This window comes from Streptomyces sp. MCA2 (genome assembly GCF_023544705.1).
Lineage (GTDB): Bacteria > Actinomycetota > Actinomycetes > Streptomycetales > Streptomycetaceae > Streptomyces > Streptomyces decoyicus.
Genome location: NZ_JAMJFM010000001.1, coordinates 1 through 56,311, shown reverse-complemented (window position 1 = coordinate 56,311; position 56,311 = coordinate 1). Strand labels below are relative to the sequence as shown.

52 protein-coding genes, 1 tRNA gene and 2 pseudogenes (1 of these 55 cut by a window edge) are annotated in these 56,311 nt (G+C 69.9%); 33 read left to right on the top strand and 22 right to left on the bottom strand.

Features of this window, described 5'->3' with window-relative positions; all coding sequences use genetic code 11:
• A protein-coding gene (locus M8I34_RS00275; protein ID WP_250047127.1) for an Lrp/AsnC family transcriptional regulator crosses the window boundary here: on the top strand, positions 1–192 show its end. 927 nt of this gene lie to the left of the window's left edge; only the last 192 of its 1,119 coding nucleotides appear in the window; the start codon falls outside the window, past its left edge; it ends in the stop codon at positions 190–192.
• Between the two features lie 62 nt (positions 193–254).
• A complete protein-coding gene (locus M8I34_RS00270; protein WP_374210835.1) occupies positions 255–980 on the top strand; it encodes a rhomboid-like protein in 726 nt (241 codons plus the stop codon).
• On the opposite strand, the gene M8I34_RS00265 is transcribed toward M8I34_RS00270, so the two are convergent.
• The 9 genes from M8I34_RS00265 to M8I34_RS00225 form a co-directional block, all read right to left on the bottom strand.
• Positions 968–1,783 carry an HAD family hydrolase gene (locus M8I34_RS00265; protein ID WP_250047126.1) on the bottom strand — a complete coding sequence of 272 codons (816 nt, stop codon included), beginning with the start codon at positions 1,781–1,783 and terminating at the stop codon, positions 968–970. The two genes, M8I34_RS00270 and M8I34_RS00265, sit on opposite strands and share 13 nt — an antisense overlap.
• Positions 1,780–3,069, bottom strand: a complete 1,290-nt coding sequence (gene serS / locus M8I34_RS00260) for a serine--tRNA ligase (protein ID WP_250047125.1) — start codon at positions 3,067–3,069, stop codon at positions 1,780–1,782. Before serS ends, M8I34_RS00265 begins: the two co-directional genes overlap by 4 nt.
• 753 nt (positions 3,070–3,822) lie before the next feature.
• Positions 3,823–4,749, bottom strand: a complete 927-nt coding sequence (gene pheA, locus M8I34_RS00255) for a prephenate dehydratase (protein WP_250047124.1) — start codon at positions 4,747–4,749, stop codon at positions 3,823–3,825.
• A 223-nt stretch (positions 4,750–4,972) separates the two neighbouring features.
• Positions 4,973–6,346: an iron uptake transporter deferrochelatase/peroxidase subunit gene (gene efeB / locus M8I34_RS00250; RefSeq protein ID WP_250047123.1), complete on the bottom strand. Its 1,374-nt coding sequence runs from the start codon at positions 6,344–6,346 to the stop codon at positions 4,973–4,975.
• A complete protein-coding gene (locus M8I34_RS00245) occupies positions 6,346–8,616 on the bottom strand; it encodes a copper resistance protein CopC (protein WP_250047122.1) in 2,271 nt (756 codons plus the stop codon). The genes efeB and M8I34_RS00245 overlap by 1 nt, the downstream gene beginning before the upstream one ends.
• A gap of 60 nt (positions 8,617–8,676) precedes the next feature.
• Positions 8,677–9,123, bottom strand: coding sequence for a copper chaperone PCu(A)C (locus M8I34_RS00240; RefSeq protein WP_250047121.1), 447 nt, complete (start codon positions 9,121–9,123; stop codon positions 8,677–8,679).
• On the bottom strand, positions 9,120–9,764 hold the full coding sequence (locus M8I34_RS00235) for an SCO family protein (RefSeq protein WP_250047120.1): 645 nt from the start codon (positions 9,762–9,764) through the stop codon (positions 9,120–9,122). Before M8I34_RS00235 ends, M8I34_RS00240 begins: the two co-directional genes overlap by 4 nt.
• A gap of 85 nt (positions 9,765–9,849) precedes the next feature.
• Positions 9,850–10,620, bottom strand: a complete 771-nt coding sequence (locus M8I34_RS00230; protein ID WP_374210839.1) for a YcnI family protein — start codon at positions 10,618–10,620, stop codon at positions 9,850–9,852.
• A 127-nt stretch (positions 10,621–10,747) separates the two neighbouring features.
• The gene (locus M8I34_RS00225) at positions 10,748–11,593 is read right to left on the bottom strand and encodes a hypothetical protein (RefSeq protein ID WP_250047118.1); all 846 of its coding nucleotides are present in this window, start codon (positions 11,591–11,593) and stop codon (positions 10,748–10,750) included.
• A gap of 247 nt (positions 11,594–11,840) precedes the next feature.
• Here M8I34_RS00225 and M8I34_RS00220 point away from each other — a divergent pair, with 247 nt between their 5' ends.
• Positions 11,841–12,335: an ATP-binding protein gene (locus M8I34_RS00220; protein ID WP_030988862.1), complete on the top strand. Its 495-nt coding sequence runs from the start codon at positions 11,841–11,843 to the stop codon at positions 12,333–12,335.
• A gap of 531 nt (positions 12,336–12,866) precedes the next feature.
• On the opposite strand, the gene M8I34_RS00215 is transcribed toward M8I34_RS00220, so the two are convergent.
• Entirely contained in the window at positions 12,867–13,154 is a 288-nt protein-coding gene (locus tag M8I34_RS00215) for a WXG100 family type VII secretion target (RefSeq protein WP_030075914.1), read from the bottom strand.
• A 248-nt stretch (positions 13,155–13,402) separates the two neighbouring features.
• On the opposite strand from M8I34_RS00215, the gene M8I34_RS00210 reads away from it, so the two are divergent.
• The 9 genes from M8I34_RS00210 (at position 13,403) to M8I34_RS00170 (ending at position 23,453) form a co-directional block, all read left to right on the top strand.
• Positions 13,403–18,127 carry an FtsK/SpoIIIE domain-containing protein gene (locus M8I34_RS00210; RefSeq protein ID WP_250047117.1) on the top strand — a complete coding sequence of 1,575 codons (4,725 nt, stop codon included), beginning with the start codon at positions 13,403–13,405 and terminating at the stop codon, positions 18,125–18,127.
• Positions 18,128–18,174: 47 nt separating this feature from the next.
• Positions 18,175–18,486: a hypothetical protein gene (locus M8I34_RS00205; protein WP_250047116.1), complete on the top strand. Its 312-nt coding sequence runs from the start codon at positions 18,175–18,177 to the stop codon at positions 18,484–18,486.
• 3 nt (positions 18,487–18,489) lie between these two features.
• Complete coding sequence (locus M8I34_RS00200) at positions 18,490–19,797, top strand: putative T7SS-secreted protein (protein ID WP_250047115.1); 1,308 nt, start codon at positions 18,490–18,492, stop codon at positions 19,795–19,797.
• Between the two features lie 21 nt (positions 19,798–19,818).
• Positions 19,819–20,202, top strand: a complete 384-nt coding sequence (locus tag M8I34_RS00195) for a hypothetical protein (RefSeq protein ID WP_250047114.1) — start codon at positions 19,819–19,821, stop codon at positions 20,200–20,202.
• Entirely contained in the window at positions 20,199–20,822 is a 624-nt protein-coding gene (locus M8I34_RS00190) for a hypothetical protein (RefSeq protein ID WP_250047113.1), read from the top strand. Before M8I34_RS00195 ends, M8I34_RS00190 begins: the two co-directional genes overlap by 4 nt.
• Entirely contained in the window at positions 20,819–21,469 is a 651-nt protein-coding gene (locus M8I34_RS00185) for a hypothetical protein (protein WP_250047112.1), read from the top strand. The genes M8I34_RS00190 and M8I34_RS00185 overlap by 4 nt, the downstream gene beginning before the upstream one ends.
• 39 nt (positions 21,470–21,508) lie before the next feature.
• Positions 21,509–22,132, top strand: a complete 624-nt coding sequence (locus tag M8I34_RS00180) for a hypothetical protein (protein WP_250047111.1) — start codon at positions 21,509–21,511, stop codon at positions 22,130–22,132.
• 99 nt (positions 22,133–22,231) lie between these two features.
• The gene (locus M8I34_RS00175) at positions 22,232–22,903 is read left to right on the top strand and encodes a hypothetical protein (protein ID WP_250047110.1); all 672 of its coding nucleotides are present in this window, start codon (positions 22,232–22,234) and stop codon (positions 22,901–22,903) included.
• A gap of 289 nt (positions 22,904–23,192) precedes the next feature.
• Positions 23,193–23,453: a hypothetical protein gene (locus M8I34_RS00170; RefSeq protein ID WP_250047109.1), complete on the top strand. Its 261-nt coding sequence runs from the start codon at positions 23,193–23,195 to the stop codon at positions 23,451–23,453.
• Between the two features lie 256 nt (positions 23,454–23,709).
• On the opposite strand, the gene M8I34_RS00165 is transcribed toward M8I34_RS00170, so the two are convergent.
• The gene (locus M8I34_RS00165; protein ID WP_250047108.1) at positions 23,710–24,051 is read right to left on the bottom strand and encodes a cupin domain-containing protein; all 342 of its coding nucleotides are present in this window, start codon (positions 24,049–24,051) and stop codon (positions 23,710–23,712) included.
• A gap of 105 nt (positions 24,052–24,156) precedes the next feature.
• On the opposite strand from M8I34_RS00165, the gene M8I34_RS00160 reads away from it, so the two are divergent.
• Together M8I34_RS00160 and M8I34_RS00155 are read left to right on the top strand one after the other, a co-directional pair.
• Positions 24,157–25,113, top strand: coding sequence for a helix-turn-helix domain-containing protein (locus tag M8I34_RS00160; RefSeq protein ID WP_250047107.1), 957 nt, complete (start codon positions 24,157–24,159; stop codon positions 25,111–25,113).
• Between the two features lie 261 nt (positions 25,114–25,374).
• Positions 25,375–26,112: a TetR/AcrR family transcriptional regulator gene (locus M8I34_RS00155; RefSeq protein WP_250047106.1), complete on the top strand. Its 738-nt coding sequence runs from the start codon at positions 25,375–25,377 to the stop codon at positions 26,110–26,112.
• 112 nt (positions 26,113–26,224) lie between these two features.
• On the opposite strand, the gene M8I34_RS00150 is transcribed toward M8I34_RS00155, so the two are convergent.
• Together M8I34_RS00150 and M8I34_RS00145 are read right to left on the bottom strand one after the other, a co-directional pair.
• A complete protein-coding gene (locus M8I34_RS00150; protein WP_250047105.1) occupies positions 26,225–27,685 on the bottom strand; it encodes an aminopeptidase P family protein in 1,461 nt (486 codons plus the stop codon).
• Positions 27,686–28,009: 324 nt separating this feature from the next.
• Entirely contained in the window at positions 28,010–29,641 is a 1,632-nt protein-coding gene (locus tag M8I34_RS00145; RefSeq protein WP_250047104.1) for a PP2C family protein-serine/threonine phosphatase, read from the bottom strand.
• 703 nt (positions 29,642–30,344) lie between these two features.
• On the opposite strand from M8I34_RS00145, the gene M8I34_RS00140 reads away from it, so the two are divergent.
• Together M8I34_RS00140 and M8I34_RS00135 are read left to right on the top strand one after the other, a co-directional pair.
• Complete coding sequence (locus M8I34_RS00140; RefSeq protein WP_250047103.1) at positions 30,345–31,055, top strand: bifunctional DNA primase/polymerase; 711 nt, start codon at positions 30,345–30,347, stop codon at positions 31,053–31,055.
• 428 nt (positions 31,056–31,483) lie between these two features.
• Positions 31,484–32,107 (top strand): hypothetical protein, encoded by a 624-nt coding sequence (locus M8I34_RS00135; RefSeq protein ID WP_250047102.1) that lies wholly within the window; start codon positions 31,484–31,486, stop codon positions 32,105–32,107.
• 246 nt (positions 32,108–32,353) lie between these two features.
• Here M8I34_RS00135 and M8I34_RS00130 read toward each other — a convergent pair whose 3' ends face one another.
• The 3 genes from M8I34_RS00130 to M8I34_RS00120 form a co-directional block, all read right to left on the bottom strand.
• Positions 32,354–33,322, bottom strand: coding sequence for a DUF5926 family protein (locus tag M8I34_RS00130; RefSeq protein WP_250047101.1), 969 nt, complete (start codon positions 33,320–33,322; stop codon positions 32,354–32,356).
• A gap of 145 nt (positions 33,323–33,467) precedes the next feature.
• Positions 33,468–34,145 (bottom strand): ATP-binding protein, encoded by a 678-nt coding sequence (locus M8I34_RS00125; RefSeq protein WP_250047100.1) that lies wholly within the window; start codon positions 34,143–34,145, stop codon positions 33,468–33,470.
• 53 nt (positions 34,146–34,198) lie between these two features.
• Complete coding sequence (locus M8I34_RS00120) at positions 34,199–35,044, bottom strand: glycerophosphodiester phosphodiesterase (protein ID WP_244419738.1); 846 nt, start codon at positions 35,042–35,044, stop codon at positions 34,199–34,201.
• A 624-nt stretch (positions 35,045–35,668) separates the two neighbouring features.
• Between M8I34_RS00120 and M8I34_RS00115 the strand changes: the two genes are divergently transcribed.
• From M8I34_RS00115 to M8I34_RS00105, 3 genes are all read left to right on the top strand, one after another.
• Complete coding sequence (locus M8I34_RS00115; RefSeq protein ID WP_250047099.1) at positions 35,669–37,195, top strand: S1C family serine protease; 1,527 nt, start codon at positions 35,669–35,671, stop codon at positions 37,193–37,195.
• A gap of 43 nt (positions 37,196–37,238) precedes the next feature.
• Positions 37,239–37,325: transfer RNA gene (locus M8I34_RS00110), tRNA-Ser, on the top strand.
• 703 nt (positions 37,326–38,028) lie between these two features.
• A complete protein-coding gene (locus M8I34_RS00105) occupies positions 38,029–38,523 on the top strand; it encodes a hypothetical protein (protein WP_250047098.1) in 495 nt (164 codons plus the stop codon).
• 267 nt (positions 38,524–38,790) lie between these two features.
• Here the strand turns inward: M8I34_RS00105 and M8I34_RS00100 are convergent, their stop codons facing one another.
• The gene (locus M8I34_RS00100) at positions 38,791–39,474 is read right to left on the bottom strand and encodes a PepSY domain-containing protein (protein ID WP_250047097.1); all 684 of its coding nucleotides are present in this window, start codon (positions 39,472–39,474) and stop codon (positions 38,791–38,793) included.
• Positions 39,475–39,976: 502 nt separating this feature from the next.
• Here M8I34_RS00100 and M8I34_RS00095 point away from each other — a divergent pair.
• The 3 genes from M8I34_RS00095 to M8I34_RS00085 all read left to right on the top strand — a co-directional run bounded on the left by M8I34_RS00095 (position 39,977) and on the right by M8I34_RS00085 (position 42,072).
• A complete protein-coding gene (locus tag M8I34_RS00095) occupies positions 39,977–40,387 on the top strand; it encodes a hypothetical protein (RefSeq protein WP_250047096.1) in 411 nt (136 codons plus the stop codon).
• 277 nt (positions 40,388–40,664) lie between these two features.
• The gene (locus M8I34_RS00090) at positions 40,665–41,273 is read left to right on the top strand and encodes a GNAT family N-acetyltransferase (RefSeq protein ID WP_374210834.1); all 609 of its coding nucleotides are present in this window, start codon (positions 40,665–40,667) and stop codon (positions 41,271–41,273) included.
• Positions 41,274–41,313: 40 nt separating this feature from the next.
• Entirely contained in the window at positions 41,314–42,072 is a 759-nt protein-coding gene (locus M8I34_RS00085; protein ID WP_250047095.1) for a class I SAM-dependent methyltransferase, read from the top strand.
• Between the two features lie 133 nt (positions 42,073–42,205).
• Here the strand turns inward: M8I34_RS00085 and M8I34_RS00080 are convergent.
• Positions 42,206–43,057 (bottom strand): annotated as a pseudogene (locus M8I34_RS00080) (bifunctional DNA primase/polymerase); the annotation flags it as partial.
• Between the two features lie 742 nt (positions 43,058–43,799).
• Between M8I34_RS00080 and M8I34_RS00075 the strand changes: the two are divergent.
• The 10 genes from M8I34_RS00075 (at position 43,800) to M8I34_RS00030 (ending at position 52,795) form a co-directional block, all read left to right on the top strand.
• Complete coding sequence (locus M8I34_RS00075) at positions 43,800–44,105, top strand: hypothetical protein (protein ID WP_250047094.1); 306 nt, start codon at positions 43,800–43,802, stop codon at positions 44,103–44,105.
• Between the two features lie 240 nt (positions 44,106–44,345).
• The gene (locus tag M8I34_RS00070; protein WP_250047093.1) at positions 44,346–45,632 is read left to right on the top strand and encodes an acyl-CoA dehydrogenase family protein; all 1,287 of its coding nucleotides are present in this window, start codon (positions 44,346–44,348) and stop codon (positions 45,630–45,632) included.
• The gene (locus M8I34_RS00065) at positions 45,629–46,807 is read left to right on the top strand and encodes a bifunctional MaoC family dehydratase N-terminal/OB-fold nucleic acid binding domain-containing protein (RefSeq protein WP_250047092.1); all 1,179 of its coding nucleotides are present in this window, start codon (positions 45,629–45,631) and stop codon (positions 46,805–46,807) included. The genes M8I34_RS00070 and M8I34_RS00065 overlap by 4 nt, the downstream gene beginning before the upstream one ends.
• A gap of 1 nt (position 46,808) precedes the next feature.
• Positions 46,809–48,026: an acyl-CoA dehydrogenase family protein gene (locus M8I34_RS00060; RefSeq protein ID WP_250047091.1), complete on the top strand. Its 1,218-nt coding sequence runs from the start codon at positions 46,809–46,811 to the stop codon at positions 48,024–48,026.
• 62 nt (positions 48,027–48,088) lie between these two features.
• Positions 48,089–48,481: a MaoC family dehydratase gene (locus tag M8I34_RS00055; RefSeq protein ID WP_244420309.1), complete on the top strand. Its 393-nt coding sequence runs from the start codon at positions 48,089–48,091 to the stop codon at positions 48,479–48,481.
• On the top strand, positions 48,478–49,644 hold the full coding sequence (locus M8I34_RS00050) for a lipid-transfer protein (protein WP_250047090.1): 1,167 nt from the start codon (positions 48,478–48,480) through the stop codon (positions 49,642–49,644). The genes M8I34_RS00055 and M8I34_RS00050 overlap by 4 nt, the downstream gene beginning before the upstream one ends.
• Positions 49,645–49,804: 160 nt before the next feature.
• Positions 49,805–50,341 (top strand): SigE family RNA polymerase sigma factor, encoded by a 537-nt coding sequence (locus M8I34_RS00045; RefSeq protein WP_030088092.1) that lies wholly within the window; start codon positions 49,805–49,807, stop codon positions 50,339–50,341.
• Between the two features lie 71 nt (positions 50,342–50,412).
• Complete coding sequence (locus M8I34_RS00040) at positions 50,413–50,760, top strand: hypothetical protein (protein WP_250047089.1); 348 nt, start codon at positions 50,413–50,415, stop codon at positions 50,758–50,760.
• Between the two features lie 292 nt (positions 50,761–51,052).
• The gene (locus M8I34_RS00035) at positions 51,053–51,439 is read left to right on the top strand and encodes a VOC family protein (protein WP_250047088.1); all 387 of its coding nucleotides are present in this window, start codon (positions 51,053–51,055) and stop codon (positions 51,437–51,439) included.
• A gap of 315 nt (positions 51,440–51,754) precedes the next feature.
• On the top strand, positions 51,755–52,795 hold the full coding sequence (locus M8I34_RS00030; RefSeq protein WP_250047087.1) for a hypothetical protein: 1,041 nt from the start codon (positions 51,755–51,757) through the stop codon (positions 52,793–52,795).
• 97 nt (positions 52,796–52,892) lie between these two features.
• Here the strand turns inward: M8I34_RS00030 and M8I34_RS00025 are convergent, their stop codons facing one another.
• Complete coding sequence (locus M8I34_RS00025) at positions 52,893–53,774, bottom strand: AraC family transcriptional regulator (protein WP_250047086.1); 882 nt, start codon at positions 53,772–53,774, stop codon at positions 52,893–52,895.
• Positions 53,775–53,823: 49 nt separating this feature from the next.
• On the opposite strand from M8I34_RS00025, the gene M8I34_RS00020 reads away from it, so the two are divergent.
• Positions 53,824–54,192, top strand: a complete 369-nt coding sequence (locus M8I34_RS00020; RefSeq protein WP_250047085.1) for a cupin domain-containing protein — start codon at positions 53,824–53,826, stop codon at positions 54,190–54,192.
• 6 nt (positions 54,193–54,198) lie between these two features.
• Here M8I34_RS00020 and M8I34_RS00015 read toward each other — a convergent pair whose 3' ends face one another.
• The 3 genes and pseudogenes from M8I34_RS00015 to M8I34_RS00005 all read right to left on the bottom strand — a co-directional run bounded on the left by M8I34_RS00015 (position 54,199) and on the right by M8I34_RS00005 (position 56,180).
• The gene (locus M8I34_RS00015) at positions 54,199–54,468 is read right to left on the bottom strand and encodes a DUF397 domain-containing protein (protein ID WP_250047084.1); all 270 of its coding nucleotides are present in this window, start codon (positions 54,466–54,468) and stop codon (positions 54,199–54,201) included.
• Entirely contained in the window at positions 54,465–55,313 is an 849-nt protein-coding gene (locus M8I34_RS00010; RefSeq protein ID WP_250047083.1) for a helix-turn-helix transcriptional regulator, read from the bottom strand. Before M8I34_RS00010 ends, M8I34_RS00015 begins: the two co-directional genes overlap by 4 nt.
• 86 nt (positions 55,314–55,399) lie before the next feature.
• Positions 55,400–56,180 (bottom strand): annotated as a pseudogene (locus tag M8I34_RS00005) (transposase family protein).
• Positions 56,181–56,311: the final 131 nt, after the last annotated feature.

Sequence of the window (56,311 nt, the reverse complement as noted above, 5' to 3'; positions counted from 1 at the left end):
ACCACCGGTCCGAATAACCTCTTCGCGTCCGTGCTGTGCCGGGACGTCGGCGCGCTCTACACGTACCTGACGACCCGGGTCGCGGCGCTGCCCGGCGTACGGGCGATGGAGAGCGCGCCCCGCATCCGCCACATCAAGGGGGCGGGCCCGCTGGTGACCCTCTCCCCCGCCGTCTCCGGACGCCGCCGGTGAGGCCGCCGGCGGAGCCGCCCCGCGGGGGCCGGCGGCCGTTCCCCGGCAACCCCCTGACCTGGGTGACGGACTGGGTGCGCAGCAGCCCGGGCACCCATATCTGGCTGCTGGTCATCGGCATCACCAGCCTGGTCATCGCCTCCGCGTCCGAGGGACTGGGGCAGTTCCTCGTCCACCGCACCAGCAGCAACATCCACGAGCTGAACGAGCATCCGCTGCCGTCGCTGCTGATCAGCGGCTTCTGGATCGAACGCCCCTCGTCGTTCCTGCTCTACGTGGTGATGTTCGAGCTGGTGCATGCCAACGTGGAGCGCTGGACGGGCAGCGTGCGCTGGCTGCTGACCGTCGGCGGTGCGCATATCGCGGCCACCCTCGCCAGCCAGGAACTCGTCCTGCTGGCCATCGAGGGCCATCGGCTGCCGCGTTCGATGACCCATGTCGTGGACATCGGTGTCTCGTACGGGCTGGCGGCGGCCGCCGGTGTGCTGACGTACCGGCTGCGGCCGCCGTGGCGCTACGGCTATCTCGCCGCGGTACTGATCTTCTTCGCCGTTCCGCTGCTGACCGGGGCCTCGTTCACCGACTTCGGCCATGCCATCGCGCTGGTCATGGGCTTTGCGGCCTGGCCGCTGACCCCGGCGGCGGCCGACGGGGCGCCACCGGAGCAGGAGTACGGCGATCGGCACGCGGAACCGGACCCGGAATCACTCCGGGATCCGGCCGCGGAACCACCCCTGAAGCAGGAGCAGGAGCCGGATCCGGAGCCGGAGGGCCGTCAGGAGAGGTAGAGCCGCTCCAGCACCATCGCGATACCGTCCTCCTCGTTGGAGGCGGTGAGCTCGTCCGCGACGGCCTTCAGCTCGTCATGGGCGTTGGACATCGCCACTCCGCGGGCGGACCAGGCGAACATCGGGATGTCGTTGGGCATATCGCCGAAGGCCAGCGTCTCCTTGGCGGTCACGCCCAGCCGGCGCGCGGCCAGCGACAGTCCGGTGGCCTTCGACAGCCCCAGCGGCAGCAGCTCGACGATGCCCTCGCCGGCCACCGTCACGCCCACCAGATCCCCGGCGACCTGACGCGCGGCGAGCGCCAGCGCATCGTCGTCCAGGGTCGGATGCTGGATGTAGACCTTGTTGAGCGGGGCCGCCCACAGCTCGCCGGGGTCGTCCAGCATGACGTTCGGCAGCGGGCCTTCCTGGACGCGGTAGCCGGGGCCGACCAGCACCTCGCCCTCCAGGCCGTCCCGGCTCGCCGCCAGATGCAGCGGACCGGTCTCCGCCTCGATCTTGGCCAGCGCGAGACCGGCCAGCTGGCGGTCCAGCGTCACCGACGTCAGCAGCCGGTGCTCGCCGGCGTGGTAGACCTGACCGCCCTGTCCGCACACCGCGAGGCCCTTGTAGTCCAGGGCGTCGAGGATGTGCCGGGTCCAGGGCACGGCCCGGCCGGTGACGACGATATGCGCCGCACCCGCCGCGGTGGCCGCGGCGAGCGCCTGGCGGGTGCGCTCGGAGACGGTCTCGTCGTGGCGCAGCAGCGTCCCGTCGAGATCCGTCGCGATGAGCTTGTAGGGCTGCGGAGCGGATGAGCTCACTTGGCGATGGGCTCCAGGATCTCCCGGCCGCCCAGGTAGGGGCGGAGCACCTCGGGGACGCGCACGGAGCCGTCCGCCTGCTGGTGGTTCTCGAAGATCGCCACGATCGTGCGCGGTACGGCGCAGAGCGTGCCGTTCAGGGTCGCCAGCGGCGAGACCTTCTGCTTGCCGTCGACGGTCTCGCGCATCCGGACGGAGAGCCGCCGGGCCTGGAACTCGTCGCAGTTCGAGGCCGAGGTCAGCTCGCGGTACTTGCCCTGGGTGGGGATCCAGGCCTCGCAGTCGAACTTGCGGGAGGCCGAGGAGCCGAGGTCACCGGTGGCGACATCGATCACCTGGAACGGCAGCTCCAGGCCGGTCAGCCACTGCTTCTCCCAGTCCAGCAGCCGCTGGTGCTCCGCCTGCGCGTCGTCCGGCGCGACATAGGAGAACATCTCCACCTTGTCGAACTGGTGGACCCGGAAGATGCCGCGGGTGTCCTTGCCGTAGGTGCCGGCCTCGCGGCGGAAGCACGGCGAGAAACCGGCGTAGCGCAGCGGCAGCTTGGCCGCGTCCAGGATCTCGTCCATGTGGTACGCGGCGAGCGGGACCTCGGAGGTGCCGACCAGGTAGTAGTCGTCCTTCTCCAGGTGGTAGACGTTCTCCGCGGCCTGGCCGAGGAAGCCCGTGCCCTCCATGGCGCGCGGGCGCACCAGGGCGGGGGTCAGCATCGGCGTGAAACCGGCCGCGGTGGCCTGCGCGATGGCGGCGTTGACCAGCGCGAGCTCCAGCAGCGCGCCGACGCCCGTGAGGTAGTAGAAGCGGGAGCCGGACACCTTGGCGCCGCGCTCGACGTCGATGGCGCCGAGCAGCTCGCCGAGCTCCAGGTGGTCCTTGGGCTCGAAGCCCTCGGCGGCGAAGTCACGGATCGTGCCGTGCGTCTCCAGGACGGAGAAGTCCTCCTCGCCGCCCACGGGCACGTCGGGGTGGACGAGGTTGCCGAGCTGGCGCAGCAGCTGCTGCGTCTCCTCCTTGGCCTCGTCCTGTGCGGCGTCGGCGGCCTTCACGGCGGCGGACAGCTCACCGGCCTTCTTCAGCAGCACGGCCTTCTCGTCGCCGGCGGCCTTGGGGATGAGCTTGCCGAGCGCCTTCTGTTCGGCACGCAGCTCGTCGAAGCGGACGCTGGACGACCTGCGCCGTTCGTCGGCGGAGAGAAGCGCGTCGACGAGTGCGACGTCCTCTCCACGGGCGCGCTGGGACGCGCGCACACGGTCGGGGTCCTCACGGAGCAGGCGAAGGTCAATCACCCCACCAGGCTACCGGGCCGCGCCCCACCCCTCGACGTGATATTCCCCGGCATGTCATTTTGCCCGTTTTGGGGTTATTTATTCCCTTGAGGTGAGAGATGGGGCGGGGTGAAAACGGGCGGGGAATTCCTCCGCATTCCGGGGGGCGGGGTGCTCTGGCGGCGGGCTTGGCCGCGGTCGGCCGGGGGTCCTTTGCGGTGGCTCGCGGGGAGGGGCTTCGCGGTGTCCGTCACGAGATCTTCGCAGTGTCCGCGATGGGGCTTTTCGCGCTCTCCGTGCCGGGTGATCCATGGTGCGGACAAGGGGAGTTGGGCGGGCCTCGGAGGGGGTTCCGGGTCGCGGTTATCCCCTGGGAGCCCCTGGTTGTCCACAGGGGGGCGGGGTTTCGGGAATCTTATCCACAGGCTGTGTGTGAGATCTGTGGAAGTCGGAGCTGATCATTCCGCTCCCGAAATGCTCGGCTATGGATTCCCTGTCCAAACCCCGTTCACGCACTCTTTCGTGTGGGATCACCTCGCCCTAAAGGATTGATCGCGTGAATTGTGCTGACGGTGTCCGAGGTGGGGTGCTGTGGAATGGTGTGCGGTCAGTAGGGCGATATGTCGACTCTGTCCGACTCTCGTGTCGACTTACCCACAGGTCGAGAACCGAGCCTGTGGATAACTTTGTGGATAACCCACAGGCCGTCCAAAGCCGCAGGTCGTGCCGTTCCGCAGCGCCCGCCGACTCCGCCGAGGAGCACCCGGATCCGCCTCAGCCCCGCCCGTCCAGACAGCGCGACAGCCAGTCCGACGCCTCGCTGAACGCGGTGTCCGTCATCTCCCGCCGCACGGTCGGCGGCACCGCGTCCGCCCGCGGATACGAACCGAGGAACCGCACCTCGCGGCAGATCCGCTTGAGGCCCATCAGCACCTCGCTGACCCGGCGGTCGGTGACATGCCCTTCGCAGTCCACCGAGAAGCAGTAGCGACCGATGCCCTCGCCGGTCGGCCGGGACTCGATCCGCATCATGTTCACCCCGCGCACCGCGTACTCCTGAAGCAGTTCGAGCAGGGCACCGGGGTGGTCCTCGGCCAGCCACAGCACGACCGAGGTCTTGTCGGCGCCGGTGGGCGCCACGGGCCGGGCCGGGCGGCCCACCAGCACGAAGCGGGTGGCCGCGTTCTGCGCGTCGTGGATGTCGGTGACCAGCGGCTCCAGGCCGTACGTCGCCGCCGCGAACGCGCCCGCGAACGCGCCGTCATAGCGGCCCTCCTGCACCAGCCGCGCCCCGTCGGCGTTCGAGGCCGCGGACTCCCATACGGCCTCCGGGAGTTGGGCCGCCAGCCACTTGCGCACCTGCGGCTGGGCGACCGGGTGCCCGGTCACCGTCTTCACCTCGCTGAGGACCGTACCGGGGCGGACGAGCAGCGCGAAGGCGATCGGCAGCAGCACCTCGCGGTAGATCATCAGCGGCTCGCCGGAGGCCAGTTCGTCGAGGGTGGTGGTCACCCCGCCCTCGACGGAGTTCTCGATCGGCACCAGCGCCGCGGCGGCCTCACCGGCGCGCACCGCGTCCAGGGCGGCGGGCACCGACACCATCGGCATCAGCTCACGGGTCGCCGCCTCCGGAAGGGTGCGCAGCGCGGCCTCTGTGAACGTGCCCTCGGGGCCGAGATAGGTATAGCGGCTGGCCGACATGGAAACGGACTCCCTCGCGTAGCTGCGGGGGCACCCCGCCGATCTTCTCCCTGTCCCGCCACGATACCCAGCCCTCCGCAGGCCGGGCGGGACTTCCCTGGAGGGCCGGTCCGAGCTGCTCAGCGGAGGGCCGGCCCCGGCCGTCGTCTCCCGGAAGTCCGGCTCCGCGCGGCCGCTCACCACAGGGCCCCTTTCCGGCGGCCGCCTCCCGGCCGGTGGTTTCTCAGCCCTCCAGCAGCGGGCGGCCCACGTAGTCGCCCGGCTCGGCGGCCGGGGGCACCGCGTACAGCCCGCTCGCCTCGTGCCGCAGGAACCGCGACAGCGCGTCCCCGCGGTCCAGCTTCCGCTGGACCTGGGTGAAGGCGCGCAGCGGATCGGCCTGCCAGCAGATGAAGAGCAGTCCGGCGTCCGGGGCGCCGTCCTCCCGGAACCCGTCGTGGAAGGAGAACGGGCGGCGCAGCATCGCCGCGCCCTGGTTGGACTCCGGCGCCGCGATCCGCGCATGCGCATTGGCCGGGATGACCGGCAGCCCGTCGGAGCCGCTCGCGTCCAGCCGCATCGGGGTGGTCTCGGAACCTCCGGTCAGCGGCGCCCCGTTGTCCTTGCGGCGCCCGATGACCTTCTCCTGTTCGTGCAGTGAACGCTTCTCCCAGTCGTCCAGCAGCATCCGGATCCGGCGGACGACGGCGTACGAGCCGCCGTGCATCCAGTCCTGGTCGGCGTCCCGCCCCACGAAGATCCGCTCGTCGAAGTCCTGGTCCGACGGCTTGGGGTTGTTGGTGCCGTCGATCTGGCCCATCAGGTTGCGGGCGGTCATCGGGCGCGCGGTGGCGCCCGGTGTGCGGTTGAAGCCGTTCATCTGCCAGCGCAGCCGCGCCGTGCCGGCCGCTTCCTTCTGGAGCGCGCGCAGCGCATGGAAGGCGACCAGCGCATCGTCGGCGCCGATCTGTATCCACAGATCGCCGTTGCTGCGCTCGGGGTCCAGCGCGTCGGCGGAGAAGTCGGGCAGCGGGTCGAGCGCTACGGGGCGCCGCTTCGTCAGGCCCGTACGGCCGAAGAAGCTGGGGCCGAAGCCGAAGGTGACGGTCAGCGAGGACGGGCCCGCGTCGAGCGCGACCCCCGTGTCGGCGTCCGGGGTGTGCCCGGCCATCAGCTCCTCGGCCGTCCGCGACCAGCGGCGCAGCAGCGCGGCCGCGGCCTTGCGGTCCGCGCCCGGTGCCAGGTCGAAGGCCACGAGATGCCCGGTGGCCTGCAACGGGGTGGTGATTCCCGCCTGCTGCCCGGCGCGCGCCGCCCGGAACGGAACCTCGGTCGAGCCGATGGTGGTCACGGCCTTGGCGGCGTCCTGCGCGGACGACTGCCCGGCGGACGCCCCGATGGCGCCACCGGCCCCGCCGACGACCAGCCCGGCGGCGCCCGCCGCGCCGACGGTACCGAGCAGCCGGCGGCGGGAGAACTCCAGGGAGGGGGCGCCGTCGGTCTCGGGTGCCGGGGCAGCGGCCGGAGCGGGCACGGTTGCTTTTCCGTCCGGCCCGGCGGACTGTGCGCCCGGGGCCTTCTTCCCGGGTGCCTTCTTGCTGGACGTCTGCTTGCTCATCAGCCGATCTTCACGTTCTTGGTCTCGGTCACCTGGTCGATGTCGGAGGTCCGTACGAGCAGCGACAGCTGCCACTGCCCGGGGACCGGCAGCTGGATCCCGTTCGCCCGCCAGTGCCCCTTGCCGGCGTGCTTCGGGACGACCGGCAGCGGACCGATCTTCTTGGCCTTCTGGGTGAAGGAGACCTTCACCTCGGGGACGTCGACGGCCTTGCCCGACGGGTCCGAGATCCGCAGCCGCAGCGCGTTGGCGCTGCCACTGCGTCCGGGGTCGAGGTCGAGGCGGGCGGTGCCCTTGCCGTGCGGGCCGCCGGTGTCGAACGGGATGCTCAGCACCTGCGGCTGGTTGCCCGTGGTGGACTGCCCGCCCGCTGTGGCCTTGACCGCCTCTTCGGTACGGGCCGGCTCGGTGGCGGTCAGCACCGTGGTCACCACGAGCACCACGACGGCGACCGCCGCCTCGGCCAGCACGGACCGGCGCAGCCCCAGCCGCTCCGGATCGGCATCGCGCTCCCGCTTGGTACGGGCGGTCCGCAATGCCGCCTGCTGACGGGCGAGTTGGGCGGCGCGGGCGGGGTCGGGGGCTTCCTCGCCGGCGGTCTCGCCGTCAGTAGTGGTGCCTCCGGCGGGGGCCTTGTCACTGGCGGGGGCACTGTCACCGGTGGGGGCCCCGCTGTCGGTGAGGATCCCGTTACCGGTGCGGGCAGCGGCCGAGACACCGACGGTCGCCTTCTCGGCCTTCCTGTCCTTCTCGGCGGCTCCGTCAGCCTCCGCCGCCCGAGCCTCCGAATCCTGGGTCTCCGAATCCTGGCTCCCGGTCTCCGAGGCCTGGGTCTCCGTGGGCCGGGCCTCCGCCGCCCGGACCGCGGATGCCTCGGCCTGCGCTGCCTGGACCTCCGCCAGCCGTCCCGTCCACCGCCGCGACACCCAGGCGATCCCGACGAGCACCACGACCAGCGCCGCCTTGAGCAGCAGCAGCCACCCGTACGTGGTGTCGGTCAGCGCGCGCCAGGAGCCGACCTGCCGCCAGGACTGGTAGACGCCGGTGGCCACCAGCACCACCACGGAGCCGAACGCGATCCGCGAGAAGCGGCGTACGGCGGTCCGCTCGACGGGCGGCCCCCAGTACAGGGACACGACCAGCGCCGCCAGTCCGCCCAGCCAGGTGGCGACCGCGAGCAGATGCAGCACATCGACCGGCATCGCGACGGCCGGCTGGAGACCGGTCGAGGCGTGTTCGGCCAATGCCCAGGTCGCCGCGAGCCCGGCGCCGACGATCACGCCGCCGATGCCCAGCCCGAAGGTGAGGTCCTTGCGCTGCCTGGCCTGCTCGGCGGCGTTCACGGCCTGTTGTCCGGCGCCCTCCGCGGCCTTCTCCGCACCGTCAGTGGCTGCCTCACCCGCCTCGCCCGGCCCGCCGTCCTCCGGCTCCTCTGCCGACTCCTCCGCCGGCTCCTGGAGCCGCGCATACGTCCCGAAGAGCACCGCCACGAACAGCGCCGCCGCGGCGAGCAGCAGCAGCCGGGAGACCAGCGCCGCGCCCGGTTTGGTGATCAGTACCTGCTGGAGACCGGCGAGGTCGAAGGCGTCGGCGAGATCGCCGGACCCGGTGTACGGGGTGCGCAGCAGCAGCATCGCGATGGTGGTGCCGGCCAGCAGCGCCCAGCCCTGCACGACCAGCCGCTGCACGGACCGTACGAGGGCCGCGGCCGGCCGGCAGGCCAGCACGAAGGCGGCGCCGCCGACGAGCAGCACGAACCCGGCGTAGGCGAGGTAGCGGGCGATGCCGTAGAGCGCGCCGGTCAGACCGCCGCCGACCTTCTGCTCGGGCACCGGGGCGGCCGTCTTGGAGGGCGCGCCGACCGAGAAGGTGAAGGCGCCGGCCACGGGGTGGCTGTCGGCGGAGACCGCCTGCCAGGTAACGGTGTACGTACCGTCGCGGAGCCCCGGCGGCAGCCCCGCACCGTATTTGACGATGCTGTCGCTGCACAGGTTGCGCAGCTTGCCCCGGTCCACCCGTTTGCCCTGCGGATCCAGCACCCGGATCGAGTTGTCGCCCATCGCGACGCCCTCGGAGAAGGTGAGCGTCACCTGCTCGGGGGCCTGGTCCACCACCGAGCCCTGCGCGGGCGTGCTCCCGGTCAGCGCGGCATGCGCCGAGGCCGGAGCGGCGCCGCCGAGCGCGCCGATCAGCGCGCCGGCCAGCGCCACCGCGACGACCAGCAGGCGCAGCACGGCGGACCGTCGCGGCCCGAGCCCGGTGGTGACCATAGTGATCGCTCCCCTTACTCCCGTTTGTCTGTACGGCCTGTGCGGTTCTTCGGTCCTCTGCTACTTCTTCGGCGCGTAGGTGACGGCCTTGACCGGGACCGTCACCTTGATCGGACCGGCGGTGGCGAAGTGCAGCTCGACGGTGACCTTGTCGCCCTCGGCCGGCTTCTTCTTCAGGCCCATGAACATCAGGTGGTTGCCGCCACGGCTGAGCCGGAGCTCACCGCCCGCGGGTATCGCCAGCGAGTTGACCTGCTCCATCTTGGTGCCGACCGTCTTGTGGATCGTGATGTCCTTGGACAGGTCGCTGGTGACCGAGGTGAGCTTGTCGGCGGTGCCGCCGCTGTTCTTGACGGTGAAGTACGCGCCGGCCATGTTCTGGTCGACCGGCTGCGGCATGTACGGGTCGGCGACCTTGAGCTGTGGGGCGCTGTCGCCGCCGCAGCCCGCCAGCACGAGACCGGCGGTGAGGGTGAGGGCGGCGGCGAGGGTGGTGCGGCGGTTCACGAGTTCTGCCCCTTGACGATCTTCGGAAGTGCCTTGGTGTAGTTGTCGGAGGTCGCCTCCTGCATGCCCATCCAGTGGACCTTGTCGTCCTTGGGGGAGCTCAGCAGAACCTGCGCGCCGTGGGTGGAGACGACATCGCCGTTCTTCTTCTTGACCGGCTTCTCGATCCCGATGTTCACGCTGCGCGCGCCGGCCTGGATGGTGTCGAACTTGCCGGTCAGACCGACGAAGTCCTTGTCGATGCCACCGAGCCACTTCTTGAGCGCGGCCGGGGTGTCACGCTCCGGGTCGGAGGTGACGAAGACGACCCGCAGATCCTTCCGTTCGGCCGGCGGCAGCTGCTTCACCGCGACCGCGATGTTGGCCATCGTCAGCGGGCAGACGTCCGGGCAGTTGGTGTAGCCGAAGTAGACCAGCGTCGGATGGCCCTTGGTCTTCTCCAGCAGGTCGTACTTCTTGCCGCTGGTGTCGGTCAGGACGAGGTCCGGCTTCTCCATCGGGCTGTCGAGCGTGACGATCGGCTTGGCCGCGGTGCCGCCGGAGACGTCGGCGGCGGGCTTGTTGTCGTCGCTGTTGCAGGCGGTCAGGCTGAGGGCCGCGGCCGCCGCGAGGGCGGACGCGAGCAGGGTCCTTCTGTGCATTGCAGATAAATCCCGTGTCTTTGGTTCCCGTAGGTACGGCAAGGGGGGCGGGCCGACGCAGGTCAGGCGCCGGCCCGGCCGGTGATCAGGCGCTGCGGCGCCGGCCGGCGAACACGCCGAAGCCGACCCCGATGATGCCGACGACGATGCCGATGGCGCCCAGGACGCGCGCCGTGGTGTCACTGCCGGACGCGTCCGCGGCGGCCGCCGTGTTCTTCATGCCGGCCGTGGCGCTGGCCTTGTCGGCCGAGCCGGCGGCGCCGTGGCCGTCCTCCTCGGCCGCGCTGAGCTTGAGGACCGGCGCCGGGTTCTCCGGCTCCGGGGCGCCCTCCTTCGTCGGCTCGATCCAGCGCACGACGTCCTTGTTGTCGTACGTCTGGAGCGCCTTGAAGACGACCTCGTCGGCGTCCTCGGGCAGCTGCCCGACGGAGACCGGGAACTGCTGGAACTGGCCGGGCTCGACGCCCTTGTCCTCGGCGGTCCAAGTGATCTTCGAGGGCGCCTCGGTGATCTTCTCGCCGTGCATCTCGAGCGGCTTGGCGAGCTTGGCCTTGGTGACGTTCACCTTCCAGCCGGGCACCGGCTGCGGCATCACGGACGCCAGCGGGTGGTCGGTGGGCAGCGTGACCTCGAGCTTCACCGTCGAGGCGTCGTCCTTCTCGTTGGGCACCTTGAAGTTGACGGTCGCATAGCCGCCCTTGGCGGCCGGGCCCGCGGGCTGCACGCTGACGTGCGCGAAGGCCGGGCCGGCGAGCAGCAGCACGCTGCCGGCCGCGGCGGCGCCCACGAGCGGCAGCCGCCGCGCGAGCCGGCGCGCGGACGACCCGTCCGACTGCTGCTGCGACATCTTCGCCATCTTCGAATTCTTCGACATCGGAAAACACTCCACAGGGAGGAGAGAGGTGCTGGTGACGGGCAGGTGGCGCGCGTGCGGCAACGCCGCGTGAGCCCGTACCCGTCCTGTGGGAGCGTGCTTCGCGTCGTCAGGCCGCGAGGGCGAGGGTGGGTGGCCCACGCCTCACGACACTGTGGTGGAGTGCGAGGTTCTTCGGGCCGGGTTTGTCATCCCCGTACGAAACGGGGGCGCGCAGCGCATCATCGTGCGCTGCTTTCAGGCCCGTGAGCAGGGCACGGATGAGGGCGAGCGCCCCGCGCACCGCACCGACCAGTGCCTGTACCGCCATCTCGTACGCCGCCGGAGCCGACAGCCGGACCAGCCGCCACAGGGCCGCCTCGCCCCGCCGCAGCAGCCAGCCGACGGCGAGCGCGGCCAGAAGGTGTCCCAGCAGCATGGGCAGCGACGGCAGCAGTGCATGCGCCGTCGCGGGGTCGGCGGCGGCCGTGCCACCGGCCGTTCCGGTCCCGGCCGGTGCGGTCATCCCGGCACCGGAGGCCGTGTGGAAGCCGCCCGAACCGAGAATCCGGCGTGCCTCCGCGCCGTCCGCGGGCCCGCTGCCGAGCCCGCAGGTCACATGCCGGGCGAGGGCGATCGCCGCCCGGTCCGACAGCCTGCCGGTGCCGCCGCCACCGCCTCCCGCCATGGCGGACGTCGGAAGCTGGCCCCAGGTGAACAGCGCGTGCAGGGCGAGCTGTCCCACGGCGAGACCCGTGGCGATCTCCGACAGCGAGCGTTCCCGCCCCGCCACCGGAGCCGCGACCGCGAAGACCGCGGCCGCCGCGACACCCAGCGTCCATACGGGGACGGCGGCGCACGACGCGGCGATGTGCCCGCCCGCGGACAGCGCAACACAGACCGCGGTGAAGACCGCGGCCCTCAACAGCCGAAGATCGGCGGCTGCGCGCGCTGTGGAGGCGGGCGGTGGAGTCATGGCCGCGCCATCATCCCACTGCCCCTGCGGGCCGCCTACGCCAGGTCGGCGCCGAGTCGGCGCCTTGCGAGGTGTCCAGGGAAGCAGACGGGGCGCGCGGCAGCGCATGGGCGGCGCTTCGCCTACACCGATGCGCTCGCTCTTCGCATCCGCCGAATGAGCGGTATCACGTCCCGGACATGCTTACGGACCATGCGGCGCGGCAATAGGTATCGATATGTCGAGCCGCGGCCAGGAGGCTGGAGCGATGAGCATCTGGTGGTCACTCCATTTGCGCCGTGAGGCTGCGAGCGTGCCGCTGGCCCGTCGTCTGCTCCTGGGCACGATGGAGACAGCGGGCGTCGACCCGGACATCTGTTACGACCTCGCGGTGGCCCTCTCCGAGGCCTGCGCGAACGCCGTGGAGCACGGCGGCGACGCCACCGAGGACTACCGCGTCACGGCCTTCATCGACGGCGACACCTGCCGTATCGAAGTCACCGACTCGGGCCCCGGCTTCCGCCACTGTCCCGCACCCCCCGCCCCACCCCATACCGCCGCGGACCGCGCCCTCCCGCCGGCCCCCGTGCCCACCCCCGCACAGGCCCCCGCCTTTGCCGAGGACGGCCGGGGGCTCTTTCTGATCGAGGCCCTCACCGACCACGTCCGCTACCGCAACCGGACGGGCCGCCCCGGCGCGGTCGTCAGCTTCGACAAGATCCTCAAGTGGCGCGAGGGAGCGGCGCTTCCCATGGCGTCCTGAGCAGCCGGGCGTGGGGAACGGGAAGACAGGCCCTAGGCCTCGTCGCTGCCGCTGCTGACATTTCCGGCCCTCCCCCAGGGGTCTTTCTGCGTACCTCTTGCAGCCGTGCTTCTTGCCCCCGTGGAGTTTTTCCTGGAGCAAGAATCAGGAAATACCAGCGCGCCATCACCATGATCATGACGACTGCCACCGAAAGGGACAGAAGTACCATCAGTCAGGACAGCGGGGCAGAGCCTCCGGCTTCTTCCCTTCTCCGGTGGCGGTGCATTTTCGGCCCCCGCCGGCCAATATCAGCCCGCCGATATTTGCCGTCTGTGAATACTCTGTGAATGCGCCGTAAAAGATGTAATGGGGATGGAGAAATTTCGGTGAGGCCTCGGGGTGGCGGCCCGGCCGCCCATAACGCCTCTTACGTCATGCCGCAGAAAGCGAAAAAGGGGTGAGCGCGGTATCGGCCGATCCAGGCCGATACCGTGCTCACCCCCGGCGCCGCGCTGTGCGCAGGCAGGCTCTACCGCGGTAGTCGCCGACTTACTTGCCGAGCTCCGAGTCGAGGTTCTCGAAGGAGTCCGCAGCCTTCTCCAGGTACTGGGCCAGGCCGTCGAGACCCTCGTTGGTCTTCGACATGCCCTGCTTGAACTCCTCGAAGTCATGGCCGAACTTCTTCGACGCCTGCCGGGTGACGAAGCCGTTCTCGAGCAGGCCGTCGATGTAGCTCTTGAGGTCCTGGAGCTTGTCCTCGATGCGCTCCTTCTCGCGGTTCATCTTCTTCGCGGCAGCCCGCATGTCCTCATATGTGACATCGAGGTCTTTAGCCATGACGCTCCCCTTCGCTCCGCTGACGACCGCGAGGTCCCCCTCCCGGCATACGTGTGGCGCGCACCGGTGCGGCGCACGCCATTGGGCACCTTAGTTGCTAACCCTCGCGGGTGCACATAAGCGCAATTAGGGCAGTCATTAACTGCCCTCAAATCCGGACATTGTTGTGGCATATCACAGGTGCATGACCGAGTTTTTGCCGGACGATATCCTTTCCCGCGTTGAGAGGCATTTCGAGGAGGAGCTAAGTGCGTTTGAAGCTGACTGTCGTCGACCCCTATACGAACGCGCACAAAGACCTCGTCCTCGATGCCGACCCGGAGACCCGTATCGACGCCGTTGCCCGGGAGCTGGCGGCCCGGGTGCGGGGCGGGGCCGGGGCCGGACAACCGGCTCCCGCGCTCTATGTCGACAGCCACCACGTGGACCCGCACCACACCGTCACCACCTCCCCGCTGCGCGACGGCGCGGTAGTGAGCCTGGACGACCCCTCCGGCTCGCTGCCCGGCGAGCAGCCCGGTGTCATCGAGCTCCGGGTGGCCGGCGGGCCCGACGCCGGCGCCGTGTACCGGCTCGGCGTCGGCCGGTACGACATAGGCGCCGGCCCGGGCTGCCAACTGCTGATCAACGACCCGGAGGTGCCGCAGCGTGCGCTGACGCTCTACGTGGTCTCCCCGGACGACCTCCGCCTGGCCGTGCACGGCGGCGGGCAGGGCGGCGAGGGGCAGGGGCAGCAGCCCGGCGGGCACGGCCGGCCGGGTGCGGCACCCGAGGGCAAGGAGCCCGGGCCCGGCGCGGTGCGTGTCGACGGCAAGCCGCTCGATGGGCAGCAGCTGCGCGTCGGCTCCCAGCTCGCCATCGGCAACACCCTGCTCGACGTGGCCTATTACACGCCCCCGGACGCGGCCCTGAAGTGGTCCGACGACGGCTCCGGGCACGACTACAACCGCCCGCCGCGGCTGCGCCCGCCGGAGCGCGTCACCAAGTTCCGCCTGCCGGCGCCCCCGAAGGAGTACGAGGCCCGGCCGCTGCCCTGGCTGATGGCGGCGTCCCCGCTCCTCATGGCCGTCACCATGGCGTTGGTGATGGGGCGCATGACGTACCTGCTGATCGCGGTCTTCAGCCCGCTGATCATGATCGCCAACTACTTCTGGGACAAGAAGCACGGCCGCAAGTCCCACGACAAGCAGGTCCAGGAGTACGAGGTACACAAGGCCCGGATCGAGCGCGACGCGCAGGAGGCGCTGATCCTGGAGCGCGGCGACCGCGGCCTCGACCACCCGGACCCCGGCACCGTCTGGGCCCACGCCACCGGCCCCCGCACCCGTCTCTGGGAACGCCGCCGCAGCGACGCCGACCACCTGCTGCTGCGGGTGGGCACCGGCCGGCTGCCCTCCGCCGTCGTCCTCGACGACCCCGAGCAGGACGACCACCGCCGCCAGGTCACCTGGGACATCGCCGACACCCCCGTCGCCCTGCACCTGGGCCGGCTCGGCGTGATCGGCTTCGCGGGTCCCGACGACACCGCGCGCAGCCTGGCGCGGTGGACGGTGGCGCAGGCTGCCGCCCTGCACAGCCCGCTGGACGTGCAGTTCTACGTGCTCACCGAGACGAACGCGCAGGCCGGTTGGGACTGGGTCCGCTGGCTGCCGCATGCCCGTCCGACGGCGCAGGACGCCAACGTCCTCATGGGGAACGACGCCGAGACCGTCGGCGCCCGTATCGGCGAACTCACCCAGATCCTCGAGGCCAGGCAGAAGGCCGCCCAGGAGAACCGCGGTCAGGCGGGCTTCTCCGACCCCGACATCGTCGTCGTCTGGGACGGCTCGCGCCGGCTGCGCTCGATGCCCGGCGTCGTACGGCTGCTCAAGGAGGGCCCGGCCGTATCGATGTACGCGATCTGCCTGGACGCCGAGGAGCGCTTCCTGCCGGGCGAGTGCAAGGGCATCGTGATCGCGGAGCCGCGCAATGCCCGGCACGCCGCGCACGAGCGGCAGGCCGGCGGCGGCGCGAGCGACGCCTTCGAGGTGCTGCGGCGGGCCGCCGAGGAGGAGCAGCGGAAGAAGGCGGAGGCCGAGGCCGGCAGGTCGCGCCGCAAGCGGAAGAAGCCGGCCGCGCCCGCCTCGCCGGCGCTGACCAACACCGCCGCGGTGATGCTCTCCCTCGACAACCAGAGCGGCGCCCCCACGCCCGCCTCGCGGGCGGCCGCCGAGCAGGTCGACCCCTCCGTGCTGCGGCTGCGTGTGCAGCAGGAGGGCAAGGACAAGATCCTGGGCGTACGGCCCGACTTCGTCTCGCCGGTCTGGTGCGCCCGGGTGGCCCGGGCGCTCGCCCCGCTGCGCGACATCAGCGGCGAGACGACGGACAGCGCGCTGCCGGACGCCAGCCGGCTCCTCGACGTCATCGGGATGGAGCCGCCGACGGCCGGTGCGGTGGCCGGCCGCTGGCAGAGCGGCGGGCAGTCCACGCTGGCGGTGATCGGTGAGTCGTACGACGGGCCGTTCGGTATCGACATCCGCAAGGACGGGCCGCACGGCCTCATCGCGGGTACGACGGGCTCCGGCAAGTCCGAGCTGTTGCAGACGATCGTCGCCGCGCTCGCGGTGGCGAACACGCCGGAGAACATGACCTTCGTGCTCGTCGACTACAAGGGCGGCAGCGCGTTCAAGGACTGCGTCCACCTGCCGCACACCGTGGGCATGGTCACCGACCTCGACGCCCACCTCGTCGAGCGCGCCCTGGAGTCGCTCGGCGCCGAGCTGCACCGCCGTGAGCACATGCTGGCCCAGGTCGGGGCGAAGGACATCGAGGACTACCAGGACCTGGTGCGCCGTAATCCGGGCATGGCGCCGCTGCCCCGACTGCTGCTGGTCATCGACGAGTTCGCGTCCATGGTCCGCGACCTGCCGGACTTCGTCACCGGCCTGGTCAACATCGCCCAGCGCGGCCGCTCCCTCGGCATCCACCTGATGCTGGCCACCCAGCGGCCGTCCGGCGTGGTCTCGCCGGAGATCCGGGCCAACACCAACCTCCGTATCGCCCTGCGGGTCACCGACGGCGGCGAGTCGTCGGACGTCATCGACTCGCCCGAGGCCGGAAACATCTCCAAGAACAACCCGGGCCGCGCCTACGTGCGCACCGGCGCAGCCTCCCTCATCCCCTTCCAGTCCGGCCGCGTCGGCGGCCGCCGCCCCGGCACCGTGGACCCGATGGCCCTCGCCCCGTGGGCCGGGGAGCTGGACTGGACCGGCCTGGGCCGCGCGGCGCTGGCGAAGCCCGCGGCCGCCAAGAGCGAGGAAGAGGAGATCACCGACCTGAAGGTGCTGGTCGACGCCGTCCGCGAGGCCAACGCGCACCTCCGGATCCCGCAGCAGCACAGTCCTTGGCTGCCGGCCCTCGCGGAGAGCGTGCTGCCGGGGGACCTGCCGCCGGTGCAGGGTCTGGGCATGCTGCCCGCGGCGCCGTACGGCATCGAGGACATGCCGTCGAGCCAGTCCCGCCGCGCGGTCGCGATCGACTTCGCCACCTTCGGCCATCTGCTCATCGCGGGTGCGCCGCGCAGCGGCCGCTCCCAGGTGCTCCGTACGATCGCGGGCTCCCTGGCCCGCACCCTCTCCTGCGGCGACGTCCATCTGTACGGCATCGACTGCGGCAACGGCGCGCTGAACGCACTGGCCAAGCTGCCGCACTGCGGTGCGGTGGTGGGCCGCAACCAGAGCGAGCGGGCCGTCCGCCTGGTCCGCCGGCTGTCGGCGGAGGCGGGCAAGCGGCAGGAGCTCCTTGCGGAGTACGGCTTCGCGGACATCGGCGAGCAGCGCGCCGGGGTGCCGGCGGAGCGGCGGCTGCCGCACATCGTGCTGCTCCTCGACCGCTGGGAGGGCTGGGTCTCCTCCCTGGGCGAGCTGGAACACGGCGAGCTGACCGACGAGTTGCTGACGCTGATGCGCGAGGGCGCGAGCGTCGGCATCCACCTGGTGATCACGGGCGACCGGCAGCTGCTGACCGGTCGGATCTCCTCGCTGACGGAGGACAAGATCGGCCTGCGCCTGGCGGACCGTACCGACTTCTCGATGCTGGGCATCAACAGCCGCAAGGTGCCGGACGAGATCCCGCCGGGCCGCGCGTTCCGCAACGAGACGGGTACGGAGATCCAGTTCGCGCTGCTGAGCGAGGACTCCACCGGGCAGGGGCAGAACGCGGCCCTCGTGGCCATCGGAGAGGGAGCGGCTCACCGGGACGCGGCGGTGCCGCGGACCCTGCGGCCCTTCCGGGTGGACTCGCTGCCCAGCCGTATCACCTTCGACCAGGCGTGGCAGCACATCGACCGGTCGGCGTCCGCCTCGCGGCTGTGGGGCCTGGTGGGCGTCGGCGGCGACGACCTGACGGCCTTCGGCCCGGACCTGGCGCACGGCTCGCCGGGCTTCGTGATCGCGGGCCCGGCGAAGTCGGGCCGCTCGACGGTGCTGATGAACCTGGCGCGGACGTTCGTGGGCCGCGGCGCCCGCCTGGTGGTCTGCGCCCCGCGACCCTCTCCGCTGCGCGAACTGAAGGGTTTCGACGGCGTGTTGGCGGTCTTCACGGGCAGCGACATCGAGGAGGACGAGCTACAGGAGGCCGTGGCGACGGCGTCCGTGGAGCATCCGGTCGTCGTCCTGGTCGACGACGGCGAACTGCTGGAGGACTGCGACGCGGAGGACGAGTTCAAGAGGCTGATCTCGACGGGCTCCGACCGCGGCATCGGCATCGTCATCGCCGGCGACGAGGACGACGTCTGCTCCGGCTTCAGCGGCTGGCAGGTCGACCTGAAGAAGTCCAAGCGCGGCCTGCTGCTGTCCCCGCAGGACACCTCGAGCGGCGAACTGATCGGCGTACGCCTGAGCCGGAGCACGGTGGGCGGCCCGGTCACCCCGGGCAAGGGCCTGCTGCACCTGGGGAGCGGGGAGGCGTTCACGGTGACTGTGCCGGTGGGTTGAGCCGGAACGTGAGCTGTTGACCACGTAAGAGGAAAGGGAGGGGACGTATGGGCAGCCGCGACCGGCTGGTTGTCGACTACACGCTGCTGGAGGACTCGAAGAGGAATCTCGGACAGATCCATAAGGTCTTCGAAGGTATCGACGACCGCAGCGAAGCCATAAGCGATATCTGGGGCCACGACAGCATCGCCGAAAAGATGGACGAGTTCGTGAGCAACTGGGACAGCTATCGAGAAGAACTGGTCAAAAACGTCGAGGACTTGAAGAACCATGTGTCGGGGGCACTCAAGAACTTCCAGAAGCAGGACCTCGACCTGAAGAACGCAACCGAGAAACATGGGAAAAACGGGGGAAAGTGACCGATGGTATCGGGTAAGGGCAGGCGGCGACCGACCGACTGGCAGCCGCTGGCGGAGACGGATCCGATCCCCGGCGATCCGGAGGACATCCGGGACGAGGTCACCAAGATGAAGAACCTCGCCAAGACCCTCCGCGACCAGGCCCGCATCCTGCGCAAGGCCGAGGACGGCGATGCGCTGCGGGGGAACTATGCCGACAAGATCCGTGAGAAGTCCGGCGAGCTGGACAAGCGTTTCCGTGAGACGGCGGGCCGCTACGAACGTGTGGTCGGTGACCTCGGCAAATGGGCCAACGACCTGGAGGGTTTCCAGGATCGGGCGGACGGGATCCTCCGCCGTGCAAAGCACGCCAACGAGGAACACTCTGCCGATCTGAAGAAGAAGGAAGCCAAGGCGGAGAAGGACGGTGGCGATCCGCCGGACTACGTGGACGACAGTCACCTGGCGACGTATCGCAAGCAGTTGAACGAAGTCACCGCCGACCGGGACGCCGCAGCCGAGAAGTGCGCCAGAAACATCGGCGATGACATCTCAGACGTGCTTGAGGACAGTACGTGGGAGAACTTTGCGGATGGGCTCTCCACAACGCTCGACGTCCTCGGCTATCTCGGGACTGCTATCGCAATCGTCGGCATCTTCTGCACGCCGGCGGGTTGGATTGTGGGGATCGGGCTCGCGATCGGGGTCGCGAGTTTGCTCGGTCACTCACTGCTGGCAATCACTGGCAAGGGTTCATGGACCGACGTGGCGTTTGACGCGATTGGGCTGGTGACGATGGGGCTCGGCGGGAAGGCCCTGACGGGCCTCAAAGCCAGCCGGGCCTTGACCAAGACCGCCTCCAAGGTTGCCGCGAGAACTGGAAAGGCTCGCGAGGTGTTGGAGCGTCAAAAGGGCGTGAAAAACTTCACCGATCGGGTTATAGCCCGCCACGGAGTCAATTCAGAGCGTGGGCAGATGGCGCAGAGGATCAAACTGGGCCAGCGGGACAAGCTCAACGATGAGATGCGTGCAGCGGAGCGAGCGGAGGCTGACGCCCCGATGGCACAGGGGCGGGGACTCGGAGACAAGGAAGCCAAAGACCTTGCCGAGGACGCCAAGCAGATGAGGATTAGGCACAGCGGGAATGAGGTAGTCGAAAACGCTGCTAAGCAGGCCGATGAGGCGTCTAAGAAGTTCAATATGTATTGGCGTACAGGTACGGGGGTCGACGTTGGCGACAAGGCGATGGACATCGGATCAGACGCCATCGGTTTTGACGGCTACGGGGACCTCAAGGACGTCCCGACGATGGAAGTGGGGAGTCAATGGTGAGTAATTTCGGTAATAAGGGAAATGAGGGACGCGATGTCATCTGGAAATAATGAATCCAAGGCCCTGCTTGCAGTTCGAGTGACTGCGCTCGTCCCCTTGCTCTGGCTCTTTCTGGTAGGAGGGGCGCTTAGAAAGGCAGTCGGAAAGGACTGGGTGCCAGTCGAGGTATACATCTGGCCCGTGATGATCGCTCCCGTTGTATTGACTGCGGTGTACGTGAAGTATCGGCGGGTTATCCAGTGCGCCCCCAAGGTGCGGTCGTTGTTTAGGGTCGCTGCGGGACTGTTTATCATCGTGAACGGCGCCATGGTCCTCTATTCCTGGATCGCCGTCATTCCGGCAGCACTGTGTGTGGGAATCCTGCTTGATTTGCTGATCAATAGGTCCGCTGAGGAGGCTCCGTGAGTTCCAACGGGACGGCCGAAGCGCCGCCCATCGGATACACCCTCATCATCCCGCCCGGGTGGGCTCGGATTCCGCTCCGCGAGGGGACGAAAGAGGCCCTGGAGCGGATCTTTTTCACGCATATGGATAAGGTCCCGGATGGTGTGGCGCGCGACGACGCCATGAGCATGCGACTTGAGCTGCGCCGTCAGCTGCAGAAGAGAGCTCGCGCCGCACGGCGTAACGGTGGCCTGGATCTCTACCTGCCGGTGCTGCCGCGTGGCGGCACCCTCGTGGCCGCATCGATCATCGTTTCTGAGCTGCCGATCGGTGGCACCGATAATGCCCTGGTGCTGTCGCGGCTCGCATCCAACACCGCGGGCCCCGGCGTTACCGCTGTGAAACTCGACGGCGTCAAAGCCGTCCGGCGGGAGAGTCGAGTGGCAGCAGACTCCAGTCAGGAGATCGACGTCGACTCGCGCCGGGTCGAATACGTCTTGCCGGTGGCAGGCGACTCAGGAAATTTCCTTGCGATCAGTTTTTCCACTCCAGGGGACGGAGACCTCGACAGCGAACTCACCGATGTGATGGTCGAGCTGTTCGACGCAGTCGTGAGTACGTTCAAGTGGAGGTATGAATGAGCTGGCTCAACATCAAACCCGCGATGCGCCTCGACCCCTTTATCCGCATTCCGCTCGCGTGGCCCGAGCTGGGTCTTGAGGACGTAAAAATTGCGCAGACCCCCCAGGCGTGGGCACGCGCGATTGCCGAGGAGTGGTGGGAAGACTTTGCGGACGAGAAACCGAGGTCTGGCGATGTCGACCTGCTTACCGACGTCCTTGTGATGCACGCGGAAAGGGCGCCCGCCATTAGGCCGGATGCCGAAGTCTTCTTGCACTTGCCGCACCCGAAGGACATTCCCCTTACCGTTTTCGTTGAGTTGGTCGAGGTCGAGGGGGAAGACCGTGACACGGCTCTGCGTGAACTGGCGCAGGCTGATGCGAGCGACGCAATCGAGCTCCCGGTCGCCGAGGACTTCGAATCCCCGCACCTTGGGACCGGTTTGCGCGTGCTGCGCTACGTCCAGGACGAGGGCAGCAACGAGGTGCATGCCGGCCTCCGTTATGCCTGGCGCTACGAGAAGGGCTCGGATGCCGTGGATGTCCTCATCTTTCTGGCTCACCCGGATCCGGGTCGGATCATTCGTGCATCCCTCGACATCGACGAATTCGCCCGCACCATCCGAATCAGCTCGGAAGAGGAAAAGGATGCCTGGGGGGTCGCGTGATCCCGACGCTGCCATGACCATCTTCCGCCGGAGCAGAGCATGAGCACCCCGTACGCACTCGACTTCACGGAGGAACCGGCCCCGGAAGCGTGGATTGCCGTCCCCGTCCTTGAGGGGAGGGGCGCTGGCCGGCAGCGACGGAAGTGGGCGAAGAAGTGTGCTGAGTTGCGCTGGGCCCTTGAGGACGAGGGCCCTCGTGACAAGTCACAGGTGAAACAGCTCGCGCGCATGCTTGAGGGCTTCTCCGAGAGATTTCCGCAGAAGATCCCCATGCACTACCTGTTCCTGTACGCCCCGGATCTCCGCAGGGACCTCGTGCCGTTCTTCGTCTACGCGGCCCGGTCGGAAGGGCCGGTGGAGCAGGTTCTTGACGCGCTGGTGCAACGCAACGAGCCCGGAGCCGCGCAGGATCCCCACATCGAGGACTTCACCACCGACAACCTCGGCAGGGGGCTCCGCTCCATCCGCCATTTCGTGCCGAAGGGCGGCGAAGCTCTCGGCATGTCGGTCAACTACGGCTGGCGCGTCGAGTCTTATGGCATCGACCTGTCCATGCGCACCGTCAGCGACGACCTCGGCTGGGTGTCCGCGAATATTGACGCGTTCGACGCATTCGCTCGCAGCCTGAAGGTGGTGCACCCGAACGACATCGTCGTTGCTTGATGGCAAGGGGTGATGAATCCACCGGATACCTGGGTGGATTCGAGGATTTTGCACGCAACTTATATCCGGCTGATAAGTGGACGGGTAGTTAGGCTGGTAATGGCAGGCGAGGAAGGCAAGTTCGCCGTTGGCGTGGAGGATGCTTCCGAGAAACAAGCCCGGGAAGGCCGATCAGTATTTCTGCGATGGCTGTTGTTCTATCTCGTGTGCTTGGCCGGGATCATCGGGCTCACGTGGTTGGCACCTGTGGTCCCGCTGGATCCGTGGATCAGCAACGAAGCCGCCCCTGCGCTGGGGGGGTTCCTCATCCCGTTCGCCTCGTTTCTGGTACCGGTCTTCTGTATTCGGCGTGTCCCCCACCGGCAGCGGAAGCTGGCATGGCAGCTCCTGCTGCCACTTGTCATCGGCAGCGTGCTGGGTTTTGTGGCACAAGGAGCTGGCGAGGATTCAGCGTTGAAGGAGCGCGGCCGTTGGGGCGAGGCCAAGATCGTCGCGGTAGAGAATGACAAGTCCAACAAGACCCGCAAGTGCACCCTGCGGAAGCCGAATGGGCAGAAGGTCGCGCCGGAACTCAAGGAGGGCGATGGCTGCGAGGACGGGGTAGGGCGAGGTGAAGTGGTGCGGGTCCGGTACGACCCCGAGGGGGTGGCCAGCCCGGACGGTGAGTCCTGGAAGCCGGGGTCCTACGGAGTCGTGATCGCCGTTCTGGGGACGGTCTTTGTGGGGTTTGGCATGTGGGGCAGTATGCGGATGTCCCGGCAGGACCAATGAGTGTGCCGCCGCACGACAATCCCCGCGCGACTCGGTGAGCAGCGTGCCGGGGTGCCGGTGGACCGGCGGCTGCCGCGCATCGCGGGACCTCAAAGACTCCCCAATTATTGAAGTGGGGAGCCAGTGGTGAGCAATTCTACGAATACAGGAAACCTGGGAGGCGGCGTGATGCCATCCGAGATCGGTGCATCCAGGGCCCTGCTTGCAGTTCGCGTGATCACGCTGGCGCCCCTGCTCTGGTTCCTTCTAGGCGGGGGGGGCCATCGGAGAGATTGCAGGAAAGGACTGGATGCCGGTCGAGGCATTCGCCTGGCCCGTGATGATCGCACCCATTGTATTGACTGTCGCCTACGTGACGTATCGACGGGACATCCAGCGCTCGGCGGCTGTACCCGACGTGCGGTGGTTGTATCGGATCGCAGCGGGGCTGTTCATTGTTGCGAACGGCGCAATGATCCTCTACTCCTGGATCGTCGTGATTCCGGCAGCGCTGTGTGTAGCAATCCTACTGGATGTACTGATCAATAAACCCGCTAAGGAGGCTTTGTGAGTTCCGGCGGGACGGCCGAAGCGGCACCTACCGGATACACCCTTGTCATCCCGCCGGGGTGGGCTCGCATTCCACTCCCCGAGGGGACGAAAGAGGGTCTTGAGCAGATCCTTTTCACGGGATCGAGTCCGATGCGGACTTACTGGTGCCCATGCTTCTGCACCGAAGCCTGAGCCATTCTTCGTCGAACGGCTTGGGTAAGGGATGTGTGCTGCTTTCGATGGAAAGACGACGAAGCGGCCCCCACCCCGGACGCCTACCCGTGACGCCCGCTCAGCACCGTGATGCCGAGCATCCGCGCACCCGTCTCGCTGCGCGGCCGGTGCCGGCTGCCCGGGGCGAAGACCACGTACGCGCCGGGGCCGTGGCGCTCCCCACCGTCGATCACCTCCCCGCTCAGCACGAAGTACCGCTCCTCGGCCGCATGCACATCGACCTCGGGCCATTCCGTCCCCGCGGCGAAGTCGATCAGCCATCCCCGGGCATACGGCGTCCCCGGAAGCCTGCGGCGCACGATCCCGGGGACGACTTCCTGTGGTGCCACGTCATCGACGTGGACGACGGTCTTCCCCATGGGCGTGTCGGTGTTCTCACTCATGGGGCCACTGTGCCGCCGTGAGGTCGGCCGAGGCAGAGTCTGAAATGACACCCTCGGGTACATTTCTGCCATGACCATGACTATGACCGTGCTCAGTCCACGCCCGTGACCCGCCACCGGGTGGTGGCTCTGCTCAGCGAGCCGCAGTCGCCCTTCGAGCTCGCCTGCGCCGCCGAGGTGTTCGGCACCGTCCGGCCGGACCTGCCGGTCCACTACGACTTCGCGGTGTGCGCCCGGCGCCCCGGCCCGCTGCGCACCACGGTCGGGCACTCCCTCCTCGTCGAGCACGGTCTGGAGGCGCTCTTGGAGGCGGACACCGTCATCGTCCCCGGGTGGCAACCGCCCGGAACGGCCGTCGAGCCGGACGTCCTTGACGCACTACGGGCCGCGCACGGGCGCGGGGCACGGCTCGCTGCCATCTGCACGGGCGCCTTCGTCCTGGCCTGCGCCGGGCTCCTCGACGGACGCCGCGCCACCACGCACTGGCGCCGCACCGCCCAACTCGCCGCTGCCTTCCCGACGGTGAGCGTGGACGCGGATGTGCTGTACGTCGACCATGGCGATGTGGCCACCAGCGCCGGCACGGGCGCCGGGATCGACCTCTGTCTGCACCTGGTGCGTGCCGACCACGGTGCGGCGTACGCCGCGCAGGTCGCCCGGAGCATGGTGCTGCCACCACACCGCGAGGGCAGCCAGCTCCAGTACGCCGCACACCACGCCGCCTCGTCCACCCGGACGGACGCCTCGCTGGCGCCCCTGCTGGAGTGGGCGGTGTCCCGGCTCGACGCCCGCCTGACGGTCGACCAGCTCGCCGCCCGGGCCGGCGTATCGGAGCGCACGCTCGCGCGCCGGTTCGCCGACCAGCTGGGGACCAGCCCCGGTCAATGGCTGCTCGGACAGCGCCTCGACGCGGCCCGGATTCTGCTGGAGCGGACGGACCTGCCGGTGGACGCCATTGCCACGCGGGTCGGCCTCTCCTCGGCGGTGAATCTGCGGCGCCGGTTCCGCACCGCATTCGGCGCCACACCCGGAACGTACCGGCGCACGTTCGGTGAACCCTGAGAGCCGAGCCGCTGCGACAGTGTCAGGCGGAGGATGTCCACGTATGAGGTGTCAATCCGGGCTCACCTCAGCAGTCGGAAAACTGGCTGGAAATCGCCCTTTGCGGGAGGCGCGCAACGCGGTCTCGCGGTGAGAGAACCTCCCCCGCGGCGTCCCCTGTCCCTGCGAGACCAGCGCGCACCATGATTAACGCGAAGTTGCTCGCGTTAATCTTTCCCGGACAATACTTGGCGTGAACCCGCACTGCAATACGGAGCCGTCGTGACGACAGCGCACCATGTCCCGGGCGAGTCCAGGCCCGGTGGGCGGACCGCCCGCACCCGCCAAGCCGTATTGACCGCCGTCTTCGAGGAGTTGGGCGAAGTCGGCTTCGCCGGGCTGACCATGGAGAGGGTCGCGCAGCGCTCGGGAATTCATGTGGCGACGCTCTACCGTCGCTGGCGCTGCACCGAGGGCCTGGTGTGCGACCTGCTGACCGACCTGAGCTCCGATGTGCCGCTGCCGGACTCCGGCACCCTGCCCGGGGACCTGCGGGCGCTGGCCCTCTCGATAACCGCCTTCTACGGGGAGGCACGGATGAGCCGCCTGATCGAGGCGGTGGTCTCGGCCGCGGCCCGTGACTCCCAGGCGGCGACCGTGCTGCGGACCTTCTTCGGCGAACGGCTCGCGCTGGCCGGCCGGATGGTGCAGCGGGCCGTCGACCGCGGTGAGCTGCCCGCGGACACGGACCCGGAGAAGGTGATGGCGGCGCTCGGCGCGCCCTTCTACTACAGGATCCTGATCGCCCGCCGCCCCGTCGACCAGGACCTCGCCGAGTCCGCCGCCACCGCCGTCTGGGCGGCGGTCCAGGCCGGCGCGTACATGCGGACGGACGGCACACCGGTGAGCCGCTCACCGGTGGACGGCACACCGGTGGACAACGCACCGATGGACAACACACCGGTGAACGCCACACCCGTGAACGACACACCGATGAACGGCACGTCCCCCGGCGGCTGATGCCACCGGGAGACGCAGGCGCGCGCCAACGGGCCCTGTCCACCGGACAGTCCGGTCATCCGTTCATCTGTGGCGGGCGCCGCGCGCCGGGTGGTCCGCCAGGTGCCTGCGGCTACTTGCCGAGCAGCCCCGCCATCCACGCCTCGACCTCGTCCGACCGCCGCGGCAGCCCGGCCGACAGGTTCCGGTTGCCGTCGTCCGTGACGACGATGTCGTCCTCGATCCGGACGCCGATGCCGCGGTACTCCTCCGGCACCGTCAGATCGTCCGCCTGGAAGTACAGACCGGGCTCGACGGTCAGCACCATGCCGGGCTCCAGCGTGCCGTTGACGTAGTGCTCGGTGCGGGCCGCGGCGCAGTCGTGCACGTCGAGACCGAGCATGTGGCCGGTGCCGTGCAGGGTCCAGCGGCGCTGGAGCCCCAGCTCCAGGACCCGCTCGACGGGGCCCTCGACCAGACCCCACTCGACCAGCTTCTCGGTGAGCACCCGCTGCGCCGCGTCGTGGAAGTCGCGGTAGGCCGCGCCCGGCTTGACCGCCGCGATGCCCGCCTCCTGCGCCTCGTACACCGCGTCGTAGATCTTGCGCTGGAGGTCGGTGTACCGGCCGTTGACCGGCAGCGTGCGGGTGACGTCGGCGGTGTAGAGGGTGGTGGTCTCCACGCCGGCGTCCAGGAGGAGCAGATCGCCGGAGCGCACCGCGCCGTTGTTGCGGACCCAGTGCAGGGTGGTGGCGTGCGGCCCCGCGGCGCAGATCGAGCCGTAGCCGACGTCGTTGCCCTCGACGCGGGCGCGCAGGAAGAACGTTCCCTCGATGTAGCGCTCGCTGGTGGCCTCGGCCTTGTCCAGGACCTTCACGACGTCCTCGAAGCCGCGCACCGTCGAGTCGACGGCCTTCTGGAGCTCGCCGATCTCGAACGCGTCCTTCACCGCGCGCGCTTCGGAGAGGTAGACCCGCAGCTCCTCATCGCGCTCGGCGGTGACCTTGTCGGTGAGCGCGGTCTCGATACCGGCGTCATGGCCGCGCACGACGCGGACCGGACCGGTCGCCTCCTTGAGCGCCTCGGCCAGCTCCCGTACGTCCTTGCAGGGGACGCCGAGCAGCGCCTCGGCCTCGTCCAGGCTGTGGCGCCGGCCGACCCACAGCTCGCCCATGCCGTCGAGCCAGAACTCGCCGTTCTCACGGTTGGAGCGGGGCAGCCGGTGGACCGTCGCCTCGTGGCCGTCCTTCGTGGGCTCCAGGACCAGGACGCTGTCGTCGGTCTGGTCGCCGGTGAGGTAGACGTACTCCGTCGAGGCGCGGAAGTCGTACTCGGTGTCGTTGGAGCGGGTCTTCAGGTTGCCCGCCGGGATCACCAGCCGCTCGCCGGGGAAGCGCGCGGACAGTGCGGCGCGGCGGCGGGCGGCGTTCGGGGCCTGCTCGATCGGCTCCAGGTCGCGCAGCTCGGTGTCGGCCCAGCCGCCCTTCATGCTCTCCGCGAGCTCATCCGATACGCCCGGGTAAAGGCCGTTCTTGCGCTGCTTGATCGGCTGCTCGTCCTCGTCCGGGGTCTCCGGCGTGAGCGCGTCGGTCACAATGCCTCCTCTTAAGACTGAACCGCTTTCCATCGTATGTGCGGATCGAAAGCGGTCCAGGGGCAGAAAGATGTGACCTCTCCGGCATTCCGGCCATAGGGCGCATGGCGCCCAGCGCTCCGGACGGGGCATACGGTCCCGGTGCCCGGTGTATGCCCCGGTGCCCGGCGCGCGCCCCGGCGGGCGGCCGCGCGCCCGCCTCACGACACCTGGCGCGCTCAGGCCGTTACTGCCGGCTCGGAGCGAGGCTCGTGCCTGCCGGCCCTGAGCGCGGCCTGCTCCTGCCGGCCCGGAACGCGGGCCGTTCCAGTCGCCCCTGCGCCCCTACCCCTCGAAGTACGCCGCGAGCAGCACCACGTCCTCCTCCGACGATGGATCGTCCAGGCCCTGCGGCAGCATCGTGCGCACGATGTGGTCGACGACCGCCTCCGGATCATGGCGGCTCGCCGCGGGGACGCCCGCGGCGGCCGCGTGCAGCCGGGTGAAGGCACGGTCCATGGGCTCGCCGGTGCGGTGCAGCAGCCCGTCGCTGTAGAGCAGCAGGGTCTCGCCGCCGGCCGGCTCGATCTCCACGCTCGGCGCTTCCCAGCAGGCCAGCATGCCCAGCGGCGCGGACAGCGAGGTCTCCACGAACTCGGTCCGCAGCGCGCCGAGGATCAGCGGCGGGCAGTGGCCGGCTCCGGCCAGGACGAGCTTGCGGGGGAAGGGGTCGGCGATGCCGCCGGGCATCACCGTGCCGGGCGGCGGCTCGGTGAAGGCGAACAGCGCGGTGGCGCTGCGGGCCGGCTCGGTCAGCCGGAGCAGCAGTTCGAGGTCGGAGAGGACCGCGACCGGATCCTCGCCCTCCATGACGGCGTAGGCGCGCAGGGACGCCCGCAGCCGCCCCATGGCCGCCACCGCGCTCGGCCCGGAGCCGGTCACCGAACCGACGGCCAGGCCCAGTGCGCCGTCGGGCAGCGGCAGCGCGTCGTACCAGTCGCCGCCGCCGCGCGGACCGGTGCTGTGCCGCACCGCGAGGCGTACGCCGGGGATCCGTGGCAGCCGCTGCGGCAGCAGCTCCGTATGGAGGGTCCGCAGGGCCTGGCGGCTGCGGTGGAGTTCGAGGAGACGGGCGAGGTGCTCGGCGGCGTGCGCGCGGTAGAGGCCGACGAGGTGGCGCTGCCGTTCGGTGGGCTCGGCCGGTTCGTCGTAGAGCCAGACCGCGGCGCCGGTCCTGCCGAGGGGTTCGGCGGAGAGCGGGACCGCGTAGCTGGCGGCGTACCCGAGCCGGGCGGCGACCTCGCGCAGACGGGGGTCGAGGTCCTTCTCACCGGGGATGTCCGGTTCGGCGATCTCGGTGCAGGGCCCGGCCGGGGCGTCGTCGCGGGGGCCGGGGGTACGGCCCTCACCGCGCGTCCCGTGACGGGTGTCGTCGAGCGGGTCGGTCCGGGCGTCGTCGCCGGGGTCCCGCTCCGGGAGGCCGTCCAGTATCCGCGCGTACGACAGGGCGCGGCGCGGGATGGTCTCGATGTGGCCGATCTCGGCGTGGCCGAGGCCGAGGCCGACGGTGGTCTCCGGGCCGAGGCCGTCGGACGGTGCGAGGACGACCAGACCGCGGCGCGCCCCGACCAGGGAGGCGCCGGCGCGCAGCAGCTCGTGGAGGGCGTCCTTCAGCGTACGGGTGCGCGCGAGCTGTTCGGTCAGGTCGTGCAGGGTGCTGAGGTCGGAGATCCAGCCGGCCAGCCGGTCCTGCACGGCGGCGAGTTGGTCGACGGCGGAGATGTCGGGGGCGGCGCCGGACGCGGAGTCGAGTGCGGTGCCCCGGGGGGCGTCCGCAGGGGGGCCGGACAAGCCGTCTGACGGGGTGTCGGCGGCAGGGTCCGCGGCGGTTTTTGCCACGCGCGGGTCGACAGTGTGCGCGGGGGCGGGAAGAGCTGGTTCGATTCCAGCCACTTTCGGCACGTGCGGGGCGGTCATGGCCGACAGCTATCGTCGCGCCAGGCGTTACCCCAGGTCAGGCCACTATTTGGTAGGGAGTGAGGCATTTTGTTGAGTGATGTTGTGCGGTACGGGTGGCCGCTCAATTTCCTCAATAGCATCGCAAACCCCCATGTCATGCTGCTCCGCTATTAATGCCTCCACATGTACACGCACCAACGATGTGATGTCCAGCATTGTCCCCATGGGGTTTGTGGTGTCAGCGAGGTCTGTGGATTGGCCTGAAAATAGCCCCCCGAGCGTCAATTTAAGGTCGACTGACGGCGATCAGCAGCGCGTCATCACCACAGTGGCGGGTACGTACTCGGAAAGGTGCGGGGTCAGTTGGCGCCGCACCGGAACTCTCCGGCGGGCACTGGCGTCTAACACGCCGACGGCCGCGACGCACTCCCAAGCGGCGGGGGCTGCACCACGGAAGCGCAAGCGCCATACGCACGCCACCCCTCGCCATGTTTCACGCTCGGCTTTCGGCGTGATGCGCTGCCTTGTACACGCGGTGACCAGTGATGATCCACGTGGCGTGATCGGTGCGCGATCGACCCCGGGTTCCACGGCCGGGCCGCAGGACACGCCCCACAACGGCACGAAGCGGCACGGCGCGAAACGATGGTGAACCGGACCTGTAGTGCCATGTAGTGCGATGGACAAAGCCCTCGGCGTTAACGGAAAGGAACGAGCGCTCATGCGCGAGATCCTCGGAAGGCGACGCAAGCTCCTGTTCCGGCGCGGCGGAAGGTCGGCGCAGCTCGGTGCGGCGCTCCATTACGCCACCGAGTGGCAGTGGCCGGTTCTTCCCGGTGTGGGACTCAGGTCCGCCGGCCGGCAGCCGGCCGGCGCCCGGCTCGGCCTCGTCGAGCGGGTCACCCGTCGGTGCAGCTGCCCCGACCCCGACTGTGTGGTGCCCGGCGCGCACCCCTTCGACCCCGGTCTGCTGGCGGCCACCACCGATGCCCGGATGGTGCGCTGGTGGTGGACGAACCGCCCCGATGCCCCGGTCGTGCTGGCCACCGGCGACCGCGCGCCCTGTGCGGTGAGCCTGCCCGCCGTCGCCGGAGCCCGCGCCCTGGCGGCCCTGGACCACTTCGGTGTGCGGCTCGGCCCCGTGGTGGCCACGCCCACCCGCTGGTCGCTGCTCGTATCGCCGTACGGCCTGCCGGAGTTGGGCGAGCTGCTGCACTCCCAGGACTGGGTGCCCAGCTCGCTGCGGTTCCACGGCGAGGGCGGCTATGTGGTGCTCCCACCCTCCCAGATCGGCTCCGGCCGGGTCCGCTGGGAGCGGCCGCCGGCGGTCACCCCTGCCGCGCCCTGGCTGCCGAAGGTGGCCACGATCGTGGACGCACTGGTCACGGCGAGCACCAGCACCCCCGACGGCGGCAGCCGCCTCGCGTACTGACACCCGCGGCTGCCCGCGGCTGCCTGGGGCGCCCACTTCCCGGGCGCCCCGTCCTGTGTGGGCGCCCGCCGCGTGTGGGCGTCCGCCGTGCGTGGGTGCCCGTCGCGCCGGGACGGCCCGTCCTCCGTGGCCGCGCCGTCCTCCGTGAGCGACGGATCGTCTGACGGGTGGACGGGTGGACGGGTGGACGGGTGGACGGGTGCCCGGCATCGGGCGGTCGGGTGGCCCGTCGGGTGATCGGGCCCATGAAGTACCCGGGTGACGGGGGCGGACGAAACACCCCGTGACGGATCACCCGTACGGGTGTGACCTGCCCCGGTCTCTTGGGGAAACGGGTGTCCGGGTGCCCGGGAGCACCCTCGCCGGCGGATAGGTTCGGCCCACTGTCAAGCCGCCGTCAGCGGCATCTTCAATCGCAGGTGGGGCCCATGCAGCGTGCGCAGAAATTCCGCATGATCGGGCTCGCCGGTACGGCGCTGCTCGCCATCGCCGTACCGCTGGGCGCCGCGACGGCCGGGCCGGTCGGCACCTCGGCACCGGAAACGGGGTCCGGGGAGGCAGCCAAGGCCGAAAACAGCTCTACGGCGGAAACGGAAGACACGTCGGAAAACGGCTCCAAGCCGGGCAATCGGGCCGCCACCGGCGCCAAGAGGCCGGCCGGCTCCCCCGTCCGCCCCGGCCTGCCGCACCTCACCGGCCGTACCTCCCGCTGCGGCCCCGAACTCACCGCTCCCCAGGGGATCGAGGCCCAGACCTGCGTGCTCGCCCAGGAGGGCCTGACCTGGGGGCGTACGTACTACCGCAACCGCACCGGCGAGAGGCTGCGCGCCGTACTGACGCTGCTGCGGCCGGACGGCAGGACCGTCCAGGTGAACTGCGAGGTGCCACCGGGCGGGGTGCCGGGCTTGTGCGAGACGCCCACCGCCCCGACCGTGCACCGGGGCCGACTGGTGTACGCCGCGGTCGCGGAGATCGCCGATGCGGCGGGGGAGCGGCTGCTGCTGCGCTCCGGCAGCAACTCGTCCGCGGAAGGCGGCGGTTCGGACCACTGAGGGCGCGGGCGCCGGAGTCGGGAGCCAAGCGGAATGCCTGGTTCCGGACATGGAAGCGCCCGGTCGCTGGCGACGGGGGATGCACCAGCGACCGGGCTTCTAGAACCGTAACAAGAGATCGGCAGTTCGCAAATTCGATCGTGGATTTCCGGACGCCTATTTACCGGCAGGTACGGGGAGTTGTGACAGGCGTCACGCAGGGGGTTCCCCGGAAGCATCCGGTCCGCATGGCCGAGGGCGGCACGGTCAGCTCAGGGTGACCTGACGGTTGGTGAGACCGCCGCGCGCCCGCCGCTCCTCCGGGGTCAGCGGGGCGTTCGTCGCCAGTGCCTCGGCCAGCCGCTCGGCGAAGGCCTCGGCCGGCTTGGCGACGTCCTCGGCGCTCATCGACGAGGGCAGGTCCCAGACCGGAACGACCAGGCCATGGGCGCGGAACGAGCCCACCAGACGGGTGCCTTCACCGAGCGAGGTGGCGTCCGCGGCGTGCAGCCGGGCGAGCGCGTCCAGCAGCTGCTCCTCGGGGTGCGCGGTGACCCAGCGCAGATGGTTCTTCTCCGGGGCCTCGCACCAGTACGCGCCCTCCAGCCCGGGGATCCGGGCGGTCGGGATGGCCGCGGCGTTGGCCCGCTCCAGAGAGGCGGCGACCTCGCCGGTGGCGTTCTCGGCGTTCTCCACCCAGAACTCGAAGCCGGTGTGGACGGTCGGCTCAAAAGCCGCGTCGGGGTCGAGCAGATCCTGGAGCCGCGGACCGTCGGCGGTGTGCCGTTCGGCGGCCACCGGGTTGCCGGGTTCCGTGGCCAGCGCACGCTGAAGCGTGTCCGCGAGGTCGCGGCTGAGGTCGCCGGAGGCGGTGTCGTTCTGGAGGCCGAGCAGCACCGCGCCGTTGTCGCGGCGCAGCGCGGGCCAGGCCATCGGCAGCACGGTCGCCAGCGTCACGGACGGGACGCCCTCGGGCAGTCCGCCCTTCAGCGTCAACTCGGCGGTGGCGGCGGGCACCAGCTCCCGCATCGCCACCCAGTCGCACTCACCGGGCAGGCCCTCGAAGGGGCGCTGCACGAGCTCGGTGGCGGCATGCGCCGCCTGTCGCCCGTGACAGGCCTTGTACCGGCGGCCGGAGCCGCACGGGCAGGGCTCACGAGCGCCGACGACCGGCACCTCGCCGTCCCTGATCTGCGGTGCTGCGGCCTGGTTCTGGGGACGGCGCTTCTTGGCCATGGCGACGGTGTCTCCTGGTCGATCCTGGGCGTACGGACGCGTTTCGGCGCGAGCCTAGAGGATTGCGTACGAGGCCGCGCTCGGTTGCGTACCGGGCCGTGTCCCCGCCCGGGTGCGGCGGGCACCGGCGTGTCCCGGTGTGCCGCTACGTCAGATCGTCGAAGTCCGGGAAGCCTGCGGTCAGCGGCCGCCCGGTGCCCAGGCCCGCGCCCGTGGGGAGCGAGGACGGCAGATCCGGCATCAGGTCCACGCGCGTAGCGAACGCGCCTTGGAGCGAGAGCACCGCCCAGACCGTGACCTCACCGGCGACGGCGTCCCGTACGCCCCAGTCCTTGGCGAGCGAGCGGATGATCGCCAGCCCGCGGCCGCCGCGCGCCGTGACCGACGGAGTGGCCGGAAGTGGTCGGGTCGGACCGCCGCCGTCCGTGACCGCGACGGTCAGTCTGCCCTGCGCGTCAATACGCCAGGAAGCCCGGACGGATGCCGAAGGGGCGTCCTTTATGTCGGGCGTTACGGAACCCGGTGATCCGTTTTCGTATATCGGACGCGCATGGCGACACGAATTACTCAACAGCTCGGAAAGAACGAGCACCGCGTCATCGACGACGGTGTCCTGAACTCCACTTGCCAACAGCTCTTCTCGCATGCGTCGCCTGGCCATGCCCACACCCACTGGACCATGAGGTACGGCCATGATCGACGACGTCGGCACCTCTTGTGCCACCACCAACGCCACCCCCGAGACCTCCTTTGCCCCACGCCACGGGATGAATGCCCCAATGGACTGGACCGGAAACCGGCCAAGCGGCACCCGGTGACGCATTGGACATAAGCGAATACGGCCCGAATGCGCCGGTGCACACCCTGTGAGGGGCTTTAGCCAAGGCCGAGTTGCATTCGTACCTGCTTGGGGCGATTTGTAATGACTGCGTCCACGCCCAATTCCTGGCACAGCTCGACATCGGCGGTGTCATTGACGGTCCAGACGTGGACCCGGTGGCCGGCCTGGTGCGCCCTGGCGACGTACTCGGGGTGCGCGCGCAGGATCCGCATTCCGGGTCCCGCGATGCCGACACCGGGCGGGAGCCGGCCGTCGCGGTGCCGCGGGGTGAGGAATTGCATGAGGTAGACGCCGGGGATGCCGGGCGCCGCGGCCCGTACGCGGTGCAGTGAGCGCGCCGAGAAGCTCATGACCCGGACCTGCGGGGTCCAGTCGGCGCGCGTGGCCGGTTTGGTGTGTCCGAACCGGTCGAGCAGCTCGACCAGCCGCTCCTCCACCTGTCCGGCCCAGCGGGTGGGGTGTTTGGTCTCGATGGCCAGCTCGACCCGGCGGTCGGCGTCGGCGACCAGCTCCAGCAGCCGCTCCAGCGTCAGCACGGAGGTCCGCTCGGGATCCTCGTGCTGGCGGTCCGGCGCCTCGTTCGCGGCCCCGTCGCCCTTCCAGGAGCCGAAGTCGAGCGTGGCCAGGTCGGCGAGCTCGAGGGCGGAGACCGGGCCGCGCCCGTTCGAGGTGCGGTTCACCCGCCGGTCGTGGACGCAGACGAGATGGCCGTCCGCGGTCAGCCGGACATCGCACTCCAGGGCGTCGGCGCCGTCCTCGATCGCTCTGCGATAGGCGGCCAGCGTGTGTTCCGGAGCGTCCTCCGAGGCACCGCGGTGGGCGACGACGGAGATGGCGGGACGGCCGGGACCGGCGTCCTGGGCGGGGCGTGCATAGGTCACCGCGTTATCGTGCCATCCACCGTTGCCGGGCCGCCGGGCGCGTACCCCGAGGTGCGGAACAGGGGGTGCGCCGGTTTTGTCCGGCATAAAGGATGAGGGAACAGTCACAGCCTCGGCTTACGGCGCTCTGACGCGCGGTGGGAAAAGGTGGAGGGAGACTCGCCCGTACCGGCCGGCCCGCGGTGTCCGGAGCGGCCTGCGGACGGGGACTCGCGACAGCCGGGATGCGTGGGACGGGGCCTGCGGTCAGGGCCGCGGGCCCGGACCGGCGGACCGGGACTCGCCCGTACCGCCCGGATCCTTGATCCTGGAGTACGGGTTCCGCGTCCACCGGCGCGGAGGAGCTGGACGACCCGGAGGGCCCGCCAGGCCCGCCGGACCGGACGACAGGACCTGGAGGCCCTCGGGCCTCCGACCGCAACAACCGCACCACCCGGCGGGCCGCACGGCCCGCCGGCCCGTAAGAACCGCACCACCCGGACGCACCCCCAGGGTCCGGCCGAACTGCAAGCCGGAAGAAACGGCCCGTCCCCGGCACTCAGACATGGCTGAGGCACGGGGCGGACAGGAGACCCTCCTGCCAGGGCCGTGGGCGCCGACAGTCGTGAAGCTGAGGAGAGAGCTGTGAGCACCGAGAACGAGGGAGCCGCCGTCCCGTCGGAGGCCAAGCCGCCGACCGGGCCGCAGCCGGACAGCGCGTCCGCCTCCGGCGCCCAGACTCCCGGCGCCCCGCCCGCGCCGGGCGCTCGGCCCGCGGCGCCCCCGCCGCCGGACTTCGCACCGACCGTCGCCCCGGGCTCCGGCGGCTTCGACGAGCCGGGCCCCATGCCGCCGCCCGCCTACGGCGCCGGACACCCCCGGCAGCCCGGCTACGGCCACCCCGGCGACGACCCCACGACCGAGCAGACCAGCCAGTTCCCCACCTACTCGGCAGCCGGCCCCGGAGCGGGTGCCGGCGGCTGGGGCCAGCAGCCTCCCTACGGTGGCGGCGGCGACCCCTGGGGCACGGTCGGCAGCCCCGCCCCCAAGCGGCGCAACGGTGGCCTGATCGCCGCCGTCCTGGTGGCCGCGCTGGTCGCCGGCGGTGTCGGCGGCGGCATCGGCTTCTGGGCCGCGGGCCAGAACGACGGCGCGTCCACGACGGTCTCCGCGTCCGGCGACCCCGGGGCACTGAACCGCAAGCCCACGTCCGTCTCCGGGATAGCGCAGAAGGCGCTGCCGAGCGTCGTGACGATCGAGGCACAGGGCGCCACCGGCGACGGCGGCACGGGCACCGGCTTCATCTACGACAAGCAGGGCCACATCCTCACCAACAACCACGTCGTCGCCAGCGCGGCCAACGGCGGCAAGCTCACCGCGACGTTCTCCAACGGCAAGAAGTACGACGCCGAGGTCGTCGGCAACGCCCAGGGCTACGACGTCGCCGTGATCAAGCTGAAGAACGCCTCCGGCGCCCCGCTCAACCCGCTTCCGCTGGGCAAGTCCTCCAATGTGCAGGTCGGCGACGCCACGATCGCCATCGGCGCACCCTTCGGCCTGTCCGGCACGGTCACCACCGGCATCATCAGCGCCAAGGACCGCCCGGTGGCCTCCAGCGACGGCGGCGGCACCAGCGCCTCGTACATGAGCGCCCTCCAGACGGACGCCTCGATAAACCCCGGCAACTCCGGCGGCCCGCTGATGGACGCCGGCGGCAATGTCATCGGCATCAACTCCGCCATCCAGTCGGCCGGCAACGGCGGCGGAATGGGCAGCGAGTCCCAGCAGTCCGGCAGCATCGGCCTGGGCTTCGCGATCCCCATCGACCAGGCGCGGCGGGTGGCACAGGACCTGATCAAGACCGGCAAGCCCGTCTACCCCCAGATCGGCGTCCAGGTCGGCATGCGGGACACCGGCAACGGCGCGACCATCGCCAAGACCGGCAACAACGGTTCCCAAGCGGTCACCCCGAACGGCCCGGCCGACAAGGCGGGTCTGAAGCCCGGCGACACCATCACCAAGCTCGACGACACGGTTGTCGACAGCGGCCCCACCCTCATCAGCGAGATCTGGCAGCACAAGCCCGGCGACGAGGTCACCCTGACCTACAAGCGAGCCGGCAAGGAGCACACCACCCAGGTCACCCTGGGCCAGCGCACAGGCGACAAGTGACGCGCTAGTCTGATCCCGCGACATCCGCACACCGGTGTCGCGGGGAGGCTTGCCCGAGCGGCCTAAGGGAACAGTCTTGAAAACTGTCGTGGCGGCAACGTCACCGTGGGTTCAAATCCCACAGCCTCCGCAGAGTTCAGCGAACTAGCTGGTCAGAAGGGGTGCCCCGCTTCGGCGGGGCACCCCTTCTGCGTTCGTCCTATCTCACCCCGGGTCGCCGGTATCCCGGCGCTGACCAGGGCGTACGGGCCAGCGGCGGGCCAGGGTTTCGAGACGATCGCGTGCCTGAGGGAGTACGGAACGGCCGCGAGCGGAGAGGCCAGCTCCGTTGGCGTGAGCGCCTTCTCGCGGGCTCGTTGCCGGACGGTCGTGTACTCCGTGGATCGGATGCGGCTGCCCTGTGTCGTGCGGAAGAGACGGCCGTCCTCAGGCGTTCCGAACTGCTTCAGGTGCTGTCTGAGAGCTGTTCGATTGGGGGTTGGTGTGTCACGAATGCCCATCAGCGGGCGCCCTTGTCCTGTGCCATCGAACCTTGATGATCATTAGGTTGTGTCACCGAAGTTTGAATGGCATGACGTGCTGGGCGGTCAGGGGTGGCCGTGGCGGAGCTCGCGGGAGCGTACACAGATCCGGAACTTGCGGCGCTTGACCTGGGGTTCTGCGAAGACGGCGGGCAGGTTCGGCGGCCTTCGCCTCTTGTTGGGCCGTTCTGGCTGCCCTGGCACGACGGCCGCCGCAGGCGCCCGCCTGCTTCCTACGCCTCGCGGACGGGCGGGCTCGCGGCTGCGGCCGCGCACCGGCCGCACGCACAAGACCACCGAGAGGATCCGCTGATGAACCGTTCCAAGGCGAGCCGGAAGAAGAACGCCAAGCAGGCCGCCGCGGTCGTAGCTTTCGTCGGATTCTTTGCACTGTCGCTGTGGCTCGGTGACGAGGTGTGGGATCTGGCGGCGTACTGGCCGGCGACAGGCATCGGATTCGGCGTCACGGTCGGCGTGCTGCTCCCGATCACGTTCACGGCCGCCAAGCGCTCCTTCCGCCGGGTCAACTCGGCCGGGAGCGAGCGCTCGGCCCGATGGGTCGTGGCAGGCATCGTGTGCGCGGCTGTGGCCCTGGTGAGCGCGCTGGCCGTCTCCCGCGCGATACCCGGACGGAGGAGCTCCTCGCGCCCCTGTCTCGCCGAGTGGCAGCCATGCTGGGTGAACCACCTCTATCCGGGAGCCTTCTTCGTGACACTCGGCAGCTTGGCCGCGACGGCGGCCCTCATGACCTGGCTGCCGCGCTGGATGCCCAAGCTGCGCGGCTGGTTCCGCCGGTTCCGCCGGTAGCCGCCGAGGTCGGCGGAGTGGGGACGGGACGTGGCCGGAACCGCCAGGAGATCACAGGGTCTTCCCTGCGAATCTCAAGATCCCCGACAGCGTCGACTTTGAGAGCGCCAACGAGCCGGAGCGGGTTCCGGTGATTCCGGGGCCCGCTCCGGCTGCGTTTTGAGGTCCGGAACCGACGAAGGGGCCGCGTGCGCCGGGCAGTGGCGTGCGCGGCCCCTTCGGGCTCTGGGGGAGGGTTCAGGCAGGCGGCTGTGGCCTGTTGCCTGATCAGTCGTCGTCGCCGTCGTGGTCGTCGTTGTCGTCCTGGTCGATGTGCTGGTCCAGGACCTTGCCGCTGGCCGCGTCGATGGTGACGTCGTGGCTCTTGTGGTCCTTGCCGAGGACGTCGACCTCCCAGACGGCGGAGCCGTTGCGGTCGTTGTCGTCGAGGCTGTAGGAGACGACGGTGCCGGGGACGGCGTTGAGGGCCTTGGCGGTGGCCTCGTCGTGGCCGGTCTTGTCGGCCTTGACCAGGGCCTGGGTCTCGCGGGCGTCCTGGGCGGCGTCGTCGTCGCGGTCGGTGTGCTTGTTCAGGACCTTGCCGTTGCCGGCGTCGAGGGTGATGTCGTGGTTCTTGTGGTCCTTGCCGAGGACGCCGACCTCCCAGATGAGGGAGCCGTTGCGGTCCGCGTTGTCGAGTTCGGCGGAGGTCGCGGTGCCGGGGACGGTCTTGAGTGCCTTGGCGGTGGCCTCGGACTGGCTGATCTTGTCGGCCTTGACCTGCGCGCGGTCCTTGGCGTTGTCGTCCAGGTGGCGCTCGTTCTGGGAGAGCTGGACCGAGGACTGCGGGGCCGGGCCGTCGTCGTCCGCGAAGGCGGTCGCGGCACCCGTGCTGCCGATCAGTGCGACGGCGGCGGCCGTGGCGAGGACGACGGCGCGGGGGGTGAGCGTGCGCTTGGCGGTGGCCTTCATGGGGACGTTCCTCCGGATCATGTCGCGGTGTTGTTCCGTCGGCGGGCCCTGTTGTGCCCTTCCGACATTCACCACAGTGCCGAACCGAACCTGAACACAGCCTGAAGTTCTGAAGCGCTCTTCAGGTTCCGCCCCCGGGAGCGGGCGAAGGGGCCGTCCCGCCGGACGGGGGCGGTATTGCTCTCCTGCGGCCCCTTCGTCCGTCCCCTGTCACCCTCGTGAGCTATGTGCGGGCCGGCGGTGCGCAGTTGAACTTCTCCGGGGCGAACGTCGCAGTTCAGTGCACTGGCCGTGCCCGTAGCCGGAACGCTCTTCTCCGCGCACCCCTGGGTCCCACCGCTGACCAGCGCGGGTGGCCAACCTGTGGCCAGGATCTGGGCCGGGATGGCGGAACACGGCGTCAGGTAGCGGAGATTGACGGAGCGTAGGCCTGTGACCAGGGATTAGGGTCATGGGGCGGCCGCTCGGCCGTACCTCCACATCCAGCAAGGAGTACGAACCCGTGCGCATATCCCGACGCATCGTCGCGTCCCTTGGTGCCGCGACTCTGGCCGCCGGCGCGCTGACCGGCGTCACCGCCGCCCCGGCCTCCGCCGCCACCAAGGTCTCCTTCGAGTTCAACCACTACGACCCCCGCGACGAGATCCTGATCTACATCAACGGTGTGGGCTCCTCCAGCGTGGAGTTCCGCAACGAGGGCGACAAGGTCTGTGCGTGGGACGGGGCCAGCGACGGCGGCTACATCACCGGCAGCATCTCAAGCGGCGTCACCGCCTCCACCAAGGGCCACAACTCTCCTTACAACGCCTGCAAGTCCAAGAACGTCGCCGAGGGCAAGACCCTCTACCTTCAGGCGTGCTTCAAGAAGGCCGGCTTCAGCTACTGCTCCCCCCGGTACAAGGTCTGGGCGTAATACGTCTACGTCTACGTCTGCGTCATCGGCCTGCCCTGCCGCGCCCGCGCCCGTGCGCGGGAGGGCAGGGCTCCTTTTGCATCTGGGTTCCTGTAATCGCTGCCGCGTAAGGCTTTGCTGTGTGGCGGGATTCCTATTCGGGGCAGGGATTCCTTTCGAGGCGGTGAATTCGTTTCAGGGCGAGGAGTGCTTTTCGGTGGCCTGAGTTGTTGTTCGGGGGCGCGGTAGGGTGGTGGGAAGGGGAATTGAATTTCGGGTGTGAAGTGGGAAGTGGGTTGTGGTCACCGTGGGTGCGCGGAGGGTGGGGGCGGCAGGTGCGGCCCGGCAGGGCGTTGTGCTGATTCGGCGGGCCGAGGGGCGGGATGCCGGGCGGCTTACGCGGCTGGTGCGGAGTTCTCGGGCCTATGAGGGGCGGTATGCCTCGATGGTCGAGGGGTATCGGGTGGGGCCGGATTACATCGAGGCGCATCGGGTCTTTGTCGCTGTGGAGGAGATTCCTGGTGATGAGGGTCCCGGAGAGCGGGTGCTGGGGTTCTATTCGCTCATGGTGGAGCCGGCCGAGCTGGACCTGATGTTCGTGTCGGACCAGGCACAGGGATACGGCATCGGGCGCCGGCTGGTCGAGCACATGCGGGGCGAGGCGCGGCGCGCCGGGATCGAGGGGGTGCGGGTGGTGTCGCATCCGCCCGCCGAGGGGTTCTACCGGAGCGTGGGCGCCCGGCCCGTCGGAACGGTGCCGGCGAATCCGCCGGCGGTGATGTGGGACCGACCGGAGTTCGTATTTCCAGTGGTTCCAGTGGTTCCAGCGGCTTCGGTGGTTCCGGTGGCGCCGGTAGTTCCAGCGGTTCCGGTGGTTCCGGTGGCCGATGGTGGGGCCGGGGAGTAAATCGTTGGCCAAGCGGTCCTCCCGCATTGAGTGTGGAGGTATGACGCGATCATTTGAGGAACTGGTGGCCGAGGCCGATGCGGTATCGGTCGAGGGGTGGGACTTCTCGTGGCTGGAGGGGCGGGCCACGGAGCAGCGGCCCTCGTGGGGCTATCAACGGGCGATGAGTGAGCGGTTGGCGCGGGCCTCGGCGGCGTTGGACATCCAGACGGGCGGCGGCGAGGTGCTCGCCGGGGCGGCGAAGCTGCCGCCGGTGATGGTGGCCACGGAGTCCTGGGCGCCGAATGTCGCCAAGGCCACCGCGCTGTTGCACCCGCTCGGTGCGGTCGTGGTGGCCGACGAGGACGAGCCGCCGCTGCCGTTCGGTGATGCGGCGTTCGACCTGGTCACGAGCCGTCATCCGGTGACCGTGTGGTGGGAGGAGATCGCCCGCGTGCTGCGGCCGGAGGGCACGTACTTCTCTCAGCAGGTCGGACCGGCCAGCGTGTTCGAGGTGGTCGAGTACTTTCTGGGGCCGCAGCCCGAGCACGTACGGCGCTCCCGGCACTCCGAGGATGCGCGCCGGGCGGCGGAGGCGGCAGGTCTTGAGGTGGTCGACCTGCGTGCGGAGTCGCTGCGGACCGAGTTCTTCGACATCGGGGCGGTCATCTACTTCCTGCGGAAGGTGGTGTGGATGGTCCCCGGGTTCACGGTGGAGCAATATCGGGATCGTCTGCGGGAGTTGGATGAGCTGATCCGCAGAGAGGGTGCGTTCGTGGCGCACACGACCCGGTTCCTGATCGAGGCGGGTCGGGGCTGACTGGGCTGACTCCTGGCACCCGCCCCGCCCTCACCTCCGCCTCTGGCACCTCTGCCTCTGGCGCCCCTGCCCCCTGGCACCTCTCTGCCTCTGGCCCTCTGCCCCTGGCGCCCCTACGGGCTACCGCTCCCCGTTATCCCTGCCGTCGGCGGGCCGCCGAGGTGATCGTTGCGCGGGCCTCCTGTGCGGACAGGCCGGTGTGGCGGGCCGCTTCCGTCAGCCGGGCGGTGAGTTCCTGGCCGAGACCGGAGTCGTAGGCGCGGCAGGCGGCCCAGAAGAGGCGGGCATTGCGCTGGCCGGGCGGGGAGGTGCGGACGAACCGTACGAGTGCCGCGGCGGGCTGGGGCGGGACGCCGGCCCGGGGCTCGCGGTGGGCGGCCGGGGGCGGGGCCGTGAGGAGAGCGAGCAGGGCGCTCGGCACGGAGGCCGGGCGTTGCGGTGAGCCGGGTGCGAGGGCGTAGCGCCCGTGGGCGGTGAGCGAGCCGGGGCCCACGAGATAGCCGCCCGCGCCGCGGATGTCGATGCCGGGGGCGAGTCTGCCGACCGAATTCGGTACGGGCGGGGAGGGCGGGCCGGTGAGCCAGAGGTGGCGGCCGCCGCTGGGGGTGAGGACCGTGACCGTCAGCGGGATCGGGAAGCCGTGCTGTTCGGCGAGGAACCGGAGGGCGGTCAGGCCGTCAGCGCCGTTCTTGGTGTCGAGGTCGATGCCGATGAGGTGGTGCGCGGGCCGTCCGCAGGCGAGGCCGTAGCCGATGGCCCACGGGGCGGCGGCGAACATCCGGCGGACGGTGAGCGGGTCGGTGCTCGCGTCGTGGACGCCGTGCCCGAGCCGGCCGCACTCGCCGCGGCAGGGCGGGACCTCGGGGTGCCCGCGGTGCGGGGACCGGATGGCCGGAAGCTTGCTGCGGGTCAGCGGGATGACGGGGTAGCCGCGTGCGGCGGCGAGGAGGGCGTGGCCGAGCGCGGCGGTGTGCGCATCCTCGGGCGGGGAGGAAGGGAGCCCGAGGGGCGGTGCGGGCCGGACCTCAGGGCGAGCTTCGGGGTGAGCGTCAGGGCGTGCTTCGGGTCGAGCGTCAGGGCACGCGTCGGGCCGAGCGTCCGGGTGTGGTGCGGCCCGCGGATCCTGTCGAGCCTCGGCCCGCGGATCCCGTCGGGCTTCGGTCCGAGGATCGGCCGGCGGAGCGGTCGGCCGATCGGCCCGCGGATCCGGTCGAACCTCGATACACGGCTCGGCGCGCGGCTGGGCACGCGGTTCCGCCCGCGGCTCGGCATGCGGTTCCGCCCGCGGCTCGGTCCGCAGGCCCGGCCATGGACCGGGCTGGTCGTCGGTCGGTGTTCCGGTATGGCGTCTATGGCGTCGGTGCATGGCCATGGCTCTATTTTCGTACGACTGTTCGAGAAAAGGAAGGGGGGCGTGCGCGAAGCGGCCCGTGCGCCGGTTTTGCCGAGGGGGCGCATGGAGCGCGCGGGCCTTGCGGGGGCCGGGCCGCGGCGGGGCGTCGTGGCGCCGAGCGGTGCGTGGACGGGGCTGTCGTGCGGCGGCGGGGGTTTACCCGGGGTTCCTCATGCTTGCGAGGGAATCGACCCGTTGCGGTGGGTCCGCCGGGGATTCATGGGCAAGCCTGAGTGCGCGACGTCGAAGCAAGCACCGCGGTGGTCGGCCAACTGCCCGGTGAGCAAGCGGAGTTCCAGCGATCCAGAAGTCGTGTTCCGTAGGAGGAATAGACATGGCAAGCACCCGTACAGCCCGCGTCATCGCCATTGCCGCCGCACTGCCCTTCGCGGCCGCACTCTTCGCCGGCGTGGCGCAGGCCGATAACGGCGGCCTTGCGAACAACGGGTCGAGTTCGGCGGCCACGAGCCAGACGGGGACCGGCGTCGGCGGCAGCAACCTCGGTAACTCGACCACCGGTCAGCAGGTCGCCAATGGCGCCGGCGCCTCCAACCAGAACAACACCGCGAGCGTGAACGGCTCCGGCCCCACGCGCATCGACCAGACCAACGCCACCGTCAACTTCACCAAGCTCTGGTGAGCCGGTCCGCCGCCTAGTGGGCCGGTCCGCCGTCTGGGGAGGCGGCGACTGACCGAGGGGTGGATCGAAGGGTGATTCGTCAGGGCCGGTACCGAGAGAATGGGGCTTCTCCGGAGTTCACAGCGCCGACCTTGACAGCGAGCGGGTTTCTGACGGACAGTCAGAAACCCGCTCGCTCGTTCGTATGCCCGGACCTCCCTGCGGGCCGGGCGTGCGGCCACCAGAAGGGGAGCCGCCGACGTGCATCTCGCCCCGACCGCGCGCCAGGAGCAGTTGCGCACCGAACTCCGCACGTACTTCCGTGAGTTGCTGCCGGACGGGCCGGTCGTGGATCCCGCGGCGCAGCGTGCGGTGTTACGCCGGATCGGTGCCGACGGCATGCTGGGCCTGGGCTGGCCGACCGCGTACGGAGGGCAGGGCCGCGGTCCCGACGAACAGTTCGTCTTCTTCGACGAGGCGTACCGCGCGGGCGCCCCGGTCTCGATGGTCACCCTCAACACCGTCGGCCCGACCCTGATGAAGTACGGCACCCAGCAACAGAAGGACTACTTCCTGCCGCGGATCCTCAGTGGCGAGCTCGTCTTCGCGATCGGCTATACGGAGCCCGAGGCCGGCACCGACCTCGCCGCGCTCCGCACCCGCGCGGTGAAACGGACGGGCGCGGGTGAGGGCGCGGGTGAGGGGGACGGTGAGGGTGAAGACGGAGGCCACGACGTCCACGGCAGCCACGATGCCCACGGCGCCCACGACGGCCCCGACGCCCACGACGGCAACAGTGCCCCCAACGCCCACTGGCTGATCAACGGTGCCAAGAGCTTCACCAGCAACGCGCATCAGGCCGACTGGGTCTGGCTCGCCTGCCGCACCGACCCCGACGCCCCCAAGCACAAGGGCATCTCGATCATCCTCGTGCCCACCGACGCACCCGGTTTCTCCTGGACGCCGATCGAGACGGTCGGCGGGCTGACGACCACCGCCACCTACTACGACGGCGTACGCGTCCCGGCCGGGAACCTCGTCGGCGAGGAGAACGCCGGCTGGCAGCTGATCACCAATCAACTCAACCATGAACGCGTGGCATTGGCCGCCATCGGGATGCAGGCCGAGGACGCCTTCGACGCGGCGCTGGCCCATGCCCGTACGCCGGAACCGGAGACCGGCGAGCGGCCCGCCGACCGCCCGTGGGTGCGGTCCCGGCTCGCCGAGGCGCACGCCCGGCTGGCCGCCACCCGGCTGCTGAACTGGCGGCTGGTCGGCGACGTGGGCGCCGGGACGCTGAGCCCCGGCGACGCCAGCGGGGTCAAGTTCGCCGGGACGGAGAGCACCGTCGAGGTCTACCGGATGTGCCAGGAGGTGGTGGGCGACGCCGCCCTGATACGGGGCGGCTCGCCGGGCGCCTTCGGGGACGGCGAGCTGGAACGGATGAACCGTGCGGCGCAGATCAACACCTTCGGGGGCGGAGTGAGCGAGGTCCAGCGGGAGATCGTCGCGACGATGCGGCTGGGGATGCGGAGGGGGCGGCGATGAGCGCCGTACGGCTCACATACGAGCAGCTCAAGGCCTATGAGGGCCGGTCGACCTCGGCCGCCGCTGTGGGCAAGGACCCGGTCAACGAGCCGATGATCAGGCACTGGTGCGAGGCCGTGGGTGACACCAACCCCGCCTACCAGGGGCCGGACGCCATCGCTCCGCCGACCATGCTCCAGGCCTGGACGATGGGCGGCCTCTCCGGCCACACCGACCGCTCGGGGGCGTACGACGAGCTGTCCGGACTGCTGGACAGCGCCGGATACACCTCCATCGTCGCCACCGACTGCGAGCAGGAGTATCTGCGGCCGCTGTGGCCCGGTGACCGGATCACCTTCGACGCGGTGATCGAATCGGTGTCGGAGCGCAAGACGACGAAGCTGGGGACCGGGTACTTCATCACCACGCGGATGGACATCCACGCGGACGGCGAGCGGGCCGGGACGCATCGCTTCCGGGTCCTCAAGTACGCCCCGGCGGTGCGTACGCGCGATGCGGCAGCGCGTACGCACGAGGCGACCGCGCGGACCCCCGAGGAGACAGCCGAGCGGCCACAGGCGTACCGGCAGCCGCAGGTGCCCCAGCGACCGTCGGCATCCCAGCGACCGTCGGCACCCCAGCAGCCGCAGGCACCCGACCAGCCCCGAGCGCGACGCCCCCGCCCCGTCATCAACCGCGACAACGCCGGCTTCTGGGAGGGCGTCCGCGGACACCGGCTGCTGATCCAGCGCTGCACGGGATGCCGGACGCTGCGCTTCCCCTGGTTGCCCGGGTGCAATGCCTGCGGGTCGGCGGAGTGGGAGACCGTCGAGGCGAGCGGTGCGGGAACGGTCTTCTCCTACGTCGTGATGCACCATCCGCCCTTCCCCGCATTCACGGCCTCCGAGCACGGCACGGCCGCGCCCCGCCCCCAGGCGAATGCGCCCCGCCCCCACGCGGGCGCACCCGGCTCCGCCCCGGACGCGCCCGCCCCAGATGCCCCCGCCCCGGACGGGCCCACCCCGTACGCGGTCGGGCTGATCGAGCTGGCCGAGGGGGTACGCATCGTCAGCAATGTCATCGGCGTCCCTTACGACAAGGTGCGGATCGGCATGCCGGTGCGGCTCGAATTCCTCCGTGTGGACGAGGAGTTGGAGCTGCCGGTCTTTCGCGCGGCAGAGGGCGGTGAGGGGTGAGATGGACTTCACGCCCACCCCGGAGCAGGCGGCGGCCCGCGAACTGGCGGCGCAGATATTCGGCGATCTTTCCACCCCGGAGCGCCTCGCCGCCTGCGGTAGCGGCACGGAGGCCGCACTGTGGAAGGCGCTGTGCGCGGCAGGTCTGCCGGGCGCGGTGGAGGAGACGGGGCTGCTCGGACTCGTGCTGATGCTGGAGGAGCAGGGGCGTACGACGGCGCAGGTGCCGTTCGCGGCGACCTGTGTGTACGGCCTGCTGGCGATCGGCGCGCACGGCGGCCCGGAGCAGCGGGCGCGGCTGCTGCCGGCGCTGCGGGACGGCGAGGCGATCGCCACCGGGGCCTTCCCGGCGCGGCGCGGCGGCATACGGGCCGAGCGCGCGACGAGTGCCACGGGCGGCATGGATGGCACAGGTGGCACGGGGCGGCTGACCGGCACCGTCCCCGTGGTGCCATGGCTGCGCGAGGCCACCCATGTACTGGTGCCGGACGGGACGACGCGGACGCTGTGGCTCGTACGTACCGACGACACCGGGGTGCGGCGGGACCCGGTCGGGACCACCGCCCCATGGTCGGCGGGCCGGCTCACCCTGGACGACGCCCCCGCCGCCCGCCTGAGCCGGGAGACCGCCTCCCTGGGCCGGGAGACCGCCTCCCTGGGCCGCGAGACCACCTCCCTGAGCCCGAAGACCACCTCCCTGAGCCGCGAGACCACCTCCGCACCCCCACCCCCACACACCGCCCACGCCTACGACGACGTCCTGGCCCTCGCCCGCACCGCCTTCGCCGGACTCCAGGCCGGGGTCTGCGCCGGCTCCCTGGCCCGTGCGGTCTCCCACACCACCACCCGCGAGCAGTTCGGCCGCCCGCTCGCCACGAACCAGGGCGTACAGCTGCGCGCCGCCGACGCCTACATGGACACCGAGGCCATCCGCCTCACCGCCTACGAGGCGGCCTGGCGCCGGGACGCGGGCCTGGACGCCGGGCCGCATGCGCTGACCGCCGCCTGGTGGGCGTCCGAGGCGGGAACCCGCGTGGTGCACACCGGCCAGCATCTGCACGGAGGCATCGGCGCCGACGTGGACCACCCCGTCCACCGGCATTTCCTCTGGGGCAGGCAACTGGCCGGGTACCTGGGCGCGGGAGCCGAAGCCCTGGAGGAATTGGGGGAGTTGCTGACCTCGCCCACGGACCGCGAAGGCCGGAGGGAGGCCGAATGAAGACCGAGAGGGGACCGGAAGGGGGCCGAATGAAGACCGAGAGGGTACCGGAAGGAGACCGGATGAAGGCCGGTGACGAGCTGCCGACGCTCACCATCCCGATCACCCGCACCCTGATCGTCGCCGGGGCGCTCGCCTCCCGCGACTACCAGGACGTGCACCACGACACCGAGGCGGCCCAGCAGAAGGGCTCCCCGGACATCTTCATGAACATCCTCACCACCAACGGGCTCGTCGGCCGCTACCTCACCGACCACTTCGGGCCGCGCTGCACCCTGCGCAAGGTGGCCATCCGTCTCGGCGCCCCCAACTACCCCGGAGACACCATGGTGTTGAGCGGAACCGTCACCGAGGTGACGGACGGGACGGCGGTGGTGCGGGTCGTCGGAGCGAACGGCCTCGGCCACCACGTCACCGGCACGGTGACCGTAGGCCTCCCGGAGGGCACGGCATGAGCGTCCACCGCCCCGATTCCCTCGGCGGCCGGGCCGCCATCGCCGGAATCGGCGCGACCGAGTTCTCCAAGGACTCCGGCCGCAGCGAACTGACGCTCGCCGTCGAGGCGGTACGCGCCGCCCTGGACGACGCCGGGCTGACCCCCGCGGACGTCGACGGCCTGGTCACCTTCACCATGGACACCAACCCCGAGATCACCGTCGCCCAGGCGGCCGGCATCGGCGAGCTGTCGTTCTTCTCGCGGGTCCACTACGGGGGCGGCGCGGCCTGCGCGACCGTCCAGCAGGCGGCGCTGGCGGTCGCCACCGGGATCGCCGAAGTCGTCGTCTGCTACCGGGCGTTCAACGAGCGCTCCGGCCGCCGCTTCGGCTCCGGCGTCCAACAGCGCGAGCCCACCGCCGAGGGCGCGGCGCTCGGCTGGAACCTGCCCTTCGGCCTGCTCACCCCTGCCTCCTGGGTCGCCATGGCCGCCCAGCGCTATCTGCACACCTACGGGCTGACCCCGGACGCCTTCGGCCCGGTCGCGGTCACCGACCGCCGCCACGCCGCCCGCAACCCGGCCGCGTACTTCTACAACAAGCCCATCACCCTCGCCGACCACGCCGCCTCCCGCTGGATCGTGGAGCCGCTGCGGCTGCTGGACTGCTGCCAGGAGACGGACGGTGCCCAGGCGATCGTGGTGACCTCGCCCGAGCGGGCCCGCGGGCTGCCCCACCCGCCGGCGCTGATCACGGCCGCGGCGCAGGGTGCGGGCCGCGGACAGGAGCAGATGACCAGCTTCTACCGCGACGACCTGACCGGCCTCCCCGAAATGAACGTGGTCGCCCGCCAGCTCTGGCGCACCGCCGCCCTCACACCCGCCGATATCGACGTCGCGATCCTCTACGACCACTTCACGCCGTTCGTGCTGATGCAGCTGGAGGAGTTCGGCTTCTGCGCCGCCGGCGAGGCCGCGGACTTCGTCGCCGCGGACACCCTCCCCCTGAACACCCACGGCGGCCAGCTCGGCGAGGCCTATCTGCACGGCATGAACGGCATCGCCGAGGCCGTCCGCCAGCTCCGCGGCACCTCCGTCAACCAGGCCGCCGACCCCGCACATGTCCTGGTCACGGCCGGGACCGGCGTCCCGACCTCGGGGCTGATCCTCGGCGCGGACGGCTGACCGCCGAGGAGTGCGCCCATGATCAATGCCCTAGGGGTACGCCCTGCCCTGTCCCCCCAGAGGAGGTCGGGCAAGCCCTACCCGTACAACTTGAGGGGGATGGCGCTTCGGCACCTTGGGGCGATCCGCCCGCCCCACCCTCGCTTCTAGCGTGGTCCACATGACCACGCCAGTGTGCACAAGCGCTTCGACCGCCGCTGTGTTCCCGACGTTCTCGTCCTATGTACGGGCCCGGGGGCCGGTCCTGCTGCGCACTGCGCGGTCGCTGTCCGCCAACCCGAACGACGCCGAGGACCTCCTCCAGACCGCTCTGGCCAAGACCTTCGTGGCCTGGGAACGCATCGAGGACCACCGCGCGCTGGACGGCTATGTCCGCCGCGCTCTGATCAACACCCGCACGTCCCAGTGGCGCAAGCGCAAGGTCGACGAATTCGCCGTCGACGAGCTGCCGGAGCCGGACCCGCTGCCGGCGCCCGACCCGGCCGAACTCCAGGGCCTGCGCGACGCGATGTGGCGCGCGGTGATGCGACTGCCCGCCCGCCAACGGGCCATGGTCGTCCTCAGGTACTACGAGGACCTGAGCGAGGCCCAGACCGCCGAGGTCATGGAGGTCTCGATCGGCACGGTCAAGAGCGCCGTCTCCCGCGCCCTGGCCAAACTCCGGGAAGACCCTGAGCTGGCGATGATCTCGGCCTGATCCATTGCCCCAGGGGCGCCAACCGCTTATGCGCCCTCGCCCTGCGGGACGACCAGATCCCCGAGCGGTCCGTGACGGAACTGTCCCCGTGGTCAGTCGCCGGGAACGACCTCGATGCCCAGATGCACATCGGCCTCCATGTGCCGGGGGTGTGGCATGCGTGGGACACCGACGTGCAAGAAGCGCACACCCGGCTGTGGTTGGCCGACGACGGGGCGACGAGCTGGGCCGGAGTGGACTACGACGGGCGGCAGATGTCGACGTTCGCGGTGGCGCAGTACGGCCCCAGGCGGCTGTGGGACGAAGTGGCCCGGGCCCACGAGGAGTTCGTGTCCGCCGGCCGGCCCGGAATCGAAGGCCACCGGCTGCGCATCGCTCCCGACGGCCGGGGAACCCACCACGAGGCGCGCCGCGCCTGACGGCCCCGGCCCGTCGCTGGGACCACCCCGCCTCCTGCCCCCGTCAGACGGACAGGGAGGGTCCAGGAGGGGCAGGAGCGACCGGGAGGGTCCAGGAGGGACTGGAGCGACCGGGAGGGTCCAGGAGGGACTAGGACCGGCGGACCACGACCAGCGGACCAGGACCAGGCGGACCGGTGGACCGGCGGACCGGCCCAGGGACCGATCCCGCCTCGTTGGTCCGGCATATACGTTCGTCGTGCAACCACCCGACGGCGCTCCACCCGAGCCGGGCGCCCACAGAGGAGCTCCCATGCGCGTCACCGTCACCGCCTTCGACCACCTCGTCCTGAACGTCTCCGACGTCGAGCGCTCGATCGACTTCTATTGCGGCCGGCTCGGTCTGGAGCCGGTCCGCGTCGACGCCTGGCGCGCGGGCGAGGTGCCCTTCCCCTCCGTGCGCGTGAGTCCGACGACCATCATCGACCTCGCCCAGGAGCCCCGCGACGGCTCCAACGTCGACCACCTCTGCCTGGTCGTCGAGCCCGTCGACTGGCAGGAGGTCATCGACTCGGGCGAGTTCACGGTGGTCGACGGCCCCGGGCCGCGCTTCGGCGCCCGAGGTACGGGCCAGTCCCTGTACGTCAGCGACCCGGACGGCAACATCGTCGAGCTCCGCTGGTACGCACCTGACGCCTGAGGGCCGTCCCGCAATTGATCTCGGCCTCGGTGTGGGTGGGGATGGTGGGCGTCGGTGTCCCGACCTCGGGGCTCACGCTCCTGGGGTTGCGGAAAGACGGTGAGGGCCTCCTGGTCGCCGGTTGCAGATCTCGCCCCATGGCGCGCACCGCGCGGCGGCGATCACTGGCGCTGGCGATCACTGACGGCGGCCCGCTGCCGGCTGTCACAGGAGAAAGGTGGGCTCTGGGAACTCTCACCACCCCGCCGACTGGGCCAGGCAGCTGGTCGTGGCGTTCTTACATCTCTCTAAGAACTGCGCCGCATGGTGGGGTTCATGGTGACCAAACGTATTGCCGTCGGTGTCGGAATTCTCACGACGATAACCTTGGCGGGGGTAGCCGCGACGGCCGCCGCGGGTCCCGCTCCGACGTCCGGCAAGGCCTCTGCTTCTGCTTCCGCCTCGGCACTCGGCAAGAAGGCAGCGAAGAACTACTTGTACGCGTCCATCGGGGATTTCGATACAGAGGTGAAGCCGCTGATCGACCGCCCCGACGTCGCCGGCGCGCAACTGGTGGTGCCGTGGAAGGCACTTGAGCAGAAGAAGAACCAGTACGACTTCTCGGAGATCGACCGGGCGCTGAACTATCTACAGTCGCGCCACAAGAAGCTGTTCATCCAGATCCAGGACCGGTTCTTCGCGCCGCCGACCAGGCTCCCGGACTATCTGTTGCGTGACCCGGAATACAAGGGAGGCGCGGCGCCGACAACGAACGAAAGCGGCCTTGGCCCCGGTGAGCCCGGAGCGGTCGCAGCGCAGTGGAACCCGCAGGTGCGGGGCCGTTTCCAGCATCTGCTGAAGGCGCTGGCACAGCGATTCGACGGTCGTCTCGCCGGGGTGAACCTTCCGGAAACCGCTACTGGAGTGGACACCAAGAAGGACCGTACTGGATACAGTCACGAATCCTACTTCAAGGCAGAACTCGCCAACATGGCCTACGGCAAGAAGGTCTTCACCAAGACGCAGTTCATTCAGTACGTCAACTTCTGGCCGGGCGAATGGAACAACAGCCGCAACTATATGAAGCGCACCTTCGAGTTCGCCGCGTCGCACGGAATCGGCCTGGGCGGCCCTGACGTCCTGCCGAACCGCCCGGCCCAGATGGAAAACTCGTACCCCTTCTTCAAGAAATACCGCGGCAAGCTCCCCATCGTGGCCATGGCCGTACAGGAACCCGACTTTGAATACAAGAACCCCACGACGAAGAAGCCGTACACCCGGGAAGAGTTCACCGATTTTGGCACGAACACCCTCGGAGCCAACGTCATGTTCTGGGCCACCAGCGCGCCCTGGCTCCACCAGCCGGCGGCACGATAGAGCCACTCGTCCTGCGCGGGCGGGGAGGCGCCATGTCACCTGACGTGACGCGACGTTATGGGTGACCTGACGCCCCTCGGCGGGGCAGGGGCCCTCCTCACATGGCCGCGTAGCGCGCCGGCGTCGTGCCCACATGCCGCGTGAAGTGCCGGTTCAGATGAGCTTGGTCATGGAATCCCACCGTTGCCGCGACCTCCGCCGGCCGCCTGCCGTCGAGCAGCAGCCCACGGGCCCACCCGATGCGCTTGCCGGTCAGATAGGCGTGCGGCGGCAGGCCGTAGGTCTGCTTGAAGCAGCGGATCAAGTGAGTGGGGTGGGCGTGCAGGACGGCGGCAGCTTCGTGCAGGGACAGGCCGGCCGCCAGGCGGGAGTCCAGGAGGTCCCGTAAGGCGGCAGCCAGCCGGTGTGCCTCACGGCCGGGCGTACGCGTCGGCCGCGGCGCGTCCAGGTGGAAATGCAGCCGCTCCCGGATGAACGCCAGCCGGGATTCGGCCTCGAAGACGTCGCCCGCGTGAGCGTCGCCGGCCTGAGCCTTGTCCGCCTGAGCGTTGTTCCCACGAGCGTCGCCTGCATGCGCGTCGCCCGCGTGGCCGAGGGACGTGTGCAGCTGGTGGATGCGGTGGCGCAGCAGCGCATCGCCGACGACCGGGGCGTCCACCGCCCGGCCGGTCAGGTCCTCGGGGAGGACGGTCGCGTCGAGGTAGAGCACGCGCTTACGGAATCCTGCCGCGGTGACGGTCCTGCCGTCATGGGCGACACCGGGAGGCAGCAGGACGACCGTGCCGGTCCCGGTCACGCCATGACGATGGCGGTCACACGCGAAGTCGACCGCCCCGTCATTGAGGATCATCAGGGCCCAGGTGTCATGGGTGTGGGACGGGTACGCGTGCTCGGTGAAGTGCGCGTGGAAGACCTCGGCGATTCCCGCAACGGGCGGCCGCCAAGCGCTGACCGTCGTACGGGGCGGGCCGTCTGCCATGCCAGGAACGTACAAGACCGCCGACGACCGGGCACGGAAGTCTCATGGCATGACTCACTCTCCCGTGCCCGTCAATATCGCTGACAAGCTCTCGCAGTTCAGTGACCTGTGGTCGCAGAAGAAGATCGCCGACGTCAACGACTACGAGGTCAAACTCGCCAAGCTGAAGGGCGAGTTCGTCTGGCACACGCACGAGGACACCGACGAACTGTTCCTGGTCATCAGCGGCCGGCTCACCCTTCAGCTCAGGGACGGCGATGTGGTGCTCGGCCCCGGAGAGCTGTTCGTGGTTCCCCGAGGCGTCGAACACTGCCCGGTGGCGGACGAGGAGACCGCCATCCTGCTCCTCGAACCGACCGGCACGCTCAACACGGGCGACGCGGGAGGGCCCAGGAGCAAGACGCCAGAGGCCCTCTGACGCGCGTCAGCGCCCGGTGGCGGCGTACGCGACGAAGTCCGCCCAGGCGGCGGGCCGGAGGTGGAGCTGCGGGCCGTGGGGGTTCTTGGAGTCGCGGATGTGGATGGTGTGGGGGGTGGGGGCGACTTCGATGCACTCGTTGCCATTGCCCTGGCCGCTGTAACTGCTCTTCTGCCAGGCGACTTCGATGCAATCGTCACGTTCGTTGCTGTCGCTGTAGCTGCTCTTGATCCACTCCAGTTCGGAAGTGCTCCCCACAGAGGGCCTGAGTGTCATGTCGCTCCCAGCACTTTCTCGATGAAGGCCATCGACTCCCGGGGCGTGAGAGCCTGGGCGCGGATGATGCCATAGCGCAGCTCAAGGATCCGGATCTCCTTCGGGTTGGTGATCCGACTGCTGGTGCCCTGGCCTTCGTCGCGCCCCACCGCTGAGCCGTCTCTGAACTTCAGCACCTGGATCTGACCGCCCATCCCTGCGTGGTCGTCGCAGTCGGTCGGCATCACTTGGACTTCAACGTTCCGCAACTGGCCTACTTCCAACAGACGTTCGAGCTGTCGGCGCAGAACCATTTTGCCCCCTACCGGGCGGCGAAGCGTCACCTCTTCCTGGACGAATGTGAGCGACGGTGCCGGTGAGCGTTCGAAGACGGACTGTCGGTCCATTCGGGCCCCCACGAGCCGCTTCACCTCGTCCTGCGCATACGCGGGCCTTCGCATCGCGAACAACGCCGTTGTGTACTCCTTCGTCTGCAACAGTCCATGCAGGTTGTGGTTGCTGTACGCGCCGAGTTCGACCGCCGAAGCCTCTAGCTTGGCCAGCTCCCGGACCTTCTTCGGGTACCGGGCCCGCTCCACGTCCTTCTTCATCGCGGCGATCTTGCCGCCCGCGCCCAGCACCTCATCGGCCTTGTCGAGAAGCTCGGGACGCGGGATACGCACGCCGCGCTCGATCTTGTAGATCAGGTTCTCCCCGTACCCGAGGGCCTTCCCGAACTCGGCGGCTCGCAGCCCCGCGGCCTCCCGCCACAACTTGAGCTGCCGCCCGACCGCTTCGACGACACCCCGTGACTCGTCTTCCGGATCGAGGTCCCAACCTGCCTCGTCTGCGTCGTCAACACTCATCCGTTCCACCTCCTGGACCGCGCGGTACAGCCCTGGACACCCCGGGGGCAGTGACCGTACGTATCGGCGATATCACTGAGGGTTTTTCAACCTCGGTAGGTCGGGTTCTCAACGTGGTGCAGGGCGAGGATGGCCTGCACGATCGTGGTCGTCCGGGATGGGCTGGCAGCGCAGCCTGGTCAGCAGCTTCCACGTTTCAAGGTGGCGACGGCACGTTCGTAACGGGCGCGGATGCGGGCGTGGGCCTTGTTCACGGCCTTCTGCCGGGCTGACAGTTTCGGCCGGTGGCGGTGCCGCTTGAACGGTGTACGCACGGCGCCGCCGGCGCCTTGATAGGCCTTGTCCGCAAAGGTCATCACCGTCGCGCTGGTCAGCGCGTCGATGATGCCACGGGTCCGGGCGGCGGCCAGGTCGTGTGTCGAGCCCGGCAGCGCGGCCGAGGCCCAGACGAGACGTCCCGCAGCGTCCGCGATGACCTGGACGTTCATACCGTGGCGGCGATGTTTTCCGGAGTAATAAGGCTTCTGATGGTGGACACGGTCGATCGCGAAGGGTGCCGCCGAGGATCGCGTAGGCCAGGAGGCGAATCCGGGTCATGGCTGTCTGCAGGTGCTCGGCGGTCGCCGCGAGCAGGGTGATCGCTTCGCGGACGTAGCGCCAGGCGGCGGCCACCCCGATCTGGAAGCCGGCGGCCAGCCGGGTGAACGTGTCGCCGTTGCGAAGGTGGGCCAGCGCCAGGAGCGCTTGACGGCCGGGTTTGAGGCGGCGCCAGTGTGATCGGCGTTGCTGGCGATGGGTGCGGATCAGGTCGGCGAGGTGGTTCAGCGATCGGGTGGACAGCGGGATCGCGGCAGGGTAGGACAGCAACGAGGCTCCCGGGGGAGGCATCTTTCTTCGTCGATTGCTTGTCTTACCGGGAGCCTCACCCGACCCCGCGCTCTACCCCGATACGCGCCCTCAGCTGCCCAAAGCCAGTTGGAAAACGCTCAATGGACCGT

Excerpts from the sequence above, each read along its gene's own strand:
- M8I34_RS00225 (WP_250047118.1), bottom strand. The coding sequence starts at position 11,593 with ATGACTCCACCGCCCGCCTCCACAGCGCGCGCAGCCGCCGATCTTCGG.
- efeB (WP_250047123.1), bottom strand. The coding sequence starts at position 6,346 with ATGAGCAAGCAGACGTCCAGCAAGAAGGCACCCGGGAAGAAGGCCCCG.
- M8I34_RS00025 (WP_250047086.1), bottom strand. The coding sequence starts at position 53,774 with ATGGCAGACGGCCCGCCCCGTACGACGGTCAGCGCTTGGCGGCCGCCC.
- M8I34_RS00020 (WP_250047085.1), top strand. The coding sequence starts at position 53,824 with ATGACTCACTCTCCCGTGCCCGTCAATATCGCTGACAAGCTCTCGCAG.
- M8I34_RS00215 (WP_030075914.1), bottom strand. The coding sequence starts at position 13,154 with ATGGCTAAAGACCTCGATGTCACATATGAGGACATGCGGGCTGCCGCG.
- M8I34_RS00085 (WP_250047095.1), top strand. The coding sequence starts at position 41,314 with ATGACGCGATCATTTGAGGAACTGGTGGCCGAGGCCGATGCGGTATCG.
- M8I34_RS00010 (WP_250047083.1), bottom strand. The coding sequence starts at position 55,313 with ATGAGTGTTGACGACGCAGACGAGGCAGGTTGGGACCTCGATCCGGAA.
- M8I34_RS00140 (WP_250047103.1), top strand. The coding sequence starts at position 30,345 with ATGCGCGAGATCCTCGGAAGGCGACGCAAGCTCCTGTTCCGGCGCGGC.
- M8I34_RS00170 (WP_250047109.1), top strand. The coding sequence starts at position 23,193 with ATGCCGGTCGAGGCATTCGCCTGGCCCGTGATGATCGCACCCATTGTA.
- M8I34_RS00050 (WP_250047090.1), top strand. The coding sequence starts at position 48,478 with ATGAGCGTCCACCGCCCCGATTCCCTCGGCGGCCGGGCCGCCATCGCC.
- M8I34_RS00100 (WP_250047097.1), bottom strand. The coding sequence starts at position 39,474 with ATGAAGGCCACCGCCAAGCGCACGCTCACCCCCCGCGCCGTCGTCCTC.
- M8I34_RS00245 (WP_250047122.1), bottom strand. The coding sequence starts at position 8,616 with ATGGTCACCACCGGGCTCGGGCCGCGACGGTCCGCCGTGCTGCGCCTG.
- M8I34_RS00055 (WP_244420309.1), top strand. The coding sequence starts at position 48,089 with ATGAAGGCCGGTGACGAGCTGCCGACGCTCACCATCCCGATCACCCGC.
- M8I34_RS00230 (WP_374210839.1), bottom strand. The coding sequence starts at position 10,620 with ATGGCGAAGATGTCGCAGCAGCAGTCGGACGGGTCGTCCGCGCGCCGG.
- M8I34_RS00075 (WP_250047094.1), top strand. The coding sequence starts at position 43,800 with ATGGCAAGCACCCGTACAGCCCGCGTCATCGCCATTGCCGCCGCACTG.
- M8I34_RS00180 (WP_250047111.1), top strand. The coding sequence starts at position 21,509 with ATGAGCACCCCGTACGCACTCGACTTCACGGAGGAACCGGCCCCGGAA.
- M8I34_RS00045 (WP_030088092.1), top strand. The coding sequence starts at position 49,805 with ATGACCACGCCAGTGTGCACAAGCGCTTCGACCGCCGCTGTGTTCCCG.
- M8I34_RS00205 (WP_250047116.1), top strand. The coding sequence starts at position 18,175 with ATGGGCAGCCGCGACCGGCTGGTTGTCGACTACACGCTGCTGGAGGAC.
- pheA (WP_250047124.1), bottom strand. The coding sequence starts at position 4,749 with ATGTCGGCCAGCCGCTATACCTATCTCGGCCCCGAGGGCACGTTCACA.
- M8I34_RS00220 (WP_030988862.1), top strand. The coding sequence starts at position 11,841 with ATGAGCATCTGGTGGTCACTCCATTTGCGCCGTGAGGCTGCGAGCGTG.
- M8I34_RS00125 (WP_250047100.1), bottom strand. The coding sequence starts at position 34,145 with ATGCGTCACCGGGTGCCGCTTGGCCGGTTTCCGGTCCAGTCCATTGGG.
- M8I34_RS00200 (WP_250047115.1), top strand. The coding sequence starts at position 18,490 with ATGGTATCGGGTAAGGGCAGGCGGCGACCGACCGACTGGCAGCCGCTG.
- M8I34_RS00015 (WP_250047084.1), bottom strand. The coding sequence starts at position 54,468 with ATGACACTCAGGCCCTCTGTGGGGAGCACTTCCGAACTGGAGTGGATC.
- M8I34_RS00105 (WP_250047098.1), top strand. The coding sequence starts at position 38,029 with ATGAACCGTTCCAAGGCGAGCCGGAAGAAGAACGCCAAGCAGGCCGCC.
- M8I34_RS00030 (WP_250047087.1), top strand. The coding sequence starts at position 51,755 with ATGGTGACCAAACGTATTGCCGTCGGTGTCGGAATTCTCACGACGATA.
- M8I34_RS00060 (WP_250047091.1), top strand. The coding sequence starts at position 46,809 with ATGGACTTCACGCCCACCCCGGAGCAGGCGGCGGCCCGCGAACTGGCG.
- M8I34_RS00135 (WP_250047102.1), top strand. The coding sequence starts at position 31,484 with ATGCAGCGTGCGCAGAAATTCCGCATGATCGGGCTCGCCGGTACGGCG.
- M8I34_RS00165 (WP_250047108.1), bottom strand. The coding sequence starts at position 24,051 with ATGAGTGAGAACACCGACACGCCCATGGGGAAGACCGTCGTCCACGTC.
- M8I34_RS00035 (WP_250047088.1), top strand. The coding sequence starts at position 51,053 with ATGCGCGTCACCGTCACCGCCTTCGACCACCTCGTCCTGAACGTCTCC.
- M8I34_RS00145 (WP_250047104.1), bottom strand. The coding sequence starts at position 29,641 with ATGACCGCCCCGCACGTGCCGAAAGTGGCTGGAATCGAACCAGCTCTT.
- M8I34_RS00185 (WP_250047112.1), top strand. The coding sequence starts at position 20,819 with ATGAGCTGGCTCAACATCAAACCCGCGATGCGCCTCGACCCCTTTATC.
- M8I34_RS00130 (WP_250047101.1), bottom strand. The coding sequence starts at position 33,322 with ATGGCCAAGAAGCGCCGTCCCCAGAACCAGGCCGCAGCACCGCAGATC.
- M8I34_RS00065 (WP_250047092.1), top strand. The coding sequence starts at position 45,629 with ATGAGCGCCGTACGGCTCACATACGAGCAGCTCAAGGCCTATGAGGGC.
- M8I34_RS00175 (WP_250047110.1), top strand. The coding sequence starts at position 22,232 with ATGGCAGGCGAGGAAGGCAAGTTCGCCGTTGGCGTGGAGGATGCTTCC.
- M8I34_RS00195 (WP_250047114.1), top strand. The coding sequence starts at position 19,819 with ATGAGGGACGCGATGTCATCTGGAAATAATGAATCCAAGGCCCTGCTT.
- M8I34_RS00235 (WP_250047120.1), bottom strand. The coding sequence starts at position 9,764 with ATGCACAGAAGGACCCTGCTCGCGTCCGCCCTCGCGGCGGCCGCGGCC.